55 protein-coding genes (2 of these 55 cut by a window edge) are annotated in these 55,866 nt (G+C 63.2%); 28 read left to right on the forward strand and 27 right to left on the reverse strand.

The annotated features are described in order from the left end of the window. A protein-coding gene (locus A3AU_RS0102155; protein ID WP_027051328.1) for an ABC transporter ATP-binding protein crosses the window boundary here: on the forward strand, positions 1-277 show its end. It extends 521 nt beyond the left edge of the window; 277 of the gene's 798 nt are visible here — the last part of the coding sequence; its start codon lies off the left edge, out of view; the stop codon is at positions 275-277. 16 nt (positions 278-293) lie between these two features. Here A3AU_RS0102155 and A3AU_RS0102160 read toward each other — a convergent pair whose 3' ends face one another. Continuing rightward, on the reverse strand, positions 294-1,232 hold the full coding sequence (locus A3AU_RS0102160) for a GlxA family transcriptional regulator (protein WP_418001057.1): 939 nt from the start codon (positions 1,230-1,232) through the stop codon (positions 294-296). Between the two features lie 176 nt (positions 1,233-1,408). Between A3AU_RS0102160 and A3AU_RS1000000139675 the strand changes: the two genes are divergently transcribed. Next, positions 1,409-1,867, forward strand: a complete 459-nt coding sequence (locus A3AU_RS1000000139675) for a hypothetical protein (protein ID WP_167335219.1) — start codon at positions 1,409-1,411, stop codon at positions 1,865-1,867. A gap of 187 nt (positions 1,868-2,054) precedes the next feature. Here the strand turns inward: A3AU_RS1000000139675 and A3AU_RS0102170 are convergent, their stop codons facing one another. Continuing rightward, positions 2,055-2,240, reverse strand: coding sequence for a hypothetical protein (locus A3AU_RS0102170; RefSeq protein WP_027051330.1), 186 nt, complete (start codon positions 2,238-2,240; stop codon positions 2,055-2,057). Between the two features lie 233 nt (positions 2,241-2,473). On the opposite strand from A3AU_RS0102170, the gene A3AU_RS0102175 reads away from it, so the two are divergent. Then, a complete protein-coding gene (locus tag A3AU_RS0102175) occupies positions 2,474-3,373 on the forward strand; it encodes a LysR substrate-binding domain-containing protein (RefSeq protein WP_027051331.1) in 900 nt (299 codons plus the stop codon). A 27-nt stretch (positions 3,374-3,400) separates the two neighbouring features. On the opposite strand, the gene A3AU_RS0102180 is transcribed toward A3AU_RS0102175, so the two are convergent. The 3 genes from A3AU_RS0102180 to A3AU_RS0102195 form a co-directional block, all read right to left on the reverse strand. Next, a complete protein-coding gene (locus A3AU_RS0102180; protein WP_027051332.1) occupies positions 3,401-4,354 on the reverse strand; it encodes an alpha/beta hydrolase in 954 nt (317 codons plus the stop codon). 234 nt (positions 4,355-4,588) lie between these two features. Beyond that, positions 4,589-4,774 (reverse strand): hypothetical protein, encoded by a 186-nt coding sequence (locus tag A3AU_RS0102190; protein WP_027051334.1) that lies wholly within the window; start codon positions 4,772-4,774, stop codon positions 4,589-4,591. 188 nt (positions 4,775-4,962) lie between these two features. After that, the gene (locus A3AU_RS0102195; RefSeq protein ID WP_027051335.1) at positions 4,963-7,032 is read right to left on the reverse strand and encodes an ASKHA domain-containing protein; all 2,070 of its coding nucleotides are present in this window, start codon (positions 7,030-7,032) and stop codon (positions 4,963-4,965) included. A 71-nt stretch (positions 7,033-7,103) separates the two neighbouring features. On the opposite strand from A3AU_RS0102195, the gene A3AU_RS0102200 reads away from it, so the two are divergent. Then, positions 7,104-7,364, forward strand: a complete 261-nt coding sequence (locus A3AU_RS0102200) for a hypothetical protein (RefSeq protein WP_027051336.1) — start codon at positions 7,104-7,106, stop codon at positions 7,362-7,364. A 79-nt stretch (positions 7,365-7,443) separates the two neighbouring features. Here the strand turns inward: A3AU_RS0102200 and A3AU_RS0102205 are convergent, their stop codons facing one another. The 6 genes from A3AU_RS0102205 to A3AU_RS0102230 all read right to left on the reverse strand — a co-directional run bounded on the left by A3AU_RS0102205 (position 7,444) and on the right by A3AU_RS0102230 (position 12,129). Further along, positions 7,444-8,418: a methyltetrahydrofolate cobalamin methyltransferase gene (locus A3AU_RS0102205; RefSeq protein ID WP_027051337.1), complete on the reverse strand. Its 975-nt coding sequence runs from the start codon at positions 8,416-8,418 to the stop codon at positions 7,444-7,446. An 81-nt stretch (positions 8,419-8,499) separates the two neighbouring features. Continuing rightward, positions 8,500-9,591 (reverse strand): methylenetetrahydrofolate reductase, encoded by a 1,092-nt coding sequence (locus A3AU_RS0102210; protein WP_027051338.1) that lies wholly within the window; start codon positions 9,589-9,591, stop codon positions 8,500-8,502. Continuing rightward, entirely contained in the window at positions 9,588-10,184 is a 597-nt protein-coding gene (locus A3AU_RS0102215; protein WP_027051339.1) for a methylenetetrahydrofolate reductase C-terminal domain-containing protein, read from the reverse strand. The genes A3AU_RS0102210 and A3AU_RS0102215 overlap by 4 nt, the downstream gene beginning before the upstream one ends. After that, on the reverse strand, positions 10,177-10,479 hold the full coding sequence (locus tag A3AU_RS0102220) for a virulence factor (RefSeq protein ID WP_027051340.1): 303 nt from the start codon (positions 10,477-10,479) through the stop codon (positions 10,177-10,179). Before A3AU_RS0102220 ends, A3AU_RS0102215 begins: the two co-directional genes overlap by 8 nt. Positions 10,480-10,667: 188 nt before the next feature. Further along, the gene (locus A3AU_RS0102225; RefSeq protein WP_027051341.1) at positions 10,668-11,450 is read right to left on the reverse strand and encodes a formyl transferase; all 783 of its coding nucleotides are present in this window, start codon (positions 11,448-11,450) and stop codon (positions 10,668-10,670) included. 103 nt (positions 11,451-11,553) lie between these two features. Beyond that, positions 11,554-12,129, reverse strand: coding sequence for a DUF4893 domain-containing protein (locus tag A3AU_RS0102230; protein ID WP_027051342.1), 576 nt, complete (start codon positions 12,127-12,129; stop codon positions 11,554-11,556). Between the two features lie 169 nt (positions 12,130-12,298). On the opposite strand from A3AU_RS0102230, the gene A3AU_RS0102235 reads away from it, so the two are divergent. Continuing rightward, complete coding sequence (locus A3AU_RS0102235) at positions 12,299-13,213, forward strand: NAD-dependent epimerase/dehydratase family protein (protein WP_245235396.1); 915 nt, start codon at positions 12,299-12,301, stop codon at positions 13,211-13,213. Positions 13,214-13,219: 6 nt separating this feature from the next. Here the strand turns inward: A3AU_RS0102235 and A3AU_RS0102240 are convergent, their stop codons facing one another. Together A3AU_RS0102240 and A3AU_RS0102245 are read right to left on the reverse strand one after the other, a co-directional pair. Beyond that, on the reverse strand, positions 13,220-13,849 hold the full coding sequence (locus tag A3AU_RS0102240) for a DUF1638 domain-containing protein (protein ID WP_027051344.1): 630 nt from the start codon (positions 13,847-13,849) through the stop codon (positions 13,220-13,222). A gap of 110 nt (positions 13,850-13,959) precedes the next feature. Beyond that, positions 13,960-14,658 carry a corrinoid protein gene (locus tag A3AU_RS0102245; protein WP_027051345.1) on the reverse strand — a complete coding sequence of 233 codons (699 nt, stop codon included), beginning with the start codon at positions 14,656-14,658 and terminating at the stop codon, positions 13,960-13,962. Positions 14,659-14,947: 289 nt separating this feature from the next. On the opposite strand from A3AU_RS0102245, the gene A3AU_RS0102250 reads away from it, so the two are divergent. The 9 genes from A3AU_RS0102250 (at position 14,948) to A3AU_RS1000000139470 (ending at position 24,397) form a co-directional block, all read left to right on the forward strand. Further along, on the forward strand, positions 14,948-16,522 hold the full coding sequence (locus A3AU_RS0102250; protein WP_027051346.1) for a trimethylamine methyltransferase family protein: 1,575 nt from the start codon (positions 14,948-14,950) through the stop codon (positions 16,520-16,522). Positions 16,523-16,611: 89 nt separating this feature from the next. Continuing rightward, positions 16,612-17,298, forward strand: a complete 687-nt coding sequence (locus A3AU_RS0102255; protein ID WP_027051347.1) for a 4Fe-4S dicluster domain-containing protein — start codon at positions 16,612-16,614, stop codon at positions 17,296-17,298. 103 nt (positions 17,299-17,401) lie between these two features. Continuing rightward, positions 17,402-18,079, forward strand: a complete 678-nt coding sequence (locus A3AU_RS0102260) for a FadR/GntR family transcriptional regulator (protein ID WP_027051348.1) — start codon at positions 17,402-17,404, stop codon at positions 18,077-18,079. Next, entirely contained in the window at positions 18,076-19,383 is a 1,308-nt protein-coding gene (locus tag A3AU_RS0102265; protein ID WP_027051349.1) for a CynX/NimT family MFS transporter, read from the forward strand. The genes A3AU_RS0102260 and A3AU_RS0102265 overlap by 4 nt, the downstream gene beginning before the upstream one ends. Positions 19,384-19,526: 143 nt before the next feature. Next, a complete protein-coding gene (locus A3AU_RS0102270) occupies positions 19,527-20,264 on the forward strand; it encodes a dienelactone hydrolase family protein (protein ID WP_027051350.1) in 738 nt (245 codons plus the stop codon). Positions 20,265-20,453: 189 nt separating this feature from the next. Then, entirely contained in the window at positions 20,454-21,014 is a 561-nt protein-coding gene (locus tag A3AU_RS0102275; RefSeq protein ID WP_027051351.1) for an RNA polymerase sigma factor, read from the forward strand. A gap of 2 nt (positions 21,015-21,016) precedes the next feature. Further along, positions 21,017-23,137 carry a VWA domain-containing protein gene (locus tag A3AU_RS0102280; protein WP_027051352.1) on the forward strand — a complete coding sequence of 707 codons (2,121 nt, stop codon included), beginning with the start codon at positions 21,017-21,019 and terminating at the stop codon, positions 23,135-23,137. A gap of 161 nt (positions 23,138-23,298) precedes the next feature. Continuing rightward, entirely contained in the window at positions 23,299-23,994 is a 696-nt protein-coding gene (locus A3AU_RS0102285; protein WP_027051353.1) for a glutamine amidotransferase-related protein, read from the forward strand. Between the two features lie 55 nt (positions 23,995-24,049). Then, positions 24,050-24,397, forward strand: a complete 348-nt coding sequence (locus A3AU_RS1000000139470) for a hypothetical protein (RefSeq protein ID WP_244277592.1) — start codon at positions 24,050-24,052, stop codon at positions 24,395-24,397. A gap of 10 nt (positions 24,398-24,407) precedes the next feature. On the opposite strand, the gene bmt is transcribed toward A3AU_RS1000000139470, so the two are convergent. Continuing rightward, on the reverse strand, positions 24,408-25,430 hold the full coding sequence (gene bmt / locus A3AU_RS0102295) for a betaine--homocysteine S-methyltransferase (RefSeq protein ID WP_027051355.1): 1,023 nt from the start codon (positions 25,428-25,430) through the stop codon (positions 24,408-24,410). 106 nt (positions 25,431-25,536) lie between these two features. Then, positions 25,537-26,394: a helix-turn-helix domain-containing protein gene (locus A3AU_RS0102300; RefSeq protein ID WP_027051356.1), complete on the reverse strand. Its 858-nt coding sequence runs from the start codon at positions 26,392-26,394 to the stop codon at positions 25,537-25,539. Positions 26,395-26,624: 230 nt separating this feature from the next. Here A3AU_RS0102300 and A3AU_RS0102305 point away from each other — a divergent pair, with 230 nt between their 5' ends. After that, on the forward strand, positions 26,625-27,635 hold the full coding sequence (locus A3AU_RS0102305; RefSeq protein ID WP_027051357.1) for a fatty acid desaturase: 1,011 nt from the start codon (positions 26,625-26,627) through the stop codon (positions 27,633-27,635). Positions 27,636-27,728: 93 nt separating this feature from the next. Next, positions 27,729-28,556, forward strand: a complete 828-nt coding sequence (locus A3AU_RS0102310; RefSeq protein WP_027051358.1) for a phosphate/phosphite/phosphonate ABC transporter substrate-binding protein — start codon at positions 27,729-27,731, stop codon at positions 28,554-28,556. Here the strand turns inward: A3AU_RS0102310 and A3AU_RS0102315 are convergent. The 3 genes from A3AU_RS0102315 to A3AU_RS0102325 form a co-directional block, all read right to left on the reverse strand. Further along, entirely contained in the window at positions 28,521-29,876 is a 1,356-nt protein-coding gene (locus tag A3AU_RS0102315; RefSeq protein WP_027051359.1) for a M24 family metallopeptidase, read from the reverse strand. The genes A3AU_RS0102310 and A3AU_RS0102315 overlap by 36 nt on opposite strands. A 9-nt stretch (positions 29,877-29,885) precedes the next feature. After that, entirely contained in the window at positions 29,886-32,456 is a 2,571-nt protein-coding gene (locus A3AU_RS0102320) for a GcvT family protein (protein ID WP_027051360.1), read from the reverse strand. Positions 32,457-32,529: 73 nt separating this feature from the next. Further along, the gene (locus A3AU_RS0102325; RefSeq protein WP_027051361.1) at positions 32,530-34,107 is read right to left on the reverse strand and encodes a trimethylamine methyltransferase family protein; all 1,578 of its coding nucleotides are present in this window, start codon (positions 34,105-34,107) and stop codon (positions 32,530-32,532) included. Between the two features lie 257 nt (positions 34,108-34,364). Here A3AU_RS0102325 and A3AU_RS0102330 point away from each other — a divergent pair, with 257 nt between their 5' ends. The 7 genes from A3AU_RS0102330 to A3AU_RS0102360 all read left to right on the forward strand — a co-directional run bounded on the left by A3AU_RS0102330 (position 34,365) and on the right by A3AU_RS0102360 (position 41,788). Further along, on the forward strand, positions 34,365-35,546 hold the full coding sequence (locus tag A3AU_RS0102330) for an MFS transporter (protein WP_027051362.1): 1,182 nt from the start codon (positions 34,365-34,367) through the stop codon (positions 35,544-35,546). Beyond that, positions 35,543-36,718 (forward strand): MFS transporter, encoded by a 1,176-nt coding sequence (locus A3AU_RS0102335; protein WP_027051363.1) that lies wholly within the window; start codon positions 35,543-35,545, stop codon positions 36,716-36,718. The genes A3AU_RS0102330 and A3AU_RS0102335 overlap by 4 nt, the downstream gene beginning before the upstream one ends. A gap of 72 nt (positions 36,719-36,790) precedes the next feature. Further along, entirely contained in the window at positions 36,791-38,854 is a 2,064-nt protein-coding gene (locus tag A3AU_RS0102340) for a prolyl oligopeptidase family serine peptidase (protein ID WP_027051364.1), read from the forward strand. 153 nt (positions 38,855-39,007) lie between these two features. Next, positions 39,008-39,133 carry a capsid protein gene (locus tag A3AU_RS0102345; RefSeq protein ID WP_081709415.1) on the forward strand — a complete coding sequence of 42 codons (126 nt, stop codon included), beginning with the start codon at positions 39,008-39,010 and terminating at the stop codon, positions 39,131-39,133. A gap of 50 nt (positions 39,134-39,183) precedes the next feature. Beyond that, positions 39,184-40,563 (forward strand): aspartate aminotransferase family protein, encoded by a 1,380-nt coding sequence (locus A3AU_RS0102350; protein WP_027051366.1) that lies wholly within the window; start codon positions 39,184-39,186, stop codon positions 40,561-40,563. 133 nt (positions 40,564-40,696) lie between these two features. Next, on the forward strand, positions 40,697-41,083 hold the full coding sequence (locus A3AU_RS0102355) for a hypothetical protein (protein ID WP_032916719.1): 387 nt from the start codon (positions 40,697-40,699) through the stop codon (positions 41,081-41,083). Positions 41,084-41,143: 60 nt separating this feature from the next. Next, entirely contained in the window at positions 41,144-41,788 is a 645-nt protein-coding gene (locus A3AU_RS0102360; protein WP_027051368.1) for a cytochrome c oxidase assembly factor Coa1 family protein, read from the forward strand. A 301-nt stretch (positions 41,789-42,089) separates the two neighbouring features. Here the strand turns inward: A3AU_RS0102360 and mmsB are convergent, their stop codons facing one another. Together mmsB and A3AU_RS0102370 are read right to left on the reverse strand one after the other, a co-directional pair. After that, positions 42,090-42,974: a 3-hydroxyisobutyrate dehydrogenase gene (mmsB, locus tag A3AU_RS0102365; RefSeq protein WP_027051369.1), complete on the reverse strand. Its 885-nt coding sequence runs from the start codon at positions 42,972-42,974 to the stop codon at positions 42,090-42,092. Positions 42,975-43,000: 26 nt separating this feature from the next. Next, complete coding sequence (locus A3AU_RS0102370; protein ID WP_027051370.1) at positions 43,001-44,167, reverse strand: isobutyryl-CoA dehydrogenase; 1,167 nt, start codon at positions 44,165-44,167, stop codon at positions 43,001-43,003. Positions 44,168-44,312: 145 nt separating this feature from the next. Between A3AU_RS0102370 and A3AU_RS0102375 the strand changes: the two genes are divergently transcribed. Both A3AU_RS0102375 and A3AU_RS0102380 read left to right on the forward strand, forming a co-directional pair. Beyond that, entirely contained in the window at positions 44,313-44,927 is a 615-nt protein-coding gene (locus A3AU_RS0102375) for a dimethylsulfonioproprionate lyase family protein (protein ID WP_027051371.1), read from the forward strand. After that, entirely contained in the window at positions 44,927-46,402 is a 1,476-nt protein-coding gene (locus tag A3AU_RS0102380) for a cobyric acid synthase (protein ID WP_027051372.1), read from the forward strand. The genes A3AU_RS0102375 and A3AU_RS0102380 overlap by 1 nt, the downstream gene beginning before the upstream one ends. A gap of 268 nt (positions 46,403-46,670) precedes the next feature. Here A3AU_RS0102380 and A3AU_RS1000000139680 read toward each other — a convergent pair whose 3' ends face one another. Together A3AU_RS1000000139680 and A3AU_RS0102390 are read right to left on the reverse strand one after the other, a co-directional pair. Next, complete coding sequence (locus A3AU_RS1000000139680; RefSeq protein ID WP_080511798.1) at positions 46,671-46,841, reverse strand: hypothetical protein; 171 nt, start codon at positions 46,839-46,841, stop codon at positions 46,671-46,673. Positions 46,842-46,893: 52 nt separating this feature from the next. After that, positions 46,894-47,679, reverse strand: a complete 786-nt coding sequence (locus A3AU_RS0102390) for a TSUP family transporter (protein ID WP_027051373.1) — start codon at positions 47,677-47,679, stop codon at positions 46,894-46,896. 137 nt (positions 47,680-47,816) lie between these two features. Here A3AU_RS0102390 and A3AU_RS0102395 point away from each other — a divergent pair, with 137 nt between their 5' ends. Next, the gene (locus tag A3AU_RS0102395) at positions 47,817-48,245 is read left to right on the forward strand and encodes a TerB family tellurite resistance protein (RefSeq protein WP_027051374.1); all 429 of its coding nucleotides are present in this window, start codon (positions 47,817-47,819) and stop codon (positions 48,243-48,245) included. A gap of 103 nt (positions 48,246-48,348) precedes the next feature. On the opposite strand, the gene A3AU_RS0102400 is transcribed toward A3AU_RS0102395, so the two are convergent. The 5 genes from A3AU_RS0102400 to A3AU_RS0102420 all read right to left on the reverse strand — a co-directional run bounded on the left by A3AU_RS0102400 (position 48,349) and on the right by A3AU_RS0102420 (position 54,868). After that, positions 48,349-49,971 carry an ABC transporter ATP-binding protein gene (locus A3AU_RS0102400; RefSeq protein ID WP_027051375.1) on the reverse strand — a complete coding sequence of 541 codons (1,623 nt, stop codon included), beginning with the start codon at positions 49,969-49,971 and terminating at the stop codon, positions 48,349-48,351. Beyond that, a complete protein-coding gene (locus A3AU_RS0102405; protein ID WP_027051376.1) occupies positions 49,968-50,837 on the reverse strand; it encodes an ABC transporter permease in 870 nt (289 codons plus the stop codon). The genes A3AU_RS0102400 and A3AU_RS0102405 overlap by 4 nt, the downstream gene beginning before the upstream one ends. Then, positions 50,834-51,781, reverse strand: a complete 948-nt coding sequence (locus A3AU_RS0102410; RefSeq protein ID WP_027051377.1) for an ABC transporter permease — start codon at positions 51,779-51,781, stop codon at positions 50,834-50,836. Before A3AU_RS0102410 ends, A3AU_RS0102405 begins: the two co-directional genes overlap by 4 nt. Positions 51,782-51,884: 103 nt before the next feature. Continuing rightward, on the reverse strand, positions 51,885-53,363 hold the full coding sequence (locus tag A3AU_RS0102415; protein ID WP_027051378.1) for an ABC transporter substrate-binding protein: 1,479 nt from the start codon (positions 53,361-53,363) through the stop codon (positions 51,885-51,887). A gap of 227 nt (positions 53,364-53,590) precedes the next feature. Beyond that, positions 53,591-54,868: an acetylornithine deacetylase/succinyl-diaminopimelate desuccinylase family protein gene (locus A3AU_RS0102420; RefSeq protein ID WP_027051379.1), complete on the reverse strand. Its 1,278-nt coding sequence runs from the start codon at positions 54,866-54,868 to the stop codon at positions 53,591-53,593. A gap of 221 nt (positions 54,869-55,089) precedes the next feature. Between A3AU_RS0102420 and A3AU_RS0102425 the strand changes: the two genes are divergently transcribed. Both A3AU_RS0102425 and A3AU_RS0102430 read left to right on the forward strand, forming a co-directional pair. Then, positions 55,090-55,521 (forward strand): L,D-transpeptidase, encoded by a 432-nt coding sequence (locus A3AU_RS0102425; RefSeq protein ID WP_027051380.1) that lies wholly within the window; start codon positions 55,090-55,092, stop codon positions 55,519-55,521. 183 nt (positions 55,522-55,704) lie between these two features. Continuing rightward, positions 55,705-55,866, forward strand: the start of a protein-coding gene (locus A3AU_RS0102430; RefSeq protein ID WP_027051381.1) for a hypothetical protein. It continues 681 nt past the right edge of the window; only the first 162 of its 843 coding nucleotides appear in the window; its start codon is at positions 55,705-55,707; its stop codon lies beyond the right edge, outside the window.

Consider the following 55,866-nt stretch of genomic DNA (forward strand, 5'->3'; position numbering starts at 1 on the left):
GATGCAGGAACTGTTGCTCGGCATCTGGGAGCGGCGCAAGAAGACGGTGCTGTTCGTCACCCACGATATCGAGGAGGCGATCTTCATGGCCTCACGCGTTATCGTGATGACCGCGCGGCCTGGCCGCATCAAATCGGATGTCGCCGTCGACCTGCCGCATCCGCGCCACTACACGCTGAAGACCAGTCCGGAATTCTCGGCGCTGAAGGCGCGGCTGACCGAGGACATCCGCGTCGAGGCGATGCGAACGGCGGGGGCGCAGCCGGCCGAGGCGTGATCCAGGTGCGTTCGGATCAAGCTGCCAGCAGCTGCTTGCGGTCGACGCGTTCCTGCTGCGGCGAGCGGGCATAGAGCTCGCGGTAGCATTTGGAGAAATGCGAGGCCGAGACGAAGCCGCAGGCGACCGCCACCTCGACCACCGGCATCGACGACTGGATCAAGAGGTGCCGGGCACGATCGAGCCGGATCTCCAGATAGTAGCGGGCAGGGGAGCGGCCCATCTCGGTGCGGAACAGCCGCTCGATCTGGCGGCGCGACAGGTCGACATGGTCGGCGATCTCGATCAGCGACAGGGGCTCGGAGAGATTGCCTTCCATCAGTTCGATGATGGTCAGCACCTTCGAGTTCTGCACACCAAGGCGGGCACGCAGCGGCAGGCGCTGGCGGTCGGTCGGGCTGCGCACGCGGTCGGTCAGCACCTGCTCGCAGACCCGGTTGACGAGGCTTTCGTCGAAATCGTCGCCGATCAGCTTCAGCATCATGTCGAGCGCGGCGGTGCCGCCGGCGCAGGTGTAGATGTTTTGGTCGATCTCGAAGAGGTCGGCAAAGACGTTGGCCTTCGGAAACGCCTCGGAAAAGCCCGGCAGGTTTTCCCAATGGATGGCGCAGCGCTTGTTGGACAAGAGGCCGGCTGCGGCAAGGATGTGCGCGCCGGTGCACAGGCCGCCGACGGCGACGCCGCGATTATATTCCTCTCGCAGCCAGGCGAAGGCCGACTTGTTCTGGTAGCGCTCGACATCGATGCCGCTGCAGACGATGGCCATGTTCGGCCGCTCGGGCCCGGCCATCTTCTTGCGCTCTTCCTCCAGCGAGGTATTGACCGCGCATTCGACGCCGTTCGAGGCGCGCACCGGCTTGCCGTCGATGCTGGCGAGGCGCCAACGATAGGCTTCGTAGCCGAGCATGCGGTTGGCGGAGCGCAGCGGGTCGAGCGCGGTCGCAAAAGCAATCATGGTGAAATCGGGGACAAGGAAGAACACAAACGATCGCTTGATCGGATGCTTGACGGCGTTCACGGGAACCTCATCTGGCCATGGCGCGAACAGGATGTCGCGAATAGCATAGCGACATCAGGAAAAACCTTGCCTGTCAATCGGCTACGCTGCCTTGGCGAGACAAAATTTGCGACATGGGTCGCAAATGGGCAATTGCTGTGCGCCAATGCATCGGGAACCTGCAAAATACGCGAAGGCAAAACAAAAACGCCGCCTTGGCTGGAGCCGGGCGGCGTTACAGTTTTAAAGCAGCGGCAGGGAGACGCTGCCTGGAAAAATGGTCAGGCGACGAAGCCAAGGCGCGCCGCAGCCATCGCGCCGGTCTGGCCGGGCATGGTGTTGGCAAGACGCTGACGCTCGAGAGCGGTGGTCAGGTTCATTTCGCGGCGGGCAAAGAGGCGGGCAAAAAGCTTCATGATCATCTCCAATCGGTTGCTCAGACGGGTCGCCTTCGCTTGATGGAGTGGGGCAGCTCGTTTGCTGCTGCTCATATAGGCTTGTGTGAGCAGAAACTAAATCGCAAAAGCGAAGCGCTTGATATGAAATGCGACACCAAATGCGACAAATTTGAGCAAGCTGCTCGAAATTTATGATTATTTACAAGGCATTAAATCGACTTCGGAGCCGCTATGCGGCTTGCTCATATGCGCCATGCGTTGGTGACATGGCTCCAAAATTCATTTGAATGCAAATAAAGTGCAGAGTGCTTGAGGGATAAAATCAAGAAGGCCTGCCGGGCTGGGTGCGCGCGGCAGGCCTTCAGCATTTGGTACACACGGTTTACTTTGCTCCAGCCCAGGATCCAACGCCGTTGCGAATGCCGCTCTTGGTGTCGGAAGCCTCAGGCCAGCCGATATCCTTCTGCAGTTCGATAGGCAGGGAGCGGATGGCGCGCTCGGTCTGGTAGCGGGCGCGGGCTGCGCTGAATTCAGTCGCGATGCGACCGAGGGACGACAGGATAGACATTTCATTCTCCTTTGGTGGCGGGCCAGAAACATTCCGGCCTTTGATGTTCGGGACTCTACACGCAGCGTGTTTCAACCCCATTTCAAGTCGATTGCAGGTCTGCGACGTGGTCGTTTCGTGGCTGCTTGTGGGCGCAACCTCAACCGATGGAGTTGACTATCCTCCTTATCCGGTGTTCAATCAAACGAAATGGAATGATGTTTTGTATCAGAAAAATTGAAGGCTGGTTCCCCATGAACGCCCCGCTGAATCATCCGCTGCCGCTGCTCGATCTTGACGTTTTGCGCACTTTCGTGGCGATTGCCGAGACCGGCAGCTTCACCACCGCCGCCAATGCCGTCTTCCGCACGCCGTCCGCGGTCTCCATGCAGATCAAGAAGCTGGAGGACATCCTGGGCCGCTCGGTGTTCGCGCGCGACGCCCGTTCCGTGTCGCTGACCACGGATGGCGAGATGCTGCTCGGCTATGCCCGGCGCCTGCTGTCGATCAACCGCGAGGTGGTGTCGAAGTTCATCATTCCCGAGATTGTCGGTGTTGTGCGGCTCGGTTCACCGGATGATTATGGCGAGCGCGTGCTGCCGCATGTGCTGAAGCGCTTCGCGCAGTCGCACCCCGCGATCGCCGTCGACGTCACCATCGACCAGAGCAGCAATCTGCGCCGCCGCATGGACGACCGGGCGCTCGACATCACGCTTCTGACCAATTCCTACAAGACCAGCGCGCTCGGCGCAGAGGTGCTTTTGACCGAGCCTATCGTCTGGGCCGGCGCCAAGGGCGGTTGCGCGCATCTGCGCGAGCCGCTGCCGGTGTCGCTGTGGGAGGAAGGTTGCGCCTGGCGGGCCGGCGCGCTCGATGCGCTGGGACGCGAGGGCCGCAATTACCGCGTCGCCTATATGAGCGCGCACACGGCTGGCCAGCGCGCCGCCATCATGGCCGACCTCGCGGTCGCACCACTGCCACGATCGTTCCTCGGCAACGACATGGTCGAGCTCTGCCCGAAGGATGGCATGCCCGATATCGGCACCTACAATCTGGCCATGGTGGTGGCGCCGGACGCCAGCGCGCCGGTCAAAGCCGTGGCCGACCATATCCGCGCGACCTTCGAAGTTTTCAGGGAAACCGGCAAGTTCTGATCCGCCGGCGGATAGAAAGCAGGAGCGCTACTCCGCCGCCACGGCGGAGGGCGCTTCGAACCTTGTGCTTCTGTCTTGCCTGACCGGCGAGGGGCTCTCATTGAGAAACGCCGCGATGTGCTGACGTGCGCGCCGCGATTCCGGCATGTCGATCAGCGGCCAGACGTGGAACATGCCCTGCTCGTGGATGACATCGACCTCGACGCCGGCGGCACGCGCCTTTTCGGCGAAGATCAGATTGTCCGGGGTCAGAAGATCGCGCGAGCCGGTCAGTATCAGCGTTTTCGGCAGCACCGAGAGATCGCCATAGACGGGGCTGATGTGCCAGTCGCTGCGGTCGATGCCTGCACTGTACATCCGGATCGCCTCGAGGCCGCCCGGGATCCCGAGCCAGGGGTCGTTCCGCTCTGCCTCGAACAGCTTTGGGTTGGAAAGCGACATATCGAGGCCGGGTGAGATCAGCACATGGCGCGACGGCAGGGACAAGCCTTCTTCGGCCACCATCATGGTCAGCACCACGGCCATGTTGCCACCGGCGGAATCGCCCATGAAGATGATGTCTTGCGCCTCCGTCTCGTCGAGCATCTGGCGATAGACATCGCCGACCATGCCGAACATGGCGTGGAAATCGTGCTCGGGCGCGATGGGATAGATCGGCACGGTGATGCCGTAGCCCAGCCGGTCGGCCATGTCGGCGATCAGGTGCCAGTGATAGGGCGTAATCTCAAACACATAGGCGCCGCCATGCAGGTAGAGGATCCGCTTCTGCTCGCCAGCCCTCGGGGCAATTTCGTAGACGGGGAAGCCGTCGACGGCGCGCGTCTCGATGTCGAAACGCTGCCGCAGCGAGGCCGGCGGATGGTGATCCTCGGTCTTGCGCGCGGCCGCGATCCAGCGCTGCAGGTTTTCCGGGCTGGAAAAGGCCTTTTTGCGGCTGTACCTGAGCACGAAGGACACGACGTGGCTTTTCAAACTTGGCATACGGATACACGAACTTCGGCGGCAGCCGACTAAGAGAATTCCCCCTCTCTTGCGAAGATCGTACCTCGGCCGAAGATGTCAAGATTTACGCAGTGCCACAAGGCGGTTTGTTCCAACGCCACCGCGTTCAGCGGCGCGGCAAAAGTGCGGCGCACAGCCGGTTGCCGGTTGCCGCCGGGGATGTCCGAGATCCCCGGCGTCTGCCGAGCAATTTGCATTTGTCGGCGAAGGTCATCAGCGCCCCGTGCCCAGAAGCAGCGACATGAGCGCGGCCTGCGGATCACTGGACGGCGAGGCCGGCCAGCCGATGTCCTTCTGGACATGCGCCGGAAGGCTGTTCAGCGCGCGGATCGCCTTGTTCCTGGCATGGGTCTTCCTGATGGTCGCACCGAAGCGGCCAAGATTTTCGAACATCGGCATTTTTCATCTCCCTTGAACAACGGCGAGCCGGGATTATCCCTGGAGCGCCATTCTATGCCGGGGTAAATGCATCACGCATGTATCGGCCGGATTTCACGAAAACGCCGTTTCGGTTTCCGGATCGGGTGATCCGGAAACATTTGCATGCAAATGAGTTTGAGGTTTGAAGCGGCCGCTGAAAGTCGCGTTTACTCGCGGCCGCGCCTTGCCGCGTGGCCTTCGCGCGAGCGCCGGCGCGGGGCGGCGTCGCCGGCGACACCGTCTTCGCTGACCGTCTTGCGTGGCGGCAGTTTCACCGCTGCCGACAGTTTCGGGAACGGATCCACTTTGTTGGGCAGCGCCATGGCGTAGACGAAATGCTCCTGGAATTTCGGTTCCAGCGCGGTCTCGATCTTCTCGATCTGGCTCACCGTCTCCTCGATCTCGCGGCGATAGCCGCGGTTCAAGAGTGCCATGCGCGCGCCGGCGCCGGCGGCGTTGCCGACGGCCGAAACCTTGTCGAGGTCGCAGTCGGGGATCAGGCCCAGCACCATGGCGTATTTCGGATCGATGAACGAGCCGAAAGCGCCAGCAAAATGGATGCGGTCGACATGCTCGGTGTTCTGCTTTTCCATCAAAAGCTTGGTGCCGGCATAAAGCGCTGCCTTGGCCAGCTGGATGGCGCGCACGTCGGTCTGGGTAATGGTGATCTTGGGTTCACCTTCCTTCAGTACATAGGAGAAGGTGCGGCCGTTGGCGACGACACGCGGCGAACGCGCGGCGAGCGATCCGTCGACGACGCCATCTTCGGAAATGATGCCGGCAAGATACATCTCGGCCACGATCTCGATGATGCCGGAGCCGCAGATGCCGGTGACGCCGGTCGCCTGCACGCTGTCGAGGAAACCAGGCTCGTCGGACCAGAGTTCCGAGCCGATGACGCGGTATTTCGGCTCCAGCGTGTCAGGATCGATGCGCACGCGCTCGATGGCGCCCGGCGCCGCGCGCTGGCCGCCGGAGATTTCGGCGCCTTCAAAGGCCGGGCCGGTTGGCGAGGAGGCGGCAACAACCCGCGCACGATTGCCAAGCACGATCTCGGCGTTGGTGCCGACGTCGACGATCAGCATCATCTCGTCCTGGCGATGCGGGCCTTCCGACAGCGTGACCGCCGCCGCGTCGGCGCCGACATGGCCGGCGATGCAGGGCAGCATATAGAGGCGAGCGCCCTGGTTGAGCTTGAGCCCGATGTCGGAGGCCTTGATGCGCACCGCGCCCGAGACGGCGAGCGCGAAGGGGGCACCGCCGAGTTCGGTCGGGTCGATGCCGAGGAACAGATGGTGCATGATCGGATTGCCGACGAAGACGGAATCCAGGATGTCGTTGCGCTGGACATTGCCTTCCGCGCACACCTTGTCGACAAGGCTGGAGATCGCCTCGCGCACGGCGACCGTCATGCCCTCGCGGCCGTCCGGGTTCATCATCACATAGGAGACGCGGCTCATCAGATCCTCGCCGAAGCGGATCTGCGGGTTCGAGGTGCCCGAGGAAGCAGCGACGCGGCCCGACAGCAGTGACACCAGATGCATGGCGATGGTGGTCGAGCCGATATCGCAGGCCAGCCCATAGGCCTCGTTCTTGAGGCCAGGCCACAGCGCGATGACCCGCGCGATGTCGCTGTCGGCATCCTTGTGGATGGCGGCGGTGGCAGCCCAGTTGCCCTTGCGCAATATGCCCTGCACCTGCGGTAGCAGGTAAAAATCGAATTCGAGGTTCTTGAAGCCCCAATCCTTCATCAGCGCGATCTTGAGCCGATCGAGGTCGCCCAGCGGCTTGTGCATGTCGGGTTCTTCGATTTCGACGTAGCACATGCGGATAGCCGTATCGCGGGCGATCACCCTGGTGTCGGCATCCTTGCGGATGGTCTGCGCATTGATGACGGTATCCTGCGGCACGTCGATGACGAGATCGCCGAGGATCTGCGCCGAGCAGGAGAGGCGGCGCCGTTCAGGCAATCCGCGCACGCGCTCGTAGCGCTCTTCCTTGGGGCCCTTGGGCGAAATGTGGTCGTTGGAGGAGACGATCTTGTGCTTGGCGAAATTGCCTTCCTGCACTTCGATCTGGCAGCGCCCGCACGTGGCGCGGCCGCCGCAGACGCTCTCGACATAGACGCCGAGCTGGCGCGCGGCATCGAGCACCGGCGTGCCGACAGGAAACCGCCCGCGCTTGCCCGACGGCATGAACAGCACGAGTGGATCGGTGATGTTGGCAGGCGAGTTCATGCGTTCACGTGTCTCGATACGAATTGTCGATACCGTTTAACGGATCGTTTCAGTCTTGGGCGGAGTGTCTGATGGTCCAGAGGCCAATCATGTCCGATCTCCTGCTGTCCGGCATATTCACCGCTTTTGCCATGGTGCGGTTGCTCAAGGGCCCATGGCTGCGCAATCCGCAATATCTGGCGACCGGAATTCTCGGCGCGATCGTCGCGGTACTGGTGCTGCACGGGTTCTGGCCTGCCTACGACGATGATTTCATCATAGGCGGCGTGACCGGCATATTCGGATCGTGGGCAGGAATGGCGCTGTTCGACGTCGTATTGGGCATGGCCTGAGCGCAAGGCAGAGCCGTCCGACCGCATCGATGATGCGATCGGTCCAGCCTGGTTTGCGGTTTTGGTCACGATTGCGCGCTTATCCCCGGCCCATGCGGGCTTCACGGCCGCCACGGCGGCGGCCGCCAGCAGCAGCGCCATCGCCAGGCGCGTTGACCTGCGTCGCGGCTGCAACCGCATGGCCGCCCTCGGCCGGCTTGTAGTCCTTGTAGGTACGGATCCAGTTGGTGCAGTTCTCGTCGGTGCCGTTCAGCACGTTGGCGCCGCGCACGGCTTCCATTTCCTGCGGCCGCACCGGGTTCATGATCGCCGAGGTCATGCCGGCGCCGATCACCATCGGGATGAAGGCGGCGTTGATGCCGTGGCGGTGCGGCAGGCCGAACGAGATGTTGGAAAGGCCGCAGGTGGTGTTGACCTTGAGCTCCTCGCGCAGGCGGCGCAGCAGCGCGAACACCTGGCGGCCGGCATCGCCCAGCGCGCCGATCGGCATGACCAGCGGGTCGACGACGACGTCATGCGCGGGAATGCCGAAATCGGCGCAGCGCTCGACGATCTTCTTGGCGACGGCGAAGCGTACGTCCGGATCCATCGAAATGCCGGTCTCGTCGTTGGAGATGGCGACGACCGGCACGTTGTATTTCTTGACCAGCGGCAGGATGGCCTCGAGCTTTTCTTCCTCGCCAGTGACGGAGTTGACCAGCGGGCGGCCCTTGGCGACCTTGAGCGCCGCCTCGATCGCGGCGGTGACGGACGAGTCGATCGACAGCGGCAGGTCGACGAGACCCTGGACGATCTCCAGCGTCTGCACCAAGAGGCCAGGCTCGGTTTCGTTGGGGTTGACCGAGGTGACACCGGCATTGACGTCGAGCATGGTGGCACCGCAAGCGGCCTGTTCCAGCGCGTCCTTGATGACGGTTTCGAAATTGCCAACCACCATTTCGGCGGCAAGCTTCTTGCGGCCGGTCGGGTTGATGCGCTCGCCAATCACGCAGAAGGGCTGGTCGAAGCCGATAATGATTTCTCGTGTCGCCGAGGCGACGATGGTCCGGGTCATGAAATCTCTCCGTCGTGATATAAAGAGTTCTTTATATCGTTATCTCTTGTCGATCAAGCGAATGGTCGCTCTCCGCGCGGATCAATGCGCGGTCTTCACCATGTCCACCTGGGTTTCGGTAATTTCGTCGTGCAGGATGTGGTCGAGCCGGTCGGCAACCATCTGGTCGTCGCGACGGATTTCGCGCTTCCAGGGCTGGCGGCCCTTGAGCACGCCCGATTCATCGACAATCTCGGCGACATATTCTTCCTGGCGGTAGGCCATCACATGGATGCCCGAGACACCGGGGATTTCCTTCACCTCGTTGATGATGTCGGTGCAGAGCTGCTTGCCTTCCTTCTTCTGGTCCTGCGCGCCCTCCAGCCGCTTGATGACGGCGTCCGGGATGTGAATGCCCGGCACGTTGGAGCGGATCCACTTGGCGGTCTTTGCCGAGGCGAGCGGGCCGACGCCGCACAGGACGAAGACCTTCTCCGTATGCCCCAGGTCCCGCGCCTTCTGCATGAAGGTCTTGAACATCGGCACGTCGAAACAATACTGCGTCTGCACGAACTGCGCGCCGGCGGCGATCTTCTTGCCAAGATGGATCGGGCGGAAGTCGAAAGGCGGCGCGAACGGATTGACGGCAGCGCCCAGGAAGACCTGCGGCGGCGTCGTCAGCTTGCGGCCGGACAGGAACTTGCCGTTATCGCGCATGATGCGGACGGTTTCGAGCAGCGACATGGAATCGAGGTCGAACACTGGCTTGGCACCGGGCTGGTCGCCGGCCTGCACGCCGTCGCCGGTCAGGCACAGCATGTTGGCGACACCCATCGCCGCGCCGCCCAGCACGTCGCCCTGGATGGCGATGCGGTTCTTGTCGCGGCAAGCAATTTGCATGATCGGGGCATAGCCCATGCGGGTCAGCAGCGCGCAGATGCCGACCGAGGACATGTGGCAATTGGCGCCGGAGGCATCGACGGCGTTGATGGCGTCGACCCAGCCATCGAAAATCTTAGCCCTGTTGTAGACGTCTTCCGGGTCGGCGCTGTCGGGCGGATTGAGCTCCGTGGTCACCGCGAACTCGCCGCGACGCAACACGCGTTCCAGGCGGCCGCGCGAGGAGTGGCCGGGCAGGGGGTCGAGCGGCAGATCAATGCCGGCCGGGTTCTCGTCGCGCTGACGGGGGGTCATGCGGCGGCTCCGGTCTTTGGCGCGGCCGCGGCTTCGCGCGCTGCCGCCGCCTGCGCGGTCACCCGCAGCCAGGCGGACGTCTCACGCAACGATTGATCGACCGGCTTCTGTACCGTCAGGATCTTGTCGGAGTTGACCATGTTCTGCGAGCCTTCCCAGGCCTTGACCCAGACGCAGGGCATATTCGGCTCGACTTCGCAATTGCCGTTGGCGCGAACGCCGCCGCAGGGGCCGTTGCGCAACTGCTTGGGGCAATTCATCGGGCATGACATGCCGGTCGACGACAGGATGCACTGGCCGCACATGCGGCAGTCGAACATGAAACCCTTGACGCGTTTTTCGACGAACTTGATCGGGGCCTCGACGCGGCCGTAGCCGAGGCCTTTCCAGAGCGGATGCAAAAGCAGGAAGGCATCGGCGAACTTGCTGTAGAACCATTCGAGCAGGCGCGAATGCCGGATCGACCACAACCTGACCGCAAAGGAGCGTTGCACGCGCCGTTGCGGCGACACGTCGGCCGGTTTGTAGTCGGATTTCGGCGCTGCCTTCTTGACCAGGGTGGCCTGGGTAACCGCCGGCTGTTGCTCAGACATTTTCTTTGCCGCCCGCCTTGACCAGAGCAACGAGCCGCTCACGGTCATATTTCGTGTCGAGGTCCTGAAAAGCCTTTTCGACTTCGGCTTCGAGATCGTCGCTGACAGGAACCGGGTCCGCCTTGCGCCATTCGGCCAGATAGTCGTCGGTGCCGCCGGCGCCGGTGCGCATGGCGCACATGTCGATGGCCTCGGTGAAGCGCAGTGGCAGCTCGCGCTTGGCATTCTGCCGACCCTTCTTGACGATGACCTGGGCAGGGATGTCGCGCCAGTAGACGACGATAAGATCGGCCATGAATTCTCGCTCCTCGATCTCAGAGCATTGCCGCAAGCGCAATGGACCCGCTTGTTATGGGACGACGCGCGCGCATTCAAAAGCGACGCATTTCAATGTCGTAAAATGAAAGGCCTGTTTATTCGATTTCGACATGTGCCGGCGAAGGGCCTGCCAACCTGGAAATACTGCCGCGGACGGAGGACGCGCTACCAGATGCCGGTTCGGATTCCTGTCCAGACATAGAACCAGATGGTCGGGTGGTACCACTGCTTGGAAGGCAGGCCGGGATCGATCGTCGTGAGGTTCCCGGCAAGCGCATCGCGGATGGCCTCGACGCAGATGTCGCGCGAGAACGCCGTCTGGCGCAGCGCGTGGCTGGAAATGGTGTCGCCCTTTTTCGATTTGCCGCGCGCCTGTTTCAGGACACCGCCAGTGTCGACGCCAGCGTCGACCAGATGGACGGTCGTACCGAAATTCTGCGGGTCGCCAGACGTCAGCGCCCAATAGCCGCCATTCATGCCGCGATATTTCGGTGTGATGCCGGCATGATAGTTGAGCACCGGGCAAGGCATCTGGCTCAGCATGTCCTTCGAGATCAGCCGGCACCCGTTGAGCAGCACGACACCAGGCTGGATCTTCTGGATCGCCTGCAAGCACGCCGGCCCGTTGGCCGAGGCCACCTGGATGATTTCCTGGCCGGGCCGCGGCTCGACCTCGAGCTTCTCCTCGGCGATCAAACGCGCCGCGTGAGCGATCAGGAACCGTTTGCCCAACCGGCTCAGCACCATCGTGCCAAGCTGGCCGATAGCCGAGACCCAGCCCTGGCGACGGGCCCGGCCAAGCAGCAATTGCTTCTTGGATTCAGGGGTTTCGAGGACGACGCTAACAGGGCCGACGCGATCGGCGATGGCGTTGATCATGGCCCATACATGTTGGCCGCCGCCGGTGACGACCACGATCGGTTTCGGATTGGATTCCGACGCTGCCATTGATCTTGCCATGCTCCAAGGGACCGGCTTAGACGGCGGACCTTAGGGCAGGCGGGTTAATCCTTGGTGTGCCGGGAACCTTCGGTTGGGGCAAGGGACTCCGTCAACGCTTGAACTCGATGATATCGAGCTTCGATTCGTAATACGGGGCGGGAAGCTCGATGCGCCATTCGCTGGCGCCGGTGCGGAAGGCATAGCCGACCTGATCGGTCTGTGGACCGCTGCCATAGGGTTTTGCCCGGTCGTCGTTGACGGAGCCGGAGCCGAGATAGATCGCGCGCTTCTCGCCATCGTCGAAGAAGCGGCCCTGGGTTCGCTGCGAGCCGGTGATTTTCGCCAGCCGCCAGCCGGAGCCATCGTCGGTCACCTTGCACTTGAACCAGCCATAGATGGCGAGCGGGCTCAACCCGCCGGCCTTGATGGTGCGGCACTTCCAGTTGCCGGTCAGGTCCTTGTCGGAGAACGACGCCAGCGGCTTGGCCAGCAAGGCATCGAGTTGTTTGACCTCGGCCGGGTTGCCCGCCTTCGCCTCGGCGAGCGCCGCCTTGCGCGTCTCGCCGTATTTGTCGAGGCGGGCCTTGTCGGCAGGCGTGATCAGCTTCTGCACCTGGCCGTCGGCAAGGGCGGGCAAGGTGCAGCAGAGCAGGCCGATGGCGGCGAAAAGGGGACGAAGGATCATCTGGAACTCCTGAGTCTATAAGTCTGAAAATGGCGGTCGATAAAAATGGCAGTTAATGTCCGGAACGGCGCGGCTGCCGACCGATGCCTGATTTTATCGGGTCGCTCGCGCCTGTCATCCGTGCTTAACAGCGTCACAGTCAAAAATCATGGTGTGACGCACGCGAATCTTGCTCACGGGATCATCGGGTTGGCTGGGCAGCGCGCTGGCGCCGCGCCTGCGCGCGCTTGGCCATGAGGTGACCGGCCTGGACCCGGTTCCATCTGTTGAAACCCAGGTGATCGGCTCGATCGCCGATCGGGCTCTGGTCATGCGGGCGGTGGGCGATAATCGTATCGAAGCCATCATTCACAGCGGCGCGCTGCACAAGCCCAATATAGAGAGCCGCGCCAACAGCGATTTCGTCGCCACAAATGTGCAGGGCACGCTGAACCTGCTCGACGCGGCGGTGGCGAGCGGCGTGCAGCGCTTCGTCTTCACCTCGACGACCTCGTTGATGATTTCGCAGGCGATACGCGACGGCTTCAAGGGCGGCGCCCGCAAGGCGGCCTGGCTGACCGAAGCGATGTCGCCCGAACCGCGCAACATCTATGGCGTCACCAAGTTCTCGGCCGAACACCTCTGCCGCCTCTATCATCTTCAGCACGGCCTGCCGGTGGTCGTCCTGCGCACGGCCCGCTTCTTTCCCGAAGCCGACGACATGGCGCATGCGATCGAACAATCGGATGCCAATACCAAGGCCAACGAATTGCTGTTCCGGCGGCTGACCGTGGAGGATGCGGCCGAGGCTCATGTCCTTGCGTTGGAACAGGCGCCGCAGCTCGGCTTCGATGTTTTCATCGTCTGTGCGCCGACACCGTTCCAGCCCGACGACTGCGACGCGCTGATCAGGGATGCGCCATCGGTTGTCGGGCGCTATTTCCCGGACTTCGCGGCGCTCTACGCGCGCAAGGGCTGGACGATGTTTTCCTCCATCGACCGGGTCTATGACGCGTCGCGGGCAAGGGACAGGCTGGGCTTCGTCTGCAAGACGAGTTTTATCGATGTGCTGGCGCAGTTACGGGCGGAAGAAGGAGCTTCCTAGCCGTTTTCACGCGTTGGCGGCGACCCGCGCCAGCTCGGGCGTCAGGTCGCCATAGCCGGTCGAACGCCGCTCATAGGCGAGGCCAAGCAGGGCTGCGGCCTTTTCCGCGACCTTGTCCAGCTCGGGATCGTCGGTCTGGGCGAGGTAGATCAGCTTCTCGTAGTTGCCGAAATAGTCCTTGATCAGTTCCGGGTGCTTGTCGAGACCGAGCGGCTTCATGAAGAAGGCATCGAACTGGCGGCAGAGAAAATCCGTCATGTAGAAGGACATCATGTCGTCGTCGGCGACCTTCGCATAGGCGTCCATGCCTTGATAGAAGGCGAAGCAGTGCGGGCCGGCCATGCGCTCGACGCCGTGTTTCTCGATGACGCGGTCGAGCAGGCCACCAGTGCCGCAATCGGCATAGCCGACGAAGATGTGCTCATAGCCTTCTGCCTTGGCCTTCCCGATCGCCTTGTCCATGGCGGGCGCGATGCGGTCGGGATAGAAATGAAACTCCGCCGGCAAACAGGTCAGGTCAAGGTGATCCAGCCCGAGCTGTTCCTTGACGGCCAATACCTCGCGCGCAATCATCCCGCAGGCGATGACCAGCAGCCTGTCCGCTTCATTCGCTTGTGTTTTTTGAACCTTGGCCATGATCTGAGCTGAAACGGCTTTCGTTGCCGGCAATCATATCCTCATCTGGTAACAAAAAAGCCGCGCTGCAAGGCGCGGCTTTTTCTGTCTGTCCAACCTGATGCCTTGGATCAGGCCGACGCGCGCACGTTATGCTTGCGCTTCATGAAGTCCTTGGCGGTCTCGACCGCCACCGCGGCGTCGCGGCAATAGGCATCGGCGCCGACGGCCTTGCCGAATTCCTCGTTGAGCGGCGCGCCGCCGACGAGCACGACATAGTCGTCGCGAATGCCCTTTTCCTTCATCGTGTCGATGACGACCTTCATGTACGGCATGGTCGTGGTGAGCAGCGCCGACATGCCGATGATGTCGGGCTGATGCTGCTCGATGGCATCGAGATATTTCTCGACCGCGTTATTGATGCCGAGGTCGATGACGTCGAAGCCAGCGCCCTCCATCATCATGCCGACCAGGTTCTTGCCGATGTCGTGGATGTCGCCCTTGACGGTGCCGATCACCATCTTGCCCTGCTTGGGCGCGCCGGTGGCGGCGAGCAGCGGCCGCAGGATGTGCATGCCGGCTTTCATGGCGTTGGCCGAGAGCAGCACTTCGGGAACGAAAAGAATGCCGTCGCGAAAGTCCTCGCCGACGATGCGCATGCCTTCGACCAGCGCTTCGGTCAGCACCTTGTAAGGGACCCAGCCGCGCTCGAGCAGGATGTTGGTGCCTTCCTCGATCTCTTCCTTCAACCCGTCATAAAGGTCGTCGTGCATCTGCTGCACCAACTCGTCGTCGGAAAGTTCAGAAAGGATGATCTCGTCGTCGGACATTTTAATCCAGCTCCTCACGGCATCGCGACTGTGTCGCAAGGCACAAAATATTGGCGTTCATACCTAACCCGCAACGGGCGGCTATCCATAGCTGATTTGCGACTTCCCGCAAAAGGAAAGCGACTGGAAAATCTATTGGTTTTCTTGTCGATTTTGCGACAGGCGTTGGCGCGGACGGGCCGTTTCGAATAGGGTGCATGGCTACGATCCGGGCGAAAGCCGCGCCATGCGGCCGCAACGGTTACGGACCGGCCGGATTCAGGCCGGCCATATTCAGGGAAGAGCGATCATGAGCGAACACGCGGCAGTCGACCAGGAAGCGTCAAACGCGCGGCGTGGGCGCGGTGCCAGCGGCGGAGCGGCGGCCAGGCGCGCGGCGCGTTCCGGCGGCGGACCGGGCACGCAGCTCACCTATATCAAGCGCAAGATCAACATCTATGAGGTGCTCGACGAGGAAGGCCTGGCGCTGATCGAGAAGAACACCGATACGGTGCTCGAAGAGATCGGCATCATCTTCCGCGATGACGCCGAAGCGCTGCAGCTGTGGAAAGAGGCCGGCGCCGATGTCAAGGGCGAGCGCGTGCATTTCCCGAAGGGTCTTTGCCGTTCGCTGCTGAAGACGGCGCCGTCCGTCTATACCCAGCATGCCCGCAATTCCGAGCGCTCGGTGCAGATCGGCGGCAACGCCACGGTTTTCGCGCCGGTCTATGGCCCGCCCTTCGTGCGCGATCTCGACGGCGTCAGGCGTTATGCGACGATCGAGGATTTCCGGAATTTCGTGAAGCTCGCCTATATGGCGCCTTCGATCCACCATTCGGGCGGCACGGTGTGCGAGCCTGTCGACGTGCCGGTCAACAAGCGCCATCTCGACATGATCTATTCGCACATAAAATATTCGGACAAGCCGTTCATGGGCTCGGTGACCGCGCCTGAACGCGCCGAGGACACCGTCGCCATGGCCAAGCTCGTCTTCGGCGACGATTTCGTCGAAAACAACACGGTGCTGACCAGCCTGATCAACGCCAACTCGCCGATGGTGTTCGACGAGACCATGCTTGGTGCGCTGAAGGTCTATTCGCGCCACAATCAGGCCTGCATCGTCACACCATTCATCCTCGCCGGCGCGATGAGCCCGGTGACGGTCGCCGGCACGCTGACGCAGGTCCTGGCCGAAGTGCTGGCCGGCGCATCGTTCACGCAGCTCATCCGTCCCGGCGCGCCGGTGCTGTTCGGCACTTTTGCTTCGTCGATCTCCATGCAGTCGGGCGCGCCGACCTTCGGCACGCCGGAACCGTCGCTGGTGTCCTATGGCGCTGCCCAACTCGCCCGCCGGCTCGGCCTGCCGTTCCGCACCGGCGGATCGCTGTGCGCGTCGAAGGTTCCGGATGCGCAGGCGGCCTATGAAAGTGCCAACACGCTGAACTCGACCATCCTGGCCGGCACCAATTTTGTTCTCCACTCGGCCGGCTGGCTGGAGGGTGGGCTGGCCTCCTGCTATGAAAAATTCATGATGGATATCGACCAACTCGGCATGCAGCAGAAATTCTCCGAGGGCGTCGACCTGTCGGAAAACGGCCAGGCGATGGACGCCATCCGCCAGGTCGGCCCGGGCAGCCACTATCTCGGCTGCGACCACACCCAGGCCAATTTCCAGACCGCCTTCTACCGCTCCAACATCGCCGACAACAATTCCTACGAGCAGTGGCTGGCCGAAGGCGAGAAGACCGCGCCGCAGCGCGCCAACGATCTCGCCCGCCGCTGGCTGGAAAGCTATGAGGCGCCGCATCTCGATCCGTCGATCGACGAGGCCCTGAAGGACTTCATCGCCCAGAAGAAGGGGTCGATGCCCGACGCCTTCACTTGAAAGGAGCCCGAGTCAGGCGGGGCTAAAGTCGCCAACATCATCCACAAGGAAGTCTGGCGGAGCGCCTTCTCCGATCCGGACAAGAAGGGATGACTCTTGCGCGCGGCATGATCGAGGAGATCACGGCCGCGCTTGCCGCCGATGGCCTTATCTTGCGCGGCGGTTTTGTTTTCCCTGATGGCGAGAATGCTCCCGATGGCGCGGCGGCAAGGTCGGTGCTGCTGGTGGGGCAGGCGGGCGCTGCACCTTGGCCGCATTTTATGCATTGGCGAGTGCAGCAACCACAGACAATCGCCAATCCGTTGGATACGTGGTCTCGACAGGTCATCGGCAATGTGGCCGAAGCATTCGGCGCGCGGCCGGTTTCACCCTCGGACAAGCCCTATTGGCCATTCCAGCAATGGGCTGTTCGGGCAGAGGGGCTAAAACCGTCGCCGATCGGTATTCTCATGCATCCGCGATACGGGCTTTGGCATGCCTATCGCGGCGCGCTGCTGTTCGAGGACGAGATCGCGGTTCCGGAGCATGGCGAGGCGCTCCATCCCTGCGATACCTGCGTCGAAAAACCTTGCCTGAAATCCTGTCCGGTCGAAGCCTATTCCGGGGAAGGCTTCGCCTACCAGGCCTGCCTGGCGCACGTGCGGGGAGCCAATGGCGAGGCGTGCCGGAGCGGCGGCTGCCTCGACCGCAACGCCTGCCCCTATGGCACGCAATACCGCTATCCGCCTGAAATCCAGGCTTTTCACATGGCGAGCTTTGCACGGGCCGCCAGGTGATCGACGCCATTGCACGGTGTGTGTCCGTTTCCGATGAGCACCTTGACGGGTGCCAAAAGTAGGCCTATTCATCAAGTCATCAGATGACTTGATGAATAGGCCTATGCAACCTGCCAGCAGAACCAATCTCACCGACAGCGCCACCGGCAGCCTGCGGGCCGAGATCATCGGCGGCCGCTGGGGTATCGGCGAGCGCATCCCCAATGAGGCGGCTCTCAGCGATCTTCTGTCGGTCAGCCGCGGCACGGTGCGTGAGGCGGTGCGGGTGCTCGTCTCCCAGGGATTGCTGGATACGCGCCAGGGCTCGGGCACCTATGTGCGCTCGACTGTCGATTCTTCCGCAGCTCTCGACCGGGTCAAACGCACCGGTTTGCGCGATCAATGGGAGGCGCGGGCGGCATTGGACCTGGAGGCCGCACGGTTGGCCGCCTTGCGCCGCACGCCCGCCGATCTCGACCAGATGCGCCGGCTTCTGGCTGAGCGCGGCACGGTCGCCGATGGCGGCAGCGAAGCCTTCATCCGGCGCGACCTCGCTTTCCACAAATCGGTCGTCGCGGCTTCCGGCAACAGGGCGATGATGGAGCTCTACGACTTCTTCACCGCCGCCATCACCGAAACCATCCATGCCACCATCGACGGCGAACTGCCCGAGCCGGACCAGCAGGCGCACGCGGCAATCGTCGACGCGATCGCCGCAAGCGATCCCGACCGCGCGGTTGCCGCCGTTCGCGCTTTCATGGCGCCGGTGCTTGCCCAACTTGAAAGACTGCTTTGCCAATGAACCAGACGTTTCGTCAGCCCGCCCCGACGGTTCAATCCAGGGCCGTCGAGGGACTGGAGCTCATCGATGCCGAAGCCGATAGCCTGCCGCAGCCGCAGCCACCCGAGCCACGCAGCCGTGCCGCGCGCATCGTGCTTGGTGCAAGCCTGGTGCTGATCGCCTTCAATCTGCGGCCGCTGTTTTCCAGCCTGTCGGTGCTGTTGCCCGAGGTGATGCAGGCGACCGGTCTTTCGACGACCGGCGCCAGCCTGCTGACCACGCTTCCGGTGCTGTGTCTCGGCCTGTTCGCCCCCTTTGCGCCCAGGCTCGCCCAGCGCTACGGGGCGGAGCGCACTCTGCTCGGTGCGCTTGTGCTGCTGGCGCTGGGAACCGGCCTGCGCTGGTTCGGCTCGGTGCCACTGCTGTTTGTCGCCACTTTCCTCGCCGGCGGCGCCATTGCCATCGGCAACGTGCTTTTGCCCGGCCTGGTCAAGCGTGATTTCGCCGACCGGGCCGCCGTCATGACCGGCCTTTACACCATGGCGCTCTGCGCCGGTTCGGCCGCTGCCGCCGGTCTCACCCTGCCGATCGAGCATCTTGTCACGGGTTCGTGGTCAGGCGCTCTTGCGGCGTGGGCGGTGCCGACATTGCTGGTGCTGCTGATCTGGATCCCGCAGGCGCTGGGCAGCCGGCGGCAAGTCAGCCATCGCGGTTTTCGCGTCGTCGGCCTGTGGCGCGATCGCCTGGCCTGGCAGGTGACGCTGTTCATGGGGCTGCAGTCGGCGCTTGCCTATTGCATCTTCGGCTGGCTGGCGCCGATCCTGCGCGAGCGTGGCTTCGACGCGGCCAGCGCCGGTGCCGTCGCCTCGCTCTCGGTGATGGCGCAAGTCATCACCTGCCTTGCCGTCCCCTCCATCGCCGTACGGCTCAAGGACCAGCGCGGCATCAACGTTGCGCTCGTCGTCATTGCGGTGGTTGCGCTCCTCGGCATTCTGTTCGCGCCGACCTCGACCGTGCTTTTCTGGGCGATCTTGCAAGGCATCGGGCAGGGCGGCCTGATCGCCGCCGCCATGACCCTGATCGTGCTGCGGTCGCCGGATTCGCATGTCGCTGCGCATCTTTCGGGTATGGCACAAGGTGTTGGCTATGTGCTTGCGGCAACCGGCCCGCTGCTGGTGGGGCTGATCCGCGGCTGGACAGGCAGTTTCTCTGAATCGGCCTACCTGTTCGTCGCGCTTGGGCTTGGCGTCGCGGTCATGGGGTTCGGCGCCGGACGAGCCCTGCATGTCGGCGCAAGGACCATTCGCATCGAGGGGGAAGGCTGATCCAAGCCTTCCACGTCGCAGCCTGCGAAATCTGCAACGCGTCACGCGATCCCGCACGAAATCTTGACCGACAGGCTCATGGAACGCCTTGCCGTGGCGGCTCGCGCGGATATGTATCGCGCATCTGATCAACGGAGCAGGCAATGACGAAGCAGGACCTTCAGATCAAGACCCGTGACGGCGTGGCGAAGGCGGGCCTGTTCCGTTCGGCCAAGGCTTCTCCGGCGAAGGCCGGTGTCATTCTCTACCAGGACGCGTTCGGTCCGCGCCCGGCGCTCGATGGCATGGCCGAGCGGTTGGCGGGCGAGGGCTATGCGGTGCTGGTGCCGGACCTGTTCCATCGCAACGCGCCTTACGGGCCGTTCGATGCCAGGACGGCTTTTACGGTAGAAGAGACGAAAGTGGCGCTGATGGCGCTGGTCACCGGCACGACGCAGGAGATGACCATCAGCGACAGCGCCGCCTTTCTCGATGCGCTGGCCGGCGAAGGCGTTACGGGTCCGATCGGCACCGTGGGCTATTGCATGGGTGGCGCGCGGGCGCTGAACGCCGCCGCGAGCTACCCGGACAGGATCAGGGCCGCCGCCAGCTTCCATGGCGGCAATCTGGCCAGCGATGCCGCCGACAGCCCACACCGCAAGTCGGCGTCCATCAAGGCCCGGGTCTATGTCGGCATGGCCGGCGTCGACAGGAGTTTCCCGCCGGAGCAGTCGACCCGGCTGGAGGAGGCGCTGCGCAATGCCGAAGTCGACCATGTGCTGGAGAATTATGTCGGCATGGCGCATGGCTGGTGCGTGCCGGACCATGGCGTGTACAACGAAGCCGGCGCCGAGCGGCATTGGCAAAGGCTGATTGCGCTGTTTGCGGAGACACTAGGATAAGCGATTGTGCCGTGAGTAAGTCCAGCTTGGTAGTGAAGTAGAGCAGGCTTTCGAAAGTCGCGCTGCCCCTCATCCGCCGCTTCGGGGCACCTTCTCCCCATGAACGGAGAGAAGGACAGGAGTGCTCGCCAAAAAAATCTTTGCATCACCCCAAGGATCAGCCATTAGCCTTCGTCCAACAGGCAAATGATGGCAATGATGCTGGATGAGAGCGAAGCCTCCGACGCCGAACTGATCGGGCGGGCGAAGGGCGGAGACAGGGGGGCCTTCGGCACATTGCTGGAGCGCCACTACGACTTCGTCTATCGCGCCGCCTATCGCTGGTGCGGCAAGAAAGCGGATGCCGAAGACATTGCCCAGGAAGTCTGCGTCCGGCTCGGCAAGGCGATCCGCGACTATCGCGGTGGCGGCGCTTTCACGACATGGCTCTATTCCGTGACGATGAACGCGGCGCGCGACACGATGCGCAAGACCGCGCGCGAGACGGTCAAGACCGCGGCCTATGGCGTCCATGCGCTGATTTCGGGCGAGGCCCCGGCCGAGAGCGAGGATCCGGCAGAGGCGCTGTGGGCCGCGGTGCGGCAATTGCCGGACAAGCAGCGCGACGCCGTGCTGCTGGTCTATGGCGAAGGCTTGAGCCACGCGGCCGCCGCCGAGGCTATGACGATCTCGGAGACGACGGTTTCCTGGCACATCCATGAAGCGAAGAAACGGCTGAAGACGCTGATGCGCTCGGCCGGGGAAGTGTGACCATGGTCGACGACAACGAACTCAGCAAACTGCGCGACGCGGCAGTGCCGGCACCGGGCGAGAGTGCGAAGGCGCGGGCCTTCGAGGCCGCCCTGCGCGCGTATGATCAGGAAAATATTTCCGCCGCCACCCAAGGATCGGTCGGCGGCCTTCGTCTCACAGAGCGAGCACAACAGCTCTGGAGCGAGATCATGCAAAAGAAACTCATTGCCACGCCGGCCCTTGCCGGGCTCATCGCCCTGCCGATCGCCGGATACGCCACCTTCCATCTGCTGAGGGAACAGCCGCCCAAATTCGGTGGCGACGAAAAGATCACGGAGACGCTGGCCGACAAGCCGGCGACGCTGAAGCCGACCGGGGCGGAGACCGATGTGAAGCAGGCTCCCGCCGAGCCGGCCAAGGACAAGAAGGCCGACGCGGATGTCGAGAGCCGCGACGCTACGGAAGTTCTGGTCGCGCCGACCGCGCCGCCGAAGTCCGAATCAACGATCGCCGGTGGCTCCGCTCAGCAGGATGCGCTCGGGCGCGGCATAGTGGCCGAACCGGCACCGCCGGCGCCGACGGGTGAGTTCGCACTCGATGGCACCGCCGCACCCAGCACGTCGCGGGTCGCCCGCATGCCCGCCGCCGAGTCCAAACTGATGGCGCCGCGGCCGACCATGGCACCGGCGGATCAGATGGCGCCGCAGGAGGAGAACCGCAACCGCGTCCAGGATTTCAAGACCAATCCGGTGCATGCGGCGCTCGAAGATCCGGTCTCGACTTTCTCGATCGATGTCGACACCGCCTCCTATTCCTTCGTGCGCCGTTCGCTGAAGGAAGGCTCCGTGCCGCAGGCCGACACGGTGCGTGTCGAGGAGATGATCAACTACTTCCCCTACGACTGGAAGGGACCGGACTCGGCCTCGACGCCGTTCAACTCGACCGTCAGCGTCATGCCGACGCCGTGGAACGAGCACACCAAGCTGATGCATGTCGCCATCAAGGGCTTCGACATCAAGCCGACCGAGCAGCCGAAGGCCAATCTGGTGTTCCTGATCGACGTCTCGGGCTCGATGGACGAGCCCGACAAGCTGCCGCTGCTCAAGTCGGCATTCCGGCTGCTGGTCGGCAAGCTGAAGGCCGACGACACCATTTCCATCGTCACTTATGCCGGCGAAGCGGGCACGGTCCTGGAGCCGACCAAGGCCTCCGAAAAGGACAAGATTCTCAATGCTATCGACAATCTGACACCCGGCGGCAGCACGGCCGGCGAGGCGGGCATCAAGGAAGCCTATAGGCTGGCGCAAAAATCCTTCGTCAAGGACGGCGTCAACAGGGTGATGCTGGCCACCGACGGCGACTTCAATGTCGGCCAGAGCGACGACGATGATTTGAAGCGCCTCATCGAGCAGGAGCGCAAGTCGGGCGTCTTCCTGTCCGTGTTCGGCTTCGGCCACGACAATCTGAACGACCAGATGATGCAGACTATTGCCCAGAACGGCAACGGCACCGCTGCCTATATCGACACGCTGGCCGAGGCCGAAAAGGTGTTGGTGGAGGATGCCTCCTCGACGCTGTTCCCGATTGCCAAGGATGTGAAGATCCAGGTCGAATTCAACCCGAACAAGGTCTCGGAGTATCGGCTGATCGGCTACGAGACCCGGGCGCTCAACCGCGAGGATTTCAACAATGACCGCGTCGACGCCGGCGACATCGGTTCGGGCCATTCGGTCACCGCGATCTACGAGATCACGCCGAAGGGCAGCGGCGGCGAGCAGATCGACCCGCTGCGCTACGGCCAGGCCACGGTCAACAATGGCGGCGTCGCCAATGCGGACGAGTATGCCTTCGTCAAGATCCGCTACAAGCTGCCGAACGAGGACGTCTCGAAGCTGATCACCACGCCGGTGACCTCGGCCAACGAGGTGACGTCCTTCGACCAGGCCAGCACCGACCAGCGTTTCTCCGTCGCCGTCGCCGCCTTCGGCCAGAAGCTGCGCGACGAGGATGCCACCGCGAAGTTCGGTTACGACAAGATCATGGAGATTGCCACCGCCGCCCGAGGAGCCGACCCGTTTGGGTACAGGTCCGAGTTCCTTTCGCTTGTGCGTCTTGCCTCGGCGCTGGGCGGTAACCGGTAGTGGCAATACTGCCGGTTCCTTTCAGACGGGGGTCGTTCTGACACGGGAGCCGGCCTACGGGCGGGTGAGGCAGGCCGGCGAGGGGTTCATTCCCTTGCCGGCCTTTTTTCGTTGCGCGGCTGCCTTGCACCACCCATTCTGGCGAGATGAAAGGCGAAGCTATGAAGAAACGCATTGTCCTTGTGCGGCACAGCGACGAGCCCGCAGACGACCGTGTGTTCGCCTACCTCCAGCAGAACGGCTATGAGCCAGTCTTGCGCCGCGCCTTTGCCGGAGAGGCGCTCGACGCTGACGATACCGTCGCAGGCGGCGTGATTTATGGCGGCATGTACAATGTATATGACACGTCGCTGCATCCGTTCTTGCTGGACGAATACCGGTTTATCGACTTCTGCATGAATGCCGGCATCCCCTTGCTCGGCATCTGCCAGGGCGCGCAGCAGATTGCTTGGCTTCACGGCGCGCATGTCGGTCCGCCGGCAAGCGGTGTGCATGAGTTTGGCTGTTATCCACTTTACCCGGCTGAGGGCGCGGAAGATTTCCTGCCTGCGCCGATCCATGTGACACAGTCACACTGGCATGGGTTCGAACTGCCGGAAGGCGCCCAGCACCTTGCCTCGAGCGCCCTGTTTCCCAATCAGGCTTTTCGGATTGGCGAAAAGGTCTACGGCCTGCAGTTCCATGCGGAAGTAACCCCAACCGGATTTCAGCGTGTGCAGAACCGCCCGACAGCGAATTACGACAAGCCGGGCGCACAAACTCGCGAGGAGCAGGATCGCCTCTTGAGTCTGCATGATGCGGCGCAAGCGGCCTGGTTCGATGGCTTCCTGCGGAAGCTTTTTCCGCCGTTGATTTAGCTGCCCCGACGATGGTGGGATCGCCGGTTTGTGGCGATCTGCGGGGATCGTTAAATTGCGCGGCATTTCCGGTACCGGATCGCAACTCCCTGTTGCTACATCGGTCATGTCTAAAGGCTTGAGGGAGCCGGAATTGCAGATCACGACTATCGCCAACTCGCCATCGCCGGCACGCGACACTTCGGCGGTTTCATCAGCCCCGTCAGCAGAAACCAGACGCATCGGCGATGACGTCGCCCAGGCGCGCAAGACCGCCATGTCGGCGCTGACCAACGACCGCTTCCGCGCCATGCTGGAACACATCACCGATCCGGCTTCATCAGGCGCGCTGATGACGATGCGCGGCGACAACGTGGTCGATTTCAAGTCGGCGCAGTCGAGCTACGCCGACAACAGCGAATAATCAAAAAGCTCTAGCCCCGGCCCCGGCGCCGTTCGCGGCGGGCTTCGCTTGTCTCGGCCGTGTTTTCCGTCGCCACCTTGTTGCGCATCGGACCGATGCGCTCGACGATTGCCGCAACTGTCGGACGATCCGCCTTGGTGTGGGCATCGAGCGCTTTGCGCATGGCGGCAAGGTGCTGAAACGAGGTGCCGCAGCAGCCGCCGACGATCTTGGCGCCGGCATCGACGGCCAGACGCACATAATCGGCCATCAGTTCCGGCGTGCCGGAATAATGGATTTCGGTGCCGCGGAATTCCGGGATGCCGCAATTACCCTTGACGATGACCGTCGCCTGCGGCTTCGCCTCGGTCATGTCGAGCAGCGATGCCAGAATGTCGGAGGCGCCGACGCCGCAATTGGCGCCAACGCCGAGCGGGGCTTGCGCCAAGCCGTCGACGACGCCGTGGATGTCTTTCGGCAGCAGGCCCATCATGGTGCGGCCGGCGGTGTCGAAGGAGCCGGTATAGGTGTAGGGCAGGCCAACGCGTATGGCTGCTTCGGCGGCGGCACGGATCTCGTCGGGCGCCGACATGGTCTCGATCCAGGCGACTTCGGCTCCGCCTTCCTTGAGGCCCTCGATCTGCTCGGCAAAAGCGTCGACCGCCTCGTCATAGGTCATGGCGCCGAGCGGCACCAGCAATTCGCCGGTCGGGCCGACGGAGCCGGCGACGATCACCTTGCGCCCGGCCTTGTCGGCGACGGCCCGCGCAATCTCGGCGGCGCGCTTGTTCAGCGCGTGCACACGGTCCTGCGCATGGTGGAGTTTCAGCCGATGACGGGTGCCGCCAAAGGAGTTGGTCAGGATGATGTCGGCGCCGGCATCGACGAAGTTCTGGTGCAGGCTGGTGATGGTGTCGGGGGCTGTCTCGTTCAGCAGTTCCGGCGCCTCGCCGGCCTCCAGGCCCATCGCGAACAGATTGGTGCCGGTGGCGCCATCGGCCAGAAGCACGCCCTTTTCAGCCAGCAGGGCATCGATCGGATTGGTCGTCGTCATCATATTGGCTTTCGTGTTTCGAATTCGAATAAGGATATAAAGAAGTCTTTATGTCTAGTCAATGATTTGCGGGCGACGACCCGGTCGATACGGCGATGGCCATCGATCAGGCAGAGCCCGACGGAAACGACATGCCGGCCAGATTGCGCGCGAAGGCGGCGGCCTCGTGCGGATTGACGTCGGCGGCACGGATCAGATTGTCGAAATGCCGGGTCAGCGCCTGCACCGGCTGCGTGGCGTTCAGCACCACATACATGTCGCCGACATAGATGGCGGCACGGTAGGGGCCGAAGATGGTCAGCGGGATCGAATAGCGCATGCGGCCGTCATAGAGGAACAGGCGAAAGGTGGGGTAGAGATCGTCGAGCAGTGTCGCCATATGGGCGAGTTGCTGGCGGCGGTCTGCCTCCGAAAAGCGGTCCCAGACGCCGAGGCCACGCGCAAAAATCTCCAGCGTGTGGCGCGGCATGCAGACTTCCATGTCGGTTTCCGGGCGCCGGTTGTATTCGATGCGGTACTGGGTTTCGCTGGCCTGGGCCAGGCGGCTCCTGTTGGTGATGTTGGCCTCGTAATCGACCAGCGCGCGGGTTCGCAGGAGGTCGGGAATGCCGGCCGGCACATAGCGGATCTTGGTGCCCGCGGCCTCGGCGAACCACTTGGCGAGCAGGGTGCGGTCGAAACCGTCGGGCGCTTCCTCGATCTCCAGGCTTTCGCGGATTTCGCCGGTAACGCCTTCGTCCTGGCTGAGGCCGAGCAGCCAGTCGAGCGACACCTTGAATTCGGCTGCCATGTTGAGCAGCGTCTCGGCGCGCGGCAGGCGTGTCGATGCACCCGACATCAGCTGCGACAGTGCCGAACGATCGATGCCGACAGCTGACGCGAATGCCGACTGGTTGAGGTCGGAGCGTGTCAGGAGCAGCTTCAGGCGCTCCCGAAAGATTGCTGACAGGTCCCGTTTGTCCATCGCCATGCTCCGCGAATCCTGAGGAAAAATTTGCGCCGAACTGGTCCAGCGTGGCGTCTTAGGCGTAAATGAATCCCTAAGACTGTTTACAATGTGTAACATGTGCGGTTAAAAATGCGCAATCGCAACATTTTGTATACTTTGTCGCGTTGAGTGGAATCGCTTCTCCTGACACTATACTGTCAGGAACCATTGGGGGTTCCGGCGACTGAGGGGCAGTGGTCGATAGCATGACAGGCAAGAGCATCAAGCGACGCAGCACACCGGCCATCGAGTGGCCGACCACGGCTCTCGCTTTCTTCTGTTACGGAACTTGGCTTGCCATCGGTTTCCTGCTCTGGCCTTCCTATCCCATCGTGGCGCTCTTTCTCCTCGGCTTTGTCCTGGCACTGCAGTCGTCGATCATGCATGAAGTGCTACATGGTCATCCGACGCGCAGCACGCTGGTCAACGAGGCCTTCGTCTTCCTGCCGATCGGCCTGGTGTGGCCGTTCCGGCGCTTCAAGACGCTGCATTTGCGCCACCATGCCGACGAGCGGCTGACCGATCCGCTCGACGATCCCGAGAGCTACTATCAGGCGCTCTGGCAGCATGACGAGTTGCCGCCGACGATGAAATTCCTGCTCAAGATCAACAACACCATGGCCGGCCGTTTCTTCCTCGGCCCCTGGCTGTCCTGCATCGGCTTCTTTATCGACGATGCCAAGGAGATGATGGCCGGCGACAAGGCGATCCGAAAAGCCTGGCTGCTGCATGCGATCGGCCTCGCCATTGTGGCGCCGATCGTGCAGTTCGGCTTCGGCATTCCGCTGTGGCTCTACATTCTGGTGCCGGTGTGGCTCGGCCAATCGCTGATCGCGATCCGCACCTTCGCCGAGCATCAGTGGTCCGAGCACCCGGAAGGCCGTACGGTGATCATCGAGCGCTCGCCGCTGTCGCTCCTGTTCCTCAACAACAATCTGCACTTTGTCCATCACAAAGCCCCGACGGCGGCCTGGTACAGACTGCCCAAGCTGTTTCGCGAGAGCCGCGACGAATGGCTGCGGATGAACAATGGCTATGTCTATCCAAACTATTTCGCGCTGATCAAGGCCTACGCCTTCAAGGCGAAGGAGCCGATCGTGCACCCGGTGCTGCGGCGCGCACCCGAGCACGGCCGGGCTTTCAAGCCGCGTATCCGGGCGCACAGCATCAATGGGCTCGGCACCGCGCCGGTGCCCGCCGAGCCGCCCAAGGAATAAGTCCGGGCAACCCAGGGTCCCCGAGTCGGCCAATTCTGATTGGACGGCGCGTTTTTGCGATCCTTTCTCCAGACATGATGATTTGATATCGGCATGAGCGAATTGATTGCGGCGTTGCCGATGTATGACTGGCCCGAAGTTCGCGACGCTATCGACGCGCAGTGGGCGCTGCTGCGCGATGCCCTCCGGCAGAGGGGCGTGGATGCGCCTGAAGCCATCGTTCGCCGCAATGGTGACCTGCCTGCCGTGCCTGGCGGCATCCATGACGCCGCCGGAAACCTGATCGCACCCGATCCCGCGACCTTGCCACCTGACGAACTGGACTTCCACAAGCTCTGGCTGCATCCGGCTTTGCTGTTCGCGCAGACCTGCTGGGGGCCCATGGAACTTGGCCTGTCGCAGCATGTCCAGGTGATCGGCCAGCCAAGCTACGACGCCTATGAAGGCGGGCAAGGCGAACTCTATTCCAGCGCGCTGGTGATGCGGGCAGGCGAGGGTGACGAGGTTCGGTCGCCAGCCGATGGCAAGGCCGTGCTTCCGCTTGATCGCATCCGTGGCAAGCGCTTCACGTTCAACAGCCTGGATTCCATGTCGGGCATCATCGCGCTGACACGCGACCTGAAAGCGGCCGGCGAAACCCTCGATATCTTTTCAACGCGCGGCGAAAGTGGCGGCCATCGCGGCTCCATCGTCACCGTGGCCGAGGGCAGGGCGGATGTCGCGGCTATCGACTGTGAAAGCTGGGCACTGGCGCAGCGTTTCGAACCAGCGGCTCGGAAAGTGGTCATCGTCGGCTGGACGGCACGGCGCAAGGGCCTGCCGTTCATCACGGCCAGGACGACGCCGGAAAAGACAGTTCAAGCCATGCGCGAAGCCCTTGCCGGCCTAGCCCAGCAGCCTCGCATCCAAAGGGTAGGTTGAAAGCTGCTCGTTGCCGGTCTCGGTGATCAGGATCTGCTCCTCGATCTTGACGCCTTCGCGCCCACCGAGCCTGCCGATATAGCTTTCCACGCACAGGACCATGCCTGGTTCGAGCACGCCGTCGGGTGTGTCTGAAGTCCAGTCGCTGGCATGCGGCAAGGTCGGGTATTCGTCGGCCAGGCCGACTCCGTGATAAAGCACGCCATAACGGGTCGGGAAGCAGTCTCCTGGCGGCACCGCCGAGCGCTCGACCAGGTCGCGGAACGAAATGCCGGGCCGCATCAAGTCGGTGTTGTGTTCGATCTGGTCGGCGGCGATACGGAACAGATCGCGCTGTTCATTGGTCGGCTCGGTATCGCCGCACAGCCAGGTGCGCGACAGGTCGGCGCAGAAGCCGTAAGGGCCGATCAGGTCGGTGTCGAAGGCGACGAGATCGCCGGCCTCGATTTTTCGCGATGAGCACTCCTGGAACCACGGATTGGTGCGCGGTCCCGACGCCAGCAGCCGGGTCTCGATCCATTCGCCGCCGCGCGCGATATTGCCGCGATGCAGTTCCGCCCACAGCTCGTTCTCGGAGATGCCCGGCTTCAGCGCCTGTTCCATCTCACCCATCGCCGCTTCGCAGGCGACGATTGCCCTGCGCATGGCGAGGATCTCATCCGGCGATTTGATCAGCCGCGCATTTTCCATCACCGCTTCGCCATTGCCGATGGAGATGCCCAGGCGCGCGAGTTCCTCGACGCCTTCGGGATTGAGGTGGTCGACAGCGATGCGGCTGTTGCCGCCGCCATGCTCTCTCACCAGATCGGCGATGCTTGTGGCCCAGCGGCGGACTTTCTGCTCGGTCAATTCGCCGCCATAGAGATACATCCACGACACCGCCGGGCGTACCTCGTCGACGACCCCGGAGTGGTCGGACAGATGCTCGCAGGAAAAATAGTCGAACAGCACCACCGGCCCGTCGGCGGCGACGAAACAATGCCGCGTCGGATTGTGCGCCACCCACAGCTGCATGTTGGTCGAATCGGTGGCGTAGCGGATGTTGACGGGGTCGTAGAGCAGGGCGCCGGCATAGCCGCGGCGCTTCAGCTCGGCGCGGATGCGCTCCAGCCGGTATTTGCGCATCGCCGGAAGATCGGGGGCGGCAATGCCTGCCGCCGCCCATTCCGCTTCAGCCTTGGCGCCATAGCCCAGCACATGCTGGTTGAGTGACGCCGCCTTCTGGCGGGAGGCGTCACGCAGGGCCTCGATCGAGCCTGGCTCGAACGGCATGATCTTGCGGTGGCGGCCGAAGCTTCCCTTTGGCGCCGCGCTGTCCATGACCGAGCCTCAGGTCCGCATCTTCTCGCCGCTCGGGTCGAAAGGCGCCTCGACATTGATGCGGGCCGGGCGGCGATGTCCGAGGATTTCGATCTCGAACAGGCCGGCGCTTTCATCCTCGGCAAGGGCTGCCGGAACATAGCCCTGCGCCATCGACTTCTGGACGTAGTGGGCATAACCGCCCGAGGTGACCCAGCCGACGACGCGCCATTCGCCATCGACGATGCCGCGCACGGCGGATGCGCCTTCGGCAGCCTTGGAGCCACGTATTTCCTTGCCGGCTGTGTCGAAGCGCGGTGCACCGTAGCCATGCGGTTTTTCCACCGTACCATAATCCTTGCTGACCTTGGCCCAGATCGGCTCGTCGCCCATGACGTCGGCGTCGGCGGCGTCGACGATGAAGGAGACACGGCGCAGTTTTGGCCCTTCAGCCTGTTCCTTGGCGGCGGCCTCGCGGCCGATGAAGTCGTTCTTCTCGAGCTTGATGAAGCGGTCCATCGAACCTTCGAACGGCCCGTAGATCGGCCTGAGCTCGCGGAACCAGGTCGGGAAGTTCTTTTCGAGGCGCATCGATAGCAGGGCTCGCATGCCGAAATCGACCAGGCCGAATTCCTCGCCGGCGTCCTTGATCGCCTTATAGACAAGGCGCTCATAGGCTGGCGCCATCCAGATCTCGTAGCCAAGATCGCCGGTATAGGTGATGCGGTTGACCAGGCACGGCGCGCCGCCGACCGCCATCTCGCGGAAATCCATGAAGCGGAAGGCCTTGGTCGAGATATCGACATCGACCAGCTTCTGCAAGAGATCGCGTGATTTAGGTCCGGCGATCGACAGGCCGACCAGCGTCTGGTCGAAGCGATGGATACCCACCGAGCCGTCCTTCGGCAGGTGCTTTTCGAACCAGCGCATGTGGTATTTCTGCGCGGCGGAAGAACCCCAGATCATGAAGCGGTCTTCGCCGGCCTTGGCGATGGTGAAGTCGCCGATCAGCTTGCCGAATTCGTTGATCATCGGCGTCAGCACGATGCGGCCGGTCTTCGGCATGCGGTTGGTCATCAGCCGGTTGAGGAACTCTTCCGCGCCCGGTCCCGACACTTCGTATTTGGCGAAGTTGGCGATTTCGGTGACGCCGACGCGCTCGCGCGTGGCCCGCACTTCCTCGCCGATCGGCCCGAAATCGTTGGAGCGGTGGAAGGAGACGATGTCCTTCGGTTCCTTGCCCTTCGGCGCGAACCACAGCGGCGTTTCGAGACCCCACGAGTCGCCCATGACGGCGTTGTTGGCCAGCATGGTGTCGTAGAGCGGCGTCGTCTGCGCCGGGCGTGCCGCCGGCAGTTCCTCATTGGGGAAGCGGATGGAGAAACGACGCGAATAGTTTTCGCGCACCTTGGCGTTGGTGTAGCGTAGGCCGGCCCATTCGCCGAAGCGGGCGACATCCATGCCCCAGACGTCGAAGCCGGGATCGCCATGCACCATCCAGTTCGACAGTGCGAGGCCGACGCCGCCGCCCTGGCTGAAGCCGGCCATGACGGCGCAGGCGCACCAGAAATTGGTCAGGCCCTGCACCGGGCCGACCAGCGGGTTACCGTCGAGCGCGAAGGTGAAGGGACCGTTGATGATCTGCTTGATGCCGGCCTTTTCGATGCCGGGGAAATGCTTGAAGCCGATTTCCAGCGACGGCGCGATGCGGTCGAGATCAGGCGGCAGCAATTCATGGCCGAAATCCCATGGCGTGTTGACCGGCGACCATGGCTTGCAGGCCTTTTCGTAGGTGCCGAGCAGGATGCCGTTGCGCTCCTGGCGGGTGTAGATCTCGCCCTTGAAGTCGAGCACGCCGATCATTTCGCGGCCGGTCGACTTGTTGAACTCCTCGACCTCCGGCATCGGCTCGGTCAAGAGGTACATGTGCTCCATCGCCAGCACCGGCAATTCGACGCCGACCATGCGGCCGATCTCGCGCGCCCACAGGCCGCCGCAATTGACGACATGCTCGGCATGGACCGTGCCCTGTTCGGTGACGACGTTCCAGGTACCGTCAGGCTGCTGCGTCAGGTCGACGACGCGGTTGCGCAGCACGATCTCGGCGCCGAGCTTTTTGGCGGCCTTGGAGTAGGCGATGGTCGTGCCCGAGGGGTCGAGATGGCCTTCGACTGGGTCCCACATGGCGCCGACGAAGTTGGTCTCGTCCATCAGCGGGAACATCGCCTTGGCTTCGGACGGGGTGATCAGCTCGGTGTCCATGCCGAGATAGCGGCCCTTGGCGTGGGCAAGGCGCAGGAAGTCCATGCGCTCGGGCGTGTCGGCCATCATAACGCCGCCGGTCAGGTGCAGCGAGCAGGACTGGCCCGAGATCTCCTCGATCTCCTTGTAAAGCTGCACGGTGTAGGCCTGCAGCTTGGCGACGTTGGGGTCGCCATTCAGCGTATGGAAGCCGCCCGCCGCGTGCCAGGACGACCCGGAGGTCAGCTCCGAGCGCTCGATCAGCATGATGTCGGTCCAGCCGGCCTTGGCCAGGTGGTAGAGAACCGAGCAGCCGACGACGCCGCCGCCTATGACAACCGCTTTTACGTGGGATTTCATGAAGATAGGTCCGTTTTTGCGTAGATTGAATCAGATGTGTCGACCGACCGCGCGCTGCAGCGCGGCATGCCGATCAAAAATCGGTCGGCGCGCCGCCTTCGGCCGTGCGCTTCTGGACGAAAGCGTTGAGCTCCTCGCGGATCGCCGGATCCATGTAGGGCTCGTCATACGATGCCAGCCGCTCCTTCCAGACCTTGTTGGCTTTTTCCAGCGCCGTCGGCGAGCCGGCTTCGGCCCAGGTCTCGTAATTACGCCAGTCGGAAAGGATCGGCGAGTAGAACGCGGTCTTGTAGCGGTCCTGCGTATGCTGGGTGCCGAAGAAATGGCCGCCCGGGCCGACCGACTGGATGGCGTCGAAGCCGAGCGCTTCCTCGGACAGGTCGAGCGGGGTCAGGAATTCGGCCACCATCTGCAAGAGATCGATGTCGAGAATGGTTTTTTCGTAGGAGCAGCGCAGCCCGCCTTCCAGCCAACCGGCACCGTGCATCATCATGTTGCCACCGCCCTGGATCGCGCCCCACAGCGAAAAGACGCTTTCATAGGCCGCCTGTGCGTCGACGGTGTTGGCGGCGCAGGTGTTGGAGGTGCGGTAAGGGATGTTGTAGCGGCGGGCAAGCTGGCCGCCGACAAGCTGCGCCTTCATGTATTCGGGCGTGCCGAAGGCCGGTGAACCGGACTTCATGTCAACATTGGAGGTGAAGCCGCCATAGCCCACGGGAGCGCCCTTGCGCACCATCTGGGCAAAGGCGATGCCGGAAAGCGCCTCGGCATTCTGCTGCACCAGCGCGCCGGCGATGGTCACCGGCGCCATGGCCCCCGACAGGGTGAAGGGCGTGACGACAACGACCTGGCCCTTGCTCGACATCTGGATGATGCCTTCCATCATCGGCACGTCGAGCTTGAGCGGCGAGTTGGTGTTGATGATGGTGAAGACGGACGGTTCTTCCAGCATCTGCTCGTGGCTGATGCCGCGTGCGATGCGGGTGATCTCGATGCCGTCGACATTGCGCTCCTTGCCGAGCGAATAGATGTGGAACACCTTGTCGGTCAGCATGGCGAGGTCGCGGATGCATTCGAGGTGGCGGACCGAGGGATGGATGTCCGTCGGCTCGACCGGATAGCCGCCCGTGCAGTTCAGGATGTTGTGCATCTGCGCCAGGCGCAGGAAATTGCGGTAGTCGGCCTGGTTGCCTGGCCTGCGGCCGCGATCGATATCCGAGCAGTTGGGCGCCGAAGCCATCATCGACAGGATGACGTTGTTGCCGCCGAACCGCAGATTGTGCGCGGGGTTGCGGGCATGCAGCGTGAATTCCGACGGGCAATGCGAGACGAGCTCGAGGATCATGTCGCTGTCGAAGCGCACGCGTTCGGAGCCTTCGCGGACGTCGGCGCCATGCGCCTTCATGATACGCCGTGCCTCGTCATGCAGCACGTCGACGCCGATTTCCCTCAGCACGCGCAGCGAGGCAAGGTGGATCGATTCCAGCTCGTCGTCCGACACCAGCTTGGTCGGCGTCAGCGGGTTTCTCAACTGGCGGAAAGCCGGCTGCTCGAAGGCGGCCGAGCCGCCGGCGCGCTTGCCGGCGCGGCCGCCACGGCGGGCACGGTCGGGTGCCTGGGCCGATTCCAAGGATTGTAGGGCGGCGGTCATGATGGTCCTCATGCGGTACGAATAGCGGGCGGCATAATGGACCGGCGGCAGTCTGGTCATTGCGGAGGCGGCGACCACTAGGGCGAGGGAAGCGACATGCCCGAACGGCAGTTGCACGGCGGGCGGCATTCGCCTGATCGCCGGCCGTTTGGCGCAAGTGGATTTCCCTTGCCGGCCCTTTCTTTCCCCGGATTGAACCAGTAGCAGTGGCCGTTGCCGGCCGGGAGGTCTGCCGGCACCCCAGATGGAATGATGGCATGGTGGCAACCGGCTCGAGCGAAGGCGAAGCGGGAACGCAGTGGGCAGCGCTCGCCGGCGTCACCGCCGCACTTGCCATGTTCGGCGCCGCGCAAGGGCTCAGTTCGCCGCTGTTCACGCTTCTTATGCAAAAGCAAGGCATGTCGCCCGGGCTGATCGGCCTGTCGGCGGCGATGATGCCGCTCGGGCTCATCCTGTCCGCATCGTTCGTGCCGGCGGCTGTCCGGCTGATCGGTGCGCGCAACCTGGCGGTCGGCTGTTCGCTGATCGGCGCGCTGTGCTTCCTGGCGATCGGCTATCTGCAGAACTGGGTGGCCTGGTACATCATCCGCTTCATCATCGGCGTCGTCATCAACCCGCTCTATATCCTCGGCGAGGTTTGGGCGTTGTCGCTGGCGCCACCTTCGCGGCGCGGCCGGGTGATGGGCGTGTTCAACACGCTGATGGGCGCCGGATATGCCGCCGGCCCCTTCACCTTGACCTTTGTCGGCACATCGGGATGGGCGCCCTTTGGCGTGGGCATCGGCGGCTTCATGCTTTGCGCGGTCATTCTGCGCCTTGTGTCTTCGAAACTCACCGGGTTCGAGGATGACGGGCAGCCCGCCGGCAGCTTTGTCGGTTTCGCCCGGCTGGCGCCGGCGCTGCTGCTGGCCGTGCTGGTCTCGGCCGCCGTTCAGCAAAGCACCTATGCGCTGGTTCCGGTCTTCGGCGCCGGCTATGGCCTGCCCGAAGCCGTGCTCGCCGCGCTGGTAATGGCGCTGTCCCTGGGCAACATCCTGCTGCAGATCCCGCTCGGCCTGCTCGCTGAACGGTTCGGCGGCCGTCCGATGATCCTTGCCTGCGCGGTAGCGACGGCAATCTGCGCGGCGCTGCTGCCGCTGCTGATCACCACGCCCTTGATCTGGGGTGTGCTGCTGGTGATGGGCGCGGTCGGCTACGGCGTCTATACGATGGCCCTGGTCGAACTCGGCAGCCGCTTCAAGGGCACGCTGCTCGTCACCGGCAACGCGGCCTTCGCCTTGCTGTGGGGCGTCGGCGGCGTTGTCGGCCCGCCGGGTGCCGGGCTGCTGATGCAAGGCATCGGTCCGCTGGGACTGCCTGTTGTGATCGCCGGCCTCGATGCCTTGCTGGTGATCTTCGCGCTGTATCGTTCATCGATCCGCCGGAGCGTGCAGGCATGACCTCGATCGACCCGGGCACCCGTGAAACGGGAATGCAGTGGGCCGCGATCACCGGCGTGATCGCGACCGTCTCGGTGTTCGCCATCGCGCAGGGGCTGTCCTATCCGCTGTTGAGCTTCATCCTGCAGCGCCAGGGCGTCTCGCCGGCGATGATCGGCCTGTCGGCGGCGATGACACCGATCGGCTTCATCATCTCGTCGCCGCTGATCCCCGGGCTGGCGCGGCGGTTCGGGGCGGGGCGCACGGCGCTTACCTGTGCTGCGCTTTCGGCTGTCGTGCTGGCGCTGATCGGCTGGACGCAGAATGTCTATCTCTGGTTCCCGCTGCGCTTGCTGATCGGCGTGGTGACCAACCCGCTCTATGTTTTGAGCGAAATCTGGGTCATCGCATTGGCGCCGCCGGCCATGCGCGGCCGCATCATGGGGGTCTATTCGACGATCATCTCGGCCGGCTTCGCGACCGGGCCGCTTTGCCTGCTTGCCGTCGGCACGCAGGGGTGGCCGCCCTTCCTCGTCGGCATCTGTGCCTTCGTACTGTGCGGCATCTGCCTGGCGTCGGTGCTGCCGCGCCTGCCGAAGGTGGATGAGGCCGGTCATCAGGTTTCCGTCCTGGGCTTCGTGCCGATGGCGTGGCTGCTTCTGTTCGCGGTCATCGTGGCCGCGGGTTTCGAACAGGGGGCGCTGGCCTTGCTGCCGGTCTATGGCAACCATCACGGCATCGCTGAAGTCCGCATGTCGGCGCTGCTGTCGATGATGATCGCCGGCAATATCGCCATGCAGGTGCCGCTTGGGCTGCTAGCGGAGAGGCTGACCGCGCCCCTCGTTCGGTTTGCCTGTGTTTCCTTGACCGTGCTCGGATGCGCGCTGCTGCCGTTTCTCATCGAAACGCCGCTGGTCTGGCCGATGATCTTCGTCTGGGGCGCGGTCTCCTACGGCATCTACACGATGTCGATCATCGAGCTTGGCGAGCGCTTCACCGGCTCGACCCTGGTCGCCGGCAACGCAGCCTTTTCCCTGATGTGGGGTGTCGGCGGCATAGCCGTGCCGCCGCTGGCCGGCAGCGTCATGGACATACTGGGTGCAGAAGGCCTGCCGATCACGCTTGGCCTGCTGTGCCTCGTCCTGGCGGTCGCGAGTGTTGCTGGTCGACGGAAAACCGAATCCTTGGCCTAGGCGCCGCAGCTATTGAATATCGGACACGGCATGTCGATGTAGCATGCCGAAGCATTGCCCATCGGAGATTCCATGACCAAGCCCATCACCAGGCCGGAAGCCGGCACCGCGGACCCCTTCCTCTGGCTGGAGGACAGGACCAGCAAGCAGTCGCTCGACTGGGTGCATGGCCAAAACGAGATCACTGTCGGCGAATTGCAGGGCGATCCGTCCTATCAGGCGTCTTTCCAGACGGCGCTCGACCTGATGACGGCCGAGGACAACATCGCCGTCGGTGCCGCAATCGCCGGGCATGTCTACAATTTCTGGCAGGACAAGACCAATGCGCTCGGCCTGTGGCGCCGCACGACGGTCGCCTCCTACAAGACCGAGAAGCCTGTCTGGGAAACGATCATCGACTTCGACCAGCTTGCGGCGAAAGAGGGGATCAAGTGGGTGTTCAGCGGCGCCAGCCGGCTTTATCCGGATTTCAGCCGCTGCCTGCTGTCAATGTCGCCGGACGGCGGCGACGCCAGCGAGATGCGCGAGTTCGACATCGAAACCAGATCGTTCATCGAGGGTGGATTTCACGCACCGGCCTCGAAGTCGGGTTTTAGCTGGCTGGACAAGGACACGGTCATCGTCTCGGCGGCGTTCGAGGAGGCCGACAAGACCGAGTCCGGCTATCCACGCGTGATCAAGCTTTGGAAGCGCGGCACGAAGCTCGAAGACGCAACGCCGATCTTCGAGGCAAAGACCGAAGATCTCGCCGCTGGAGCCGGCGTCGAGTTCGACGGCGAGAAGCGGCACGTGTTTCTGGCGCGGGCACTCGATTTCTTCACATCGCACAGCTTCCTGCATCTCCCGTCCGGCGAGAACAGACGCGTTCCGCTGCCCGACGACGCCACCGACACTTCGCTTTTCAAGGACCAGCTGTTGTTCGGGGTGCGCACCCCATGGACGGCGCCGGACGGCACTGTGTGCCAGCCGGACGGGCTTTACTCGCTCGATTTCGCGCATTGGATCGAAACCGGCAGTTTCGGCGCCATCGAGACCCTGTTGGCGCCAGCCTATCGCGTATCGATCGCCGGCATTGCCCGTACACAGGACCGGCTGTTCATCAGCCTGATGGACAATGTGCGCGGCAAGGTCGTCGTCTGCGAGCGCGGGGATGGTGCCTGGTCCAAGAAGCCGGTCGCGCTGCCTGAGAACGGCACCGTCGGCATCAGCCATGCCGAGCATTTCGGCTCAAGCGTTTCCTTCTCCTTCACGGATTTCCTGACGCCGAGCTCGATCATCTGGTCGGATGACGATGGCGAGACGCTGGAGACGGTGAAGTCGCAGCCGGCGCGCTTCGATGCCTCCCCGCTGATCTCGGAGCAGTTCGAGGCGCGCTCGAAGGACGGCACGATGATCCCGTATTTCGTCGTCAGGCGGCGCGACCAGAAGGGGCCGGTGCCGACTCTGCTCTATGGCTATGGCGGGTTCGAAGTGCCGCTCTTGCCCGGTTATGCGGGTGTGCGCGGCAGGTTGTGGCTGGAGAAGGGCAATGCCTATGTGCAGGCCTGCATCCGCGGTGGCGGGGAGTTTGGACCGGCCTGGCATCAGGCGGCACTGAAAGGCAACCGGCAGAACGGTTTTGACGATTTCGCCGCGGTGGCCGAGGACGTCGTCAGGCGTGGCATCGCGACAGCTCGATCGCTCGGCATCCAGGGTGGCTCGAATGGCGGCCTGCTGACCGGCGTGTCCTTGACGCAGCATCCGGAACTGTTCGGTGCCGTCATCATCGAGGTGCCGCTGCTCGACATGTTGCGCTACACCGAATTGCCGCCCGGCGCGTCATGGATGGCCGAATATGGCGATCCGTCGAAGCCGGAAGACGTCAAATGGCTGTCGGCCTATTCGCCTTACCAGCACGTGCAGGCCAACGCGGCCTATCCGCCGGTGCTGCTGACCACCTCGACCGCCGATGACCGCGTGCATCCCGGCCATGCCCGCAAGATGGCGGCCCGTCTGCAGCAGGCCGGGCATGCCAGGACACTGTTCTTCGAGGAGACGGAAGGCGGGCATGGCGGGCGCGGGGACCGCCGGCCGCAGGCGGCGCAGACGGCGATGAAATATGTCTTCCTTCAACGGGCTCTCAGCACTGAGGCGTAAAGCGCGTCGCGACGCGCTTTACGCCATTGTTCTTTGTGCGTGTCGATCCCCTAGAGCCGGGATCACTTTCAGGGGACATGCATTGGACGTATTCCGTCATGGCCAGGCAAAGGGTGGTTCACCTCGGCCAGCCTTTGCTCTAAGGTGCGCTCCATGGCTCCTGCTATGACCTTCGTCTGCACGTTCGGGGTCGCGGTGACACCGTCACCGCGCACGCTGCGCGCGGAGCTTTTGCGGCTGTGCGCCCGCATCGGTTATTCGCCGCCTGTCAGCCTCTGATGCATTCGCCCCGGCGCCTGCCGGACTGAATCCAGAAGAGAGATCCAGACATGACCTATCAGAATTATTCGCTGAAGCAGCTTCAGCAGATCGACGCCGCGCATCATCTTCATCCCTTCACAGACCACAAGGAATTGCGCGAGGCGGGTTCGCGCATCATCACCCACGCCAATGGCCCGTTTATCTACGATTCCGAAGGGGCCGAGCTGCTCGACGGCATGGCCGGCCTGTGGTGCGTCAACATCGGTTATGGCCGCGACGAACTGGCCGAGGCCGCCTATGCGCAGATGAAGGAGCTGCCCTACTACAATTCCTTCTTCAAATGCTCGACGCCGACACCGGTGCTGTTGTCCAAGAAGCTGGCCGAGATCGCGCCGAAGAACGTCAACCAGGTATTTTATGGTTCCTCCGGCTCGGAGGCCAACGACACCGCCTTGCGTCTTGTCCGCCACTACTGGGTGATCGAGGGCAAGCCGGAGAAGAACCGCGTCATCTCGCGCAAGATGGCCTATCACGGCTCGACCATCGCCGGCACTTCGCTCGGCGGCATGGATGCCATGCACAAGCAGCTCAACGGCGCCGTGCCCAACATCGTCCATGTGATGATGCCTTATGCCTACGAACTGGCGTTGCCGGGCGAAAGCGATCATGATTTCGGCCTGCGCGCGGCCAAATCGGTCGAGGACGCCATCCTCGAGGCCGGCGCCGACAAGGTCGCGGCCTTCATCGGCGAGCCGGTGATGGGCGCTGGCGGCGTCAAGATCCCGCCGGCGAGCTATTGGCCCGAGGTCCAGCGCATCTGCCGCAAATACGATGTGCTGCTGATGCTGGACGAAGTCATCACCGGCTACGGTCGCACCGGCGAATGGTTCGCGGCGCAGACCTTCGGCATCGAGCCCGATACCATCACCACGGCCAAGGCGCTGACCTCGGGCTATCAGCCGCTCTCGGCACTGCTGGTCGGCGACCGCATTACCTCGACGCTGGTCGACAAGGGCGGCGAGTTCAACCATGGGTACACCTATTCCGGGCACCCCGTGGCCTGCGCCGTGGCGTTGAAGAACCTGGAGATCATCGAGCAGGAAGGCCTGGTCGACCGTGTCAGGAACGACACCGGGCCTTATTTCGCCAAGGCCCTGCAGGAGCGCATCGCCGGGCATGACCTTGTCGGCGAGGTGCGCTCGATCGGCCTGATGGGCGCCATCGAGATCGTCAAGGACAAGGCGACCAAGGAACGCTTCCTGCCGTCGGGAAGTGCGGCGGTGACGGTGCGCGATCATGCCATCGCCAGCGGCATGATGCTGCGCGCCACCGGCGACACGATGATCCTGTCGCCGCCGCTGATCTGGACCCGCGACACGATCGACATGGCCTGCGAGCGCATCGGCAAGGCGCTGGATCTGGCGCAAGCGGATTTGCGCAAGCGCTGAGCGCGTGCCTTGACCGGGCGTTTCTGCAAGGGAACGCCCGGCGTCGGGAAACATGCTGTGACGGTCGGGAACCAATCCCTCCGCGCGTAGTTTTGTGTGGCGGCAGCCCTCCGGCTGCGACAAGGGTGTGTTCATGAGAAAGACCGGCAAGAGCCGACGCGTGCGCGAATCGGCCAGCATTGGCGCGGACCTTATGCTGGCGCCCATGGTCGCGATGATGCGCCTGCCCTTGATGGCCAGGGATGCCAGGAGCGGCGAACCGTGGAGCACCGAGACGGCAAGGGCGATCAGCGAGAAGGCCGTTGCGATGGCTGAAGGAGCGCTCGCCGCGCAAATGTCATTCATGCAATCGGCATCGCGTTTCTGGCCGGAGGTCCTTTCCGGCCGCACGCCGTCGCTGTTCAACGGCATCGCGGCGGAACGGTCGATCGGCGCTGCGCTGAAGCCGGCCAGCAAAGCCGTGAAGGCGAATTTTCACCGGCTTTCTTCAAAGGGCCAAAAAGGCCCCGCGGAACTTTGATTTTGCGCCTTGTCGAGATGATGCGCTAAAGTCATCCGGTATAGGCACCGTGGGGGCATCATGGCCGGACAACCGCTCAACCAGCCGGCCGAAATCCCGGCCGAACTCGATCGATGGAACTGGGGCGCCTTCTTTCTCAACTGGATCTGGGGCATCGGCAACAGCACCTTCATCGCGTTGCTGGCGCTGATCCCGGTCGTCAACCTCGTCATGATCTTCGTGCTCGGCGCACGCGGCAGCCGCTGGGCGTGGCAGAACCGTGCCTGGCGCGACGCTGAGCAGTTCCGCAAGACGCAGCGCAACTGGGCGATCGCCGGGCTTGCCGTCTGGGTGGTCAGTATCGGGGGGTGCGCTGCAACCGTCGGCAGCGTCCCGTTCATGCTCAAAGGCAGTGATGCCTACCACATGACCATGGACGCCGTGCGCGCCGACACCCGGGTGAAAGCCGCCATTGGTGACGATTTGGCCGATAATTTCTGGGTCGGCGGCAGCATCAACATCAATGCCAACGGTAGCGGCGCCGCTCAGTTCAGCATCCCGGTCCATGGCGCCAAGGGGAAGGGCACCGTCTTCTCCAATGCCGTGCGCACTGCCGGCGTCTGGAGCCTGCGTTTGCTCGTTGTCAGAGTGGATGGGGTGGATGCACCAATCGTGCTGACCAACGAAGATCACGTGCCAATCCCGAACGCGGCGATCGGAATATAGACACCAGCCTGGATCGAGCGCTGCAGAAACGCAAAAACCGCGCTCCATCGGGAACGCGGCTTTTGCCAGATACGCATGGCGCTTCGCTACGCAAACAATTTGCGAAACTTATGGCACTTGTCGAAACTTACGGGCTCCGGTACGCGAGACCTTATCCGGAGCGCCGGGCGGATGCGATATGTCCGCCTCGCCATCCGTTTTATAGGGACATCGTTACCGCGGAGTTATCGAGAGATTAAGCAAATCTAAATTTGCGGGTTTTCTGTCAGCTTGGCCCGGAAAAGCCCATCAAATCCGCTGGTTACGCGGGGTTATCCCTGAGAAAATTAATTATGCCGGAGAAATCCACGCCGCCATGCCCCTGGGCATTAAACAGGGCGTAGATTTGTGCGGCCTCGGCGCCAAGTGGGGTCACGGCGCCCGCGCCAAGTGCTGCTTCCTGGGACAACTTCAGGTCTTTCAGCATAAGCGCGGCGGCAAAGCCCGGCCTATAATCCCTGTTGGCGGGGGAGGTGGGCACCGGGCCGGGCACCGGGCAATAGGTGGTCAAGGACCAGCACTGGCCCGACGAGGTCGAGGCGACGTCGAACAGCGCCTGATGCGAGAGGCCGAGTTTCTCCGCCAGCACGAAAGCTTCGGCAACGCCGATCATCGAGACGCCGAGGATCATGTTGTTGCAGATCTTCGCCGCCTGGCCGGCGCCGTCGCCACCGCAATGGACGATGCGCCCGGCCATCGGCTTCAGGATCGGCTCGGCGGCGGCGAAGGCATCGTCGGAGCCGCCGGCCATGAAGGTCAATGTGCCGGCCGTGGCACCGCCGGTGCCCCCCGAGACGGGTGCATCGATCGACTTGAGGCCATGCTTCGCGGCGACGGCATGCGCCTTGCGCGCCGATTCGACGTCGATCGTCGAGGAGTCGATGAACAGCGCACCCTTCTTTGCCTTGGGAGCGATGTCTTCATAGACCGACAGCACGTGCTTGCCGGCCGGCAGCATGGTGATCACGACATCGGCGTCCTTCACCGCCGCCAAGGCATTCGCCATGATCGTCACGCCATGTTCTTTGGCGACGGTGAGATTCTCCGGCACCAAATCGAAACCATTCACCGAATGCCCCGCCTTGACCAGGTTCGAGGCCATTGGATTGCCCATATTGCCAAGGCCGATGAAGGCGATCGTCGTCATTGTCTCACTCCCGAAGTTTGCTGGCGTTACCGGCCGATCAAGGCCCGCGCGATGATGACGCGCATGATCTCGTTGGTGCCTTCGAGGATCTGGTGGACGCGCAGGTCGCGCACCAGTTTTTCGATGCCGTAATCGTGCAGATAGCCGTAGCCGCCGAGCAGTTGCAGCGCATCGTTGGCGACCTTGAAGCAGGTGTCGGTGACGAAGCGCTTGGCCATCGCCGACCATTTGCCGGCATCGGGCGCCTTCCGGTCGAGCTTCGAGGCCGCCGCATAGAGAAAGATCCGCGACGCCTGCAGCTCGGTCTCCATGTCGGCCAGCCGGAACTGCAAGGCCTGGAACTGGTTGATCTTGGAGCCAAAAGCCTTGCGCTCGGCGGTGTAGGACAGTGCCTTGTCGAGCGCCGATTGCGCGCCGCCCAGCGAACAGGCGGCGATGTTCAACCGGCCGCCGTCGAGCCCGGCCATGGCGATGCCGAAGCCGGCGCCTTCACCCGACAAGAGGTTTTCCGCCGGCACTTTGCAGTCCTCGAAAATGACCTGGCGGGTCGACTGCATGTGCCAGCCCATCTTGTGTTCGTTGGCGCCGAAGGAGAGACCGGGCGCATCCTTGGGCACGACGATGGTGGAAATGCCTTTCGGCCCGTCGGCCCCCGTGCGCACCATGACGGCGTAGACATCGCTGTCGCCGGCGCCCGAGATGAACTGCTTGGCGCCGTTGAGCACATAGTCGCCGCCGCTCTTCACCGCGCGCGTCTTGAGCGCCGCGGCATCGGAACCGGAGCCAGGCTCGGTCAGGCAGTAGCTCGCCAGCCATTCCATTGAGGTCAGCTTCGGCAGGAAGCGCTGGCGCTGCTCGTCATTGCCGAAGCGGTCGATCATCGAGGCCACCATGTTGTGGATCGAGATGAACGACGAAAAGCCCGGATCGGCGTGCGACAGCGCCTCGAAGATCAGCACGGCGTCGAGGCGGCCGAGCGCCGAGCCGCCGACATCGTCCCTGACATAGATGCCGCCGAGGCCGAGCGGCCCGGTCTCGCGGATCACATCGGCGGGAAAGTGTTTCCTGCGGTCCCAGTCGAGCGCACTCGGCGCTACCCGATCGGCGGCGAAGGCCTGCGCCATCTCCTGGATGGCGCGCTGTTCCTCGTTGAGTTCGAACTGGCTGGTGCTCGCATCGACCGCGGCGTCCATGGCGTGCTCCCTTGAATGCTGGCCAGATGGTCCGCTGGCCTGTCGTTTTTGGCTTTGCGCGCGCATCAATCTAGACCAATGATGCCGCCGCGCAACCCGATCCCCCGCGGAGCGGCTGTGCATCAATGCATGCCCGGAGCGAGATGTGACGACAAAATTCGATGAGCTGCTTGGGCAATTCCACGCCTATCTCGCTGGCGTGGACAGCGCCCTGGTGCGCGATGCGATGACGCGGATCGGCTGGGACATGCCGGGCCGCGTGCTGGAGCCGCATTCGCTCGCCTGCCTGCGCCATCTCGATCGGGCGGCGGAGTTGGCGCCGACGGCCGCGAAGGCGCTGGTTCAGAGGCTGGCGCAGCAGCGCAACGCATTGCGTTGGGGGCAGACCTACACCGAGGGGGACTTCGGCAAGGCCTTTATGGAAAACTACGGCTGGGTGGAGGTGTTCGGCACACGCGGCCATTTCGTCAATGACGAGGTTGCCGCCGGCCTGCTGATCCTGGGGCCCGGGATCGTCTATCCGGACCATCATCACGTCGCCGAGGAGATTTACATTCCGCTGACCGGCGGTACGGAATGGCGCATGGGCGAGGGCGGTTTTCGCAAGCGGGAGGCCGGCGAGGTCATCCACCATGCCGCCAATGTCAACCACGCCATGCGAACCGGCAACGAACCGCTTCTGGCGCTCTATATCTGGCGCGGCGGGCCGTTGGCGCAGAAATCCACGATCACCGGAACCGCCACGCAGGGCCGCAGCTGATGGCCAAGGCAATCATGCTGCAAGGCACGGGGTCGGATGTCGGCAAGACGGTCTTGGTCGCCGGCCTTTGCCGCGCCGCGAAAAAGCGGGGGCTCAAGGTGAGGCCGTTCAAGCCGCAGAACATGTCGAACAATGCCGCCGTCGCCGACATTCCCGGCGACAATAACCATGGCGGCGGCGAGATTGGCCGCGCGCAATGGCTGCAGGCGATCGCTTGCGGCGTGGCGCCGTCGGTGCACATGAACCCGGTGCTACTCAAACCGCAGACCGAAGTCGGAGCGCAGGTCATCGTCCAGGGCAAGGTGTTCGGCGAGGCGCGGGCTCGCGACTACCAGGCGCTCAAGGCCCGACTGATGGACGCCGTGCTGGAGTCTTGGGGCAAGGTCGGCGAGGGAGCCGATCTGGTGATCGTCGAGGGTGCCGGCTCGCCGGCCGAGATCAATTTGCGCAGCCGCGACATCGCCAACATGGGCTTTGCGACGCGCGCCAATGTGCCGGTGGTGCTGGTCGGCGATATCGACCGCGGCGGCGTCATCGCTTCGGTTGCCGGCACGCATCTGATTCTGCCGCAAGAGGATCGGCGCATGATCGTCGGCTACCTCATCAACAAGTTCCGCGGCGATGTCTCGCTGTTCGATGATGGTTTGAAGGCAATCGAAGGCTTCACCGGGTGGCGCTGCTTTGGCGTCGTGCCGTGGCTGAAGGCGGCGGCCCGGCTGCCCTCGGAGGATTCGGTCGTGCTGGAGCGGCTGGCATCCGGTGAAGCGCGGGCGCTGAAGGTGGCGGTGCCGATGCTCGGCCGGATCGCCAATTTCGACGATCTCGATCCTCTCAAGGCCGAACCGCAGGTCGAAGTGGTGTTCGTTCCCCCGGGCAAGCCGTTGCCCGAGGACGCCGGACTGGTGGTCATTCCCGGCTCCAAGTCGACGATCGGTGATCTCCTCAAATTCCGCGAGAATGGCTGGGACCGCGACCTTCTCGCGCACCGCAAGCGTGGCGGCCATGTCGTCGGCATCTGCGGCGGCTATCAGATCATCGGACGCATCGTGCGCGATCCCGATGGCATCGAAGGCAGCGTCACCGAGGCCGAAGGGCTTGGCCTGCTCGATATCGAAACGGTGATGGAGCCGGAGAAGACGGTGCGCAATGTCAGCGCCCGCTCCGTGCCGTTCGATCTGCCGCTCGAAGGCTACGAGATTCATCTCGGCCGCACCACCGGCCCGGATACCATGCGACCGTCGGCGGTCATCAATGGCGTGGAGGACGGTGCGATCTCGGCCGATGGCAAGGTGATCGGCACCTATATGCATGGCCTGTTCGGTGCCGACGGTTTTCGCGGGAAGTTCCTGGAAAGCCTTGGCGTCAAGGGTGGCGGCATCGACTATCGCGCCGAGGTCGAGCGGGCGCTGGACGAGGTCGCGGCGGGGCTGGAAATGCATCTGGACTGTGACGCGATTTTCGGGCTGGCTCGGTGATTGTCGCACCGACCCTCTTTGCCCTGACGCAGGCGGCATCGACGTCTTCGATGCGATAATGGCTCGGCGAAGCTGATGACGAGCGGCACGGTCAGCGAGGCATATTTCGACATTGCGGAATGGCCTGAAGCGGTTCGCGGTAGCCACAAATGTCGGTGACGGTTCCCTCGAGCGCAGGATCGGGAAGGCGCCGGCAGGTGGCGGACCAGAATCAAAAGCGCCCGGCTTTTGGCCGGGCGCTCTCGGTCCCCACTTCATGGGAAATCAGTCAGGCGCCGCGCATCAAGCAACCGGCGGCGAGCACGATGTAAGCAATGAGAACGATCCACACCGATGCGAGCGGGATAAATGCAAGAACGCCAAGCGCGGCGAGAATGCCGATGATGGCGATAACCAGGGAAATGATGAAAACGATCTGAGTAGGCGCGCTGAGATTCATGTCTGGGCTCCTCCAACATGATTCGGACAGCGTCATGGTAACAGGCGCGTGATCACACACCAATCATGACACGCAGCGGGTTGGCCGGATCGGCCAGCAGTTTCACCGCCAGCGCCACGCAGACGACCACCAGTAGCGGCTTGATCAGCCTGGCGCCGACGCGCATGGCGAGGCTGGCACCGAGGCGGGCGCCGAGGAACTGAGCAACGCCCATCATCAAGCCAATCTTCCAGGAGATGACGCCGACAGCGGCGAAGACGATGAAGCCGCCGATGTTGGAGGCCAAGTTGAGCAGCTTGGTGTGGGCCGTCGCCTTGAGCACGCCGTAGCCGGCAAGGGCGACGAAGGCGAGCATGTAGAAGGAACCGGCGCCGGGACCGAACAGGCCATCATATAAGCCGATTGCGGGCACCAGGGTCAGCCCGAACAGGAAAGGCGAAAGGCGCTCGGCGCGGTCGACGTCGTTCATGTTGGGCTTGAGTGCGAAATAGAGCGCGATGGCGATCAGCACCAGCGGCAGCAGGGCACGCAGCAGATCGGCTGGAACGATGGTGGCCAGCAAGGCGCCAACGACACCCCCGGCGCCCGCCAGCAGCGCCGACGGCAATTGCCGGCGCAGGTCGACGTGGCCCTTGGAGGCATAGTGGATTGTCGCCGATCCGGAACCGAACATGCCTTGCAGCTTGTTGGTTCCAAGCGCCTCGACCGGTGAGAATCCGGCAAGCAGCAGCGCGGGGATGGTGATCAGCCCGCCGCCGCCGGCAATCGAATCGACAAAGCCCGCGGCAAAGGCGGCGACGGCGAGCATGGCGATTGTCTGGGCGGTGAGATCGATCATCTGATGCGCTGGTCGGCGGAATAAGGGCGTTCGACCACGACCGCCCTGTTTGCGCAAGGCCGATTCCGCGCTACGTCTATCCAAGCGCATCGCGCTTGCATCTCTATCGTGTGTCGCTAACCAGGAAAGAAGCCGTGATGGCATTCGCATTGCTGAACCAGATACGCTCCATCTTCGATGGCGACCCGGGTGTGCGCAAGGTCGCGGACGATCCGGTCCTATCGGCGGAGCTTCTGATGCTGTTCCGCATGATCCTGGCCGACGGTACGGTCAGCGAGAGCGAGATGGTCGCCTTCCGGCGTATCTGTAAGGATGCCTTCGGCATTGCGGAAACCAGCATCGACAGCGTCATCGAATATCTCAACGAGTTCGGCTACGAGACCAACGGCTCCCAGGCGATTGCGCTGTTCCGCGATCTCGATGTCGAACGCCGCAGGCAATTGGCGCAGCATATGGCGGAGATCGCCAAGGCCGATTCGCAACTGGCCGAGAGCGAGGTGCGCCTGCTGCGCCGCACGCTCGACCTGCTCGACATCAGCCCGGTCGATGTGGTGAAGCCGGAATAGGGCTCGCGGCCCTGCCGGGTCCCCGCTGCTTCGCAGCGTCCCGGCGTTCGCTTGCCTTTCATCGTGCCACTGGCACGATGAATTCGCTTCGCGAACCGGCTGCTCACCCCTGTTCCTGCATTCGTTTCGCGATCGCCCTGTGCAGGTCCGGCGCCGCCATGACCAGCGCCCTGGCGGCCTCGGATTGCGGGTGACCCAGCACCTCGCTGGTCTTGCCGCGCTCGACGATCTTGCCTTCATGCATGATTAGCACCTCGTCCGTGATGGCGCGGGCGACGGTCAGGTCGTGGGTGATGAAGAGATAGGCGATGCCGAGTTTCTGGTTCAATTCGGCGAACAGATCGAGGATCTGGGCGCGGATCGAGACATCGAGCGCCGAGACCGGCTCATCGGCGACGACCAGCTTGGGTCGGGTGATGATGGCGCGGGCGATAGACAGGCGCTGGCGCTGGCCGCCGGAAAATTCGTGCGGATATTTGTCCATGTCGCGCTGGTCGAGGCCAACCTCATGCAGCGCATGCGCCACCATTTCGCGGAGTTCGGCACGCGTCGGCTTCTTGTCGAGCACATGCAAGGGTTCGGCGACCAGTTTTTCGACCTTCTGACGCGGATCGAAGGAGCCGTAAGGATCCTGGAAGACGACCTGCATGTCGCGCCGGGCGGGCTTCAAGTCGGCTTCGCTCTTGCCGGTGACGGTTTCGCCGCGAAACCGGATCGTGCCCGAACTCGGCTTGTCCAGCGCCAGGATCATGCGAGCAAGCGTTGACTTGCCGCAGCCGGAGCGGCCGACCAGCGCCACCGACTGGCCCGGCGTTATCGACAGCGAAACATCGTCGACGGCGCGGATGGCGGGTGCGCGCCGGAACAGCGAGGTGCGGCGGCCGGGGTAATCGCGGGTCACGCTTTCGACCTGGAGCAAGGGGTTGCCCGGGTTCGCGCCATGCGACCTGGGCCGCGCCGGCACATGCATGGAGGCCTGCGCCAGCTGGCGCGTGTAGGGATGGAGTTGTTCGGAGAGCGTGCGCACCGTGTCGCCGGCCTCCATCACCTCGCCGCGCCGCAGGATGGTGATGCGGTCGGCCATTTCGGTCACGACGGCGAGGTCGTGCGAGATCAAAAGCAGGCCCATACGGTTCTCCGCGACGAGGTCGCGCAAGAGGTCTAGGATCTGCGCCTGCAGCACCACGTCGAGCGCGGTCGTCGGTTCGTCGGCGATCAGCAGCTTCGGCTTCAGCGCGCAGGCGATGGCAATGACGACGCGCTGGCGCTGGCCGCCGGACAGTTCATGCGGATAGCGCGACAGCGGGAATTTTGCCGAGGGCAGGCCCACCCGATCGAGCATTTGGCGCGCCCGCTCTTCAGCCGCCGCGCGCGTGGCCCTGGTGTGCCAGCGAATACCTTCGGCGACCTGTTCGCCGATGGTCTTGACCGGGTTGAGCGCCGTCATCGGCTCCTGGAACACCATGCCGATGTCGTCGCCGCGCAGGGCGCACATCTGGCCCTCGGTGGCAGTGAGGATATCGATCCCGTCGAATGTGACGCGCCCGGTGGCGCGCGCGGCATAAGGCAAAAGCCGCATCACCGTCAGCGCGGTCATCGACTTGCCGGAGCCGGATTCGCCGACCAGCCCCATCACCTCGCCAGGCGCGACGGAAAGCCCCACGTCTTTCAGGATCTGCGTGTTGCCGATGGTCAGCGACAGGTTTTCGATGTCGAGCAGGCTCATCGCTGCCGCCGCGATTTCGGGTCGAGAATGTCGGCGATGCCATCGCCCAAGAGGTTCAGGCCGAGCACGGTGATGACGATCGCCATGCCGGGAAAGATCGCCATCCACGGTGCCACCACCATGCGGGTCTGGGCGTCGAACAGCATGCGGCCCCAGCTCGGCATTGGCGGCTGCGCCCCGAGGCCGAGATAGGAAAGCCCGGCCTCGGCCAGGATGCCCAGCGCGAACTGGATGGTGCCTTGCACCAGGAGCAGTGTGGCGATGTTGGGCAGCACATGTTCGATCGATATCTGCGTGCTGCTTTTTCCCGCGGCGCGCGCGGCAAGGATGAATTCGCGCGGCCAGATCGCAAGCGCGCCGGCGCGCGCGACGCGGGCGAAAACCGGGATGTTGAAGATGCCGATGGCGATGATGGCGTTGACGGCGCCCGGTCCAAAGATCGCGGTGATCATGATCGCCGACAGCAGTGCCGGGAAGGCGAAGACGAGGTCGTTGACGCGCATCAGCGCCTCGTCGACGAGGCCGCCGCGCGCCGCGGCAAAGGCGCCGAGCGGCACACCGACGCTCATGCCGATACCGACCGCGACCAGCGCCACGGCGATCGAATTGCGGGCGCCGACCATGATCATCGACAGGATGTCGCGGCCGAAATGGTCGGTGCCGAACCAATGCGCCGGCGAAGGGCCTTGCGTCTTGTCGGCGATGACCAGCTTCGTCACGTCGTAAGGCGTCCAGATATAGGACACGACCGCCATCGCCAGGATCAGCAAGGTGATGACGAAGCCGGTGACGAAAGCTGTGTTCCTGAATGCCTTGGCCAGGATGGAGCTGAATGTCTCTTCGGGGATGTCGATGTGGAGGGTCATTGCCGGCTTCTCAGGCGCGGATCGACGACCGCATAGGAAAGGTCGACGATGAGGTTGACGGCAATGACGGCGGCGACCAGCAGCATGACGACACTTTCGACGACGATCAGGTCGCGCTGGGTGATCGCCTGGAACACCAGCCGGCCGAGGCCGGGGAGATAAAAGACATTCTCGATGATGATGGTGCCGGCGAGCAGGAAGGCGAATTGCAGGCCGAGAATGGTCAGCACCGGGATCATGGCGTTACGCAGCGCGTGCCGCCACAGGACAGTACGGTAGGGCAGGCCCTTGGCGCGGGCGGTGCGGATATAGTCCTCGTTCAGCACCTCGATCAGCGCCGAGCGCGTGACGCGCGCCAGGATAGCTGCTTGTGGTAAGGCAAGAGCCACCGCAGGAAGAAGCAGAGATTTCAAGGCTTGCCAGACGCCGGCTCCCCAGCCGGAAAACCCGCCGGCGGGCACCAGCCGCAGCCAGACCGCGAAGACATAAATGAGCATCAGCGCGAACCAGAAATTGGGCACGGCGACGCCGAGCTGTGCCGCGCCCATGGCAATTGTGTCACCGGCCCGGCCGCGCCGGCTGGCTGAAAACAGGCCGATCGGTATGGCGATGATGGTGGAGAGCGCAAGCGCGATCAACGCGAGCGGCAGCGAGACGGCCAACCGTTCGCGCACGAGATCGATGACCGGCACCGAATAGGTATAGGAGCGACCGAGGTCGAGGTTGAGCAGACCGCCGGCCCAGTGCAGATAGCGCCAGACCAGCGGCGCGTTGAGACCCATCTGGTTGCGCAGGAGTTCCACCTGGTCGGCGCTGGCGTTCATGCCCAGCATCAGCCGCGCCGGGTCGCCCGGCAGGATCTCCAGCACGGCGAAGACTACCATGGAAGCCAGCGCTAGCGTGACCACGGAGATGGCGAGGCGCTTGAGGAGGTAGGCGGTCATGGGAGCTCGACGCCGGCGTGGTCATTCACGGGCGAAGCAGGAGCAAAGCTCCGTCGCGCCGCGTCGCTTCGCTCCTTGCTTCGCCCTGGGATGACGAAACACCTCAGTCGCTCCACTTCACCTTGGTCAGGTCGTTGGCGGGAATCGGCGCGTTTTCCCACAACCCTTGCAGCTTGGCGTCCCAGACGCCGACCTTGGGCAGTTCGTAGAGGAAGCCGACCACGGCATCGTCGGCCAGGATCTTTTGCGCTTGCGCATACAATTCCTTGCGCTTGGCCTCGTCGGACGTCAGCTCGAGATCGGCGATGACCTTGTTGAAGGCGGGGTTGTCGTAATTGAAGTAGTAGTCCTTGCGTGCGTAGATATCGATGTCGTTCGGCTCGGTATGGGAGACGATGGTCAGGTCGTAGTCCTTCTTGGTGAACACCTGGTCCAGCCACTGCGCCCACTCGACGGGAATGATCTCGAGGTTGATGCCGACGTCGCGGAGCTGAGAGGCGATGATCTCGCCGCCGAGCCGCGCATAGGAGGTCGGCGGCAGCTTCAACGTGGCCTTGAAGCCGTTCTCCAGCCCCGCTTCCTTCAGCAGTTCCTTGGCCTTGGCCACGTCGTGCGGATAGCGGCCGGTGAGGTCGACATAGTATTTGTTGGCCGGCGACATATGCGAGCCGATCGGCAGGCCGAGCCCGGCCGAGGCGCCGTCGATGATTGCCTTGCGGTCGAGCGCGTAGGAGATCGCCTGCCTTACCTGCAATTTGTCGAAGGGCGGCTTCTTGTTGTTGATGGACAGTATGGTCTCGCCCTCGGTCGCGCCGACCACCACTTTGAAGCGCGGATCATCCTTGATCTGCGCGACGCTGTCGGGATCGAAGAAGGGGAAAGCCTGTATGTCGCCGGAAAGCAGCGCCGGCACCGCGGCGGCGGCATCGGGAACGACGCGGAACTCGACCTTTTCGAGGAAGACGGGAGCGCCCCAGTAATGATCCGCTTTCACCAGGGTGATCGACGAACCCTTGGCCCAGCTGTCGAACTTGAAGGGGCCGGTGCCAATGGGCTTCTCCTTGTTGGTGTCGGCGGATTTCGGCGACACCATCACCGCATCGCCCCAGCCCATATTGTAGAGGAACGAGCCCTGCGGGTGGGCGAGCGTAACCTTGACAGTGGCAGGGTCGACTACTTCGACCTTGTCGATGGCGGCAAAGAGCTGTTTTTGCGCATTGATGGAATTTTCAGCGCGCGCACGGTCGAGCGAGAATTTTACGTCTTCGGCGCTGAAATCGGTGCCGTCGTGGAATTTGACGCCAGTGTGCAGCTTGAAAGTGTAGACCTTGCCGTCATCGGAAATCGTCCAGCTCTCGGCGAGATCCGGCAGAACCTCCCCATTGGGGCCGATCCGGGTCAGGCCCTGGAACACATTGGCGTAGGTGACCTCCCGGATTGCCGCGGCCGCTCCCGCCGTCGGGTCGAGATGCGGGGGTTCGAGGGGAATGCCGATGACGAGATCGGTCCGGGCGGCAGACGCCGAAGCGGCGCTTGCGAACGCCAGAACGGCAGCGGCCAGAAGGGTTCTCCAAAATTTCATCGCTGAACTCCCCATGTGCTCAAATGCTCAAGCCTAAAGCGCGTCGCGTTGAAACGGATCCGTGCAACGCGCTTCAGGTCCTTGTTTTTATGCATATCGTTCTCCCAAAACCGAGGTCACTTTTGGGCGACATGCATCAGGGATAGAAGCGTGATTTCGCGCGGGAGTAAATTGCGTTTCGTGCTGTCGCGCCGCGCCAGGAGAAATGTTTTTGCGTCGTCGGCCGATCATCCGGTCGTGCCGCGCAGCAGCACGTTGAGGCCGATCGCCATCACCTTGGCCGATTCCACCATGTCCGAAATCCCGACCCATTCGTCCGGCCGGTGGGCGAGGTCGAGAATGCCGGGTCCGTAGGCGATGCAGTCGTAGAGATGGCCGATGCGGGCTATGTGCTTCTGGTCGTAGGTGCCGGGCGAGATGACATAGTCCGGTTCGCGGTCGAAGATGGCGTGAATGCCTTGCGCCACCGCCTTGACCACCGGCGCGTCGCGCTCAGTCATCAACGGCAGCACTTCCATCAGGTCGCGGATCTCGTAATCGAACTTTTTGCGCTCGCGCTTCAGCCGCTCGAGAATGCCGGTCACTTCGCCCTTCACCGTAGCAAGGTCTTCCTCGAGCAGGAAGCGGCGGTCGATGGTCAGCCGGCAGGAATCGGGCACGTTGGGCGAGGGCAAGCCGGGCCGGAAATCCTCGGTCTGGCCGCCATGGATGGAGTTGATGTTCATGGTCGAACGTTTCGCACCCTCGGGCACGACCGGCATGCGCGTCATCTTGCGGTCGAGCGCGGGGAACAGTTCGTCCTCGAAGGCCCTGAGCACGGCGCCCATATGGCGCACCGCATTGTCGCCGAGAAACGGCATCGAACCATGAGCGATCTCGCCCTTGGTCTCGATCTCGGCCCACCAGACGCCGCGATGGCCAAGGCAGATGCGGTCCTTGTTCAACGGCTCGGGGATGATGACGTGGTCGACCCTGGGCTTGGAGAAATAGCCCAGGCTGGCGAGATGGGCGACGCCGCCGAAGCCGCCGGACTCTTCGTCAACGGTGCCGGATATTTCGATGGCCCCGGGAAAATCGGGATAGACGTCCATGAACGCTTCGGCGGCGATGATCGACGCAGCCAGGCCGCCCTTCATGTCGCAGGCGCCACGTCCATAGACCCTGCCGTCCTTGATGATGCCGGCAAAGGGATCGACGGTCCAGCCGTCGCCGGCCTCGACCACGTCTATATGCGAATTGAAGTGGACGCAGGGCCCAGGCAAGCGGCCGTCGAAACGGGCCACGATATTGACGCGCGGGTAGCGATCGGTGTCGCCCGGCGTGCCTTCGGCGCGGATGAATTCGGTTTCGAAACCACGCTTCCTCAGCCGCGCGCCAAGATATTCGGCGCATGGACGGTAGGCTTCGCCGGGCGGATTTATGGTCGGAAAGCGGATCAGGTCGGCGGTCAGCGCAACGACATCGTCGCGCCTGTCATCGATTGCTCGCAGGAGTCTTTCATTCATTGGCAGAGTTGAGCAGCGATTGGTGATGCATTGCAAGCCCGCCGGCGATCAGGTCCGTGCGACGTGTCGCTGCGGCAACTATCGCGGGAAATCGTTCAAATTCGCTGCTTCGAATTGGCGAATTGATCAAGGAGTGTGTGTTATCCCGTTCACCTGCCGTTAAAAAGATGAAAAACATCGTGAGGGCAGACAGATAAGGGCAATCAAAGGGGTTTGGTCGCATGAAGAAGTCTTTTCTAGTCGCAGCAGCAATGCTGATGACCGCGCTGTTTGGTGCGCCGGCCGCAAGCCACGCGGCCATGTTGGAAGCGAATATCGACGTGTCGTCGCAGACGATGACGGTCAGATATGGCCTGCAGGTTTACCGGTGGACCGTGTCCACCGCACGGCCCGGTTATTTCACGCCACGCGGCACCTACCGGCCGCAGCGGACCGCCCGGATGTGGTATTCGAAAAAGTATCATATGTCGCCGATGCCTTATTCCGTGTTCTTCCATGGCGGCTATGCCATCCACGGAACCGGCGCTGTCAGGCAACTCGGCCGTCCAGCCTCGCATGGCTGCGTGCGGCTGCACACGGCCAATGCCGCAACCTTCTATTCGATGGTGCGGGAAGTGGGCTTCGGCAACACCCGCATTGTCGTCACCAATTAAGCGGCAAAGACCGAAACGACACGATGCTGGGCACGTTCCTGGCGGTTTCCGGCCGCAATCGTTGCAGGAATATCGCATTGGCACGGAAAAAATTGCCGCTGCGTTATTTCGGTCCAGCTAATATTTCTATGAGCAGCCGGTGGTGGTAATAGACAACCCATCGGGAAACTCATGAGGGGCGTGATGTATCGATTTATTCTTGGTGTGGCGATTGCCGCAACCGCCACGTCGGCTTTCGCGGCCGACGCCGTCGCTCCGATCGTCATGGATCAGGAGGTCGCCGCGCCGCATATTTCCGGTTATGTTGAGGCTTACCTCGGCGGATTGTATGTGACCGTCCCGGGT

This window comes from Mesorhizobium erdmanii USDA 3471, from assembly GCF_000472705.1.
Lineage (GTDB): Bacteria > Pseudomonadota > Alphaproteobacteria > Rhizobiales > Rhizobiaceae > Mesorhizobium > Mesorhizobium erdmanii.

Coding starts and splice junctions, on each gene's coding strand:
- A3AU_RS0102160 (WP_418001057.1), bottom strand. CDS start 1,232: ATGATTGCTTTTGCGACCGCGCTCGACCCGCTGCGCTCCGCCAACCGC.
- A3AU_RS1000000139675 (WP_167335219.1), top strand. CDS start 1,409: ATGGGTCGCAAATGGGCAATTGCTGTGCGCCAATGCATCGGGAACCTG.
- A3AU_RS0102170 (WP_027051330.1), bottom strand. CDS start 2,240: ATGTCTATCCTGTCGTCCCTCGGTCGCATCGCGACTGAATTCAGCGCA.
- A3AU_RS0102175 (WP_027051331.1), top strand. CDS start 2,474: ATGAACGCCCCGCTGAATCATCCGCTGCCGCTGCTCGATCTTGACGTT.
- A3AU_RS0102180 (WP_027051332.1), bottom strand. CDS start 4,354: ATGCCAAGTTTGAAAAGCCACGTCGTGTCCTTCGTGCTCAGGTACAGC.
- A3AU_RS0102190 (WP_027051334.1), bottom strand. CDS start 4,774: ATGCCGATGTTCGAAAATCTTGGCCGCTTCGGTGCGACCATCAGGAAG.
- A3AU_RS0102195 (WP_027051335.1), bottom strand. CDS start 7,032: ATGAACTCGCCTGCCAACATCACCGATCCACTCGTGCTGTTCATGCCG.
- A3AU_RS0102200 (WP_027051336.1), top strand. CDS start 7,104: ATGGTCCAGAGGCCAATCATGTCCGATCTCCTGCTGTCCGGCATATTC.
- A3AU_RS0102205 (WP_027051337.1), bottom strand. CDS start 8,418: ATGACCCGGACCATCGTCGCCTCGGCGACACGAGAAATCATTATCGGC.
- A3AU_RS0102210 (WP_027051338.1), bottom strand. CDS start 9,591: ATGACCCCCCGTCAGCGCGACGAGAACCCGGCCGGCATTGATCTGCCG.
- A3AU_RS0102215 (WP_027051339.1), bottom strand. CDS start 10,184: ATGTCTGAGCAACAGCCGGCGGTTACCCAGGCCACCCTGGTCAAGAAG.
- A3AU_RS0102220 (WP_027051340.1), bottom strand. CDS start 10,479: ATGGCCGATCTTATCGTCGTCTACTGGCGCGACATCCCTGCCCAGGTC.
- A3AU_RS0102225 (WP_027051341.1), bottom strand. CDS start 11,450: ATGGCAGCGTCGGAATCCAATCCGAAACCGATCGTGGTCGTCACCGGC.
- A3AU_RS0102230 (WP_027051342.1), bottom strand. CDS start 12,129: ATGATCCTTCGTCCCCTTTTCGCCGCCATCGGCCTGCTCTGCTGCACC.
- A3AU_RS0102240 (WP_027051344.1), bottom strand. CDS start 13,849: ATGGCCAAGGTTCAAAAAACACAAGCGAATGAAGCGGACAGGCTGCTG.
- A3AU_RS0102245 (WP_027051345.1), bottom strand. CDS start 14,658: ATGTCCGACGACGAGATCATCCTTTCTGAACTTTCCGACGACGAGTTG.
- A3AU_RS0102250 (WP_027051346.1), top strand. CDS start 14,948: ATGAGCGAACACGCGGCAGTCGACCAGGAAGCGTCAAACGCGCGGCGT.
- A3AU_RS0102255 (WP_027051347.1), top strand. CDS start 16,612: ATGACTCTTGCGCGCGGCATGATCGAGGAGATCACGGCCGCGCTTGCC.
- A3AU_RS0102260 (WP_027051348.1), top strand. CDS start 17,402: ATGCAACCTGCCAGCAGAACCAATCTCACCGACAGCGCCACCGGCAGC.
- A3AU_RS0102265 (WP_027051349.1), top strand. CDS start 18,076: ATGAACCAGACGTTTCGTCAGCCCGCCCCGACGGTTCAATCCAGGGCC.
- A3AU_RS0102270 (WP_027051350.1), top strand. CDS start 19,527: ATGACGAAGCAGGACCTTCAGATCAAGACCCGTGACGGCGTGGCGAAG.
- A3AU_RS0102275 (WP_027051351.1), top strand. CDS start 20,454: ATGGCAATGATGCTGGATGAGAGCGAAGCCTCCGACGCCGAACTGATC.
- A3AU_RS0102280 (WP_027051352.1), top strand. CDS start 21,017: ATGGTCGACGACAACGAACTCAGCAAACTGCGCGACGCGGCAGTGCCG.
- A3AU_RS0102285 (WP_027051353.1), top strand. CDS start 23,299: ATGAAGAAACGCATTGTCCTTGTGCGGCACAGCGACGAGCCCGCAGAC.
- bmt (WP_027051355.1), bottom strand. CDS start 25,430: ATGACGACGACCAATCCGATCGATGCCCTGCTGGCTGAAAAGGGCGTG.
- A3AU_RS0102300 (WP_027051356.1), bottom strand. CDS start 26,394: ATGGACAAACGGGACCTGTCAGCAATCTTTCGGGAGCGCCTGAAGCTG.
- A3AU_RS0102305 (WP_027051357.1), top strand. CDS start 26,625: ATGACAGGCAAGAGCATCAAGCGACGCAGCACACCGGCCATCGAGTGG.
- A3AU_RS0102310 (WP_027051358.1), top strand. CDS start 27,729: ATGAGCGAATTGATTGCGGCGTTGCCGATGTATGACTGGCCCGAAGTT.
- A3AU_RS0102315 (WP_027051359.1), bottom strand. CDS start 29,876: ATGGACAGCGCGGCGCCAAAGGGAAGCTTCGGCCGCCACCGCAAGATC.
- A3AU_RS0102320 (WP_027051360.1), bottom strand. CDS start 32,456: ATGAAATCCCACGTAAAAGCGGTTGTCATAGGCGGCGGCGTCGTCGGC.
- A3AU_RS0102325 (WP_027051361.1), bottom strand. CDS start 34,107: ATGACCGCCGCCCTACAATCCTTGGAATCGGCCCAGGCACCCGACCGT.
- A3AU_RS0102330 (WP_027051362.1), top strand. CDS start 34,365: ATGGTGGCAACCGGCTCGAGCGAAGGCGAAGCGGGAACGCAGTGGGCA.
- A3AU_RS0102335 (WP_027051363.1), top strand. CDS start 35,543: ATGACCTCGATCGACCCGGGCACCCGTGAAACGGGAATGCAGTGGGCC.
- A3AU_RS0102340 (WP_027051364.1), top strand. CDS start 36,791: ATGACCAAGCCCATCACCAGGCCGGAAGCCGGCACCGCGGACCCCTTC.
- A3AU_RS0102345 (WP_081709415.1), top strand. CDS start 39,008: ATGGCTCCTGCTATGACCTTCGTCTGCACGTTCGGGGTCGCGGTGACA.
- A3AU_RS0102350 (WP_027051366.1), top strand. CDS start 39,184: ATGACCTATCAGAATTATTCGCTGAAGCAGCTTCAGCAGATCGACGCC.
- A3AU_RS0102355 (WP_032916719.1), top strand. CDS start 40,697: ATGAGAAAGACCGGCAAGAGCCGACGCGTGCGCGAATCGGCCAGCATT.
- A3AU_RS0102360 (WP_027051368.1), top strand. CDS start 41,144: ATGGCCGGACAACCGCTCAACCAGCCGGCCGAAATCCCGGCCGAACTC.
- mmsB (WP_027051369.1), bottom strand. CDS start 42,974: ATGACGACGATCGCCTTCATCGGCCTTGGCAATATGGGCAATCCAATG.
- A3AU_RS0102370 (WP_027051370.1), bottom strand. CDS start 44,167: ATGGACGCCGCGGTCGATGCGAGCACCAGCCAGTTCGAACTCAACGAG.
- A3AU_RS0102380 (WP_027051372.1), top strand. CDS start 44,927: ATGGCCAAGGCAATCATGCTGCAAGGCACGGGGTCGGATGTCGGCAAG.
- A3AU_RS1000000139680 (WP_080511798.1), bottom strand. CDS start 46,841: ATGAATCTCAGCGCGCCTACTCAGATCGTTTTCATCATTTCCCTGGTT.
- A3AU_RS0102390 (WP_027051373.1), bottom strand. CDS start 47,679: ATGATCGATCTCACCGCCCAGACAATCGCCATGCTCGCCGTCGCCGCC.
- A3AU_RS0102395 (WP_027051374.1), top strand. CDS start 47,817: ATGGCATTCGCATTGCTGAACCAGATACGCTCCATCTTCGATGGCGAC.
- A3AU_RS0102400 (WP_027051375.1), bottom strand. CDS start 49,971: ATGAGCCTGCTCGACATCGAAAACCTGTCGCTGACCATCGGCAACACG.
- A3AU_RS0102405 (WP_027051376.1), bottom strand. CDS start 50,837: ATGACCCTCCACATCGACATCCCCGAAGAGACATTCAGCTCCATCCTG.
- A3AU_RS0102410 (WP_027051377.1), bottom strand. CDS start 51,781: ATGACCGCCTACCTCCTCAAGCGCCTCGCCATCTCCGTGGTCACGCTA.
- A3AU_RS0102415 (WP_027051378.1), bottom strand. CDS start 53,363: ATGAAATTTTGGAGAACCCTTCTGGCCGCTGCCGTTCTGGCGTTCGCA.
- A3AU_RS0102420 (WP_027051379.1), bottom strand. CDS start 54,868: ATGAATGAAAGACTCCTGCGAGCAATCGATGACAGGCGCGACGATGTC.
- A3AU_RS0102425 (WP_027051380.1), top strand. CDS start 55,090: ATGAAGAAGTCTTTTCTAGTCGCAGCAGCAATGCTGATGACCGCGCTG.